Source organism: Flavobacterium sp. P1_E4 (genome assembly GCF_056405915.1).
Window position 1 is genome coordinate 57,672 of the sequence record NZ_JBFUBE010000013.1, and the last position, 57,671, is coordinate 115,342.

52 protein-coding genes (2 of these 52 cut by a window edge) are annotated in these 57,671 nt (G+C 35.3%); 21 read left to right on the top strand and 31 right to left on the bottom strand.

The window, feature by feature from the left end; translation table 11 throughout:
- Positions 1-597: the 5' end (the start) of a M4 family metallopeptidase gene (locus tag AC1DY0_RS12870; RefSeq protein WP_477188997.1), read on the bottom strand. 2,907 nt of this gene lie to the left of the window's left edge; the window shows 597 of its 3,504 coding nt (coding positions 1-597); it begins with the start codon at positions 595-597; its stop codon lies beyond the left edge, outside the window.
- Positions 598-963: 366 nt separating this feature from the next.
- Between AC1DY0_RS12870 and AC1DY0_RS12875 the strand changes: the two genes are divergently transcribed.
- On the top strand, positions 964-2,565 hold the full coding sequence (locus AC1DY0_RS12875; RefSeq protein ID WP_477188998.1) for a fumarate hydratase: 1,602 nt from the start codon (positions 964-966) through the stop codon (positions 2,563-2,565).
- Between the two features lie 54 nt (positions 2,566-2,619).
- On the opposite strand, the gene AC1DY0_RS12880 is transcribed toward AC1DY0_RS12875, so the two are convergent.
- The 10 genes from AC1DY0_RS12880 to AC1DY0_RS12925 form a co-directional block, all read right to left on the bottom strand.
- Positions 2,620-3,141 carry a hypothetical protein gene (locus AC1DY0_RS12880; protein ID WP_477188999.1) on the bottom strand — a complete coding sequence of 174 codons (522 nt, stop codon included), beginning with the start codon at positions 3,139-3,141 and terminating at the stop codon, positions 2,620-2,622.
- Between the two features lie 6 nt (positions 3,142-3,147).
- Positions 3,148-3,846 (bottom strand): pirin family protein, encoded by a 699-nt coding sequence (locus AC1DY0_RS12885; RefSeq protein ID WP_477189000.1) that lies wholly within the window; start codon positions 3,844-3,846, stop codon positions 3,148-3,150.
- Between the two features lie 28 nt (positions 3,847-3,874).
- A complete protein-coding gene (locus AC1DY0_RS12890) occupies positions 3,875-4,627 on the bottom strand; it encodes a dioxygenase family protein (RefSeq protein ID WP_477189001.1) in 753 nt (250 codons plus the stop codon).
- 132 nt (positions 4,628-4,759) lie between these two features.
- Positions 4,760-5,449, bottom strand: a complete 690-nt coding sequence (locus tag AC1DY0_RS12895; RefSeq protein WP_477189002.1) for a LytR/AlgR family response regulator transcription factor — start codon at positions 5,447-5,449, stop codon at positions 4,760-4,762.
- The gene (locus tag AC1DY0_RS12900) at positions 5,446-6,561 is read right to left on the bottom strand and encodes a sensor histidine kinase (RefSeq protein ID WP_477189003.1); all 1,116 of its coding nucleotides are present in this window, start codon (positions 6,559-6,561) and stop codon (positions 5,446-5,448) included. Before AC1DY0_RS12900 ends, AC1DY0_RS12895 begins: the two co-directional genes overlap by 4 nt.
- Positions 6,562-6,834: 273 nt before the next feature.
- Positions 6,835-7,443: an outer membrane beta-barrel protein gene (locus AC1DY0_RS12905; protein WP_477189004.1), complete on the bottom strand. Its 609-nt coding sequence runs from the start codon at positions 7,441-7,443 to the stop codon at positions 6,835-6,837.
- A 182-nt stretch (positions 7,444-7,625) separates the two neighbouring features.
- Positions 7,626-8,285, bottom strand: a complete 660-nt coding sequence (locus tag AC1DY0_RS12910; protein ID WP_477189005.1) for a CoA transferase subunit B — start codon at positions 8,283-8,285, stop codon at positions 7,626-7,628.
- Positions 8,286-8,353: 68 nt separating this feature from the next.
- Complete coding sequence (locus tag AC1DY0_RS12915; protein ID WP_077372678.1) at positions 8,354-9,055, bottom strand: CoA transferase subunit A; 702 nt, start codon at positions 9,053-9,055, stop codon at positions 8,354-8,356.
- 324 nt (positions 9,056-9,379) lie between these two features.
- On the bottom strand, positions 9,380-11,080 hold the full coding sequence (locus tag AC1DY0_RS12920; RefSeq protein WP_477189006.1) for a SulP family inorganic anion transporter: 1,701 nt from the start codon (positions 11,078-11,080) through the stop codon (positions 9,380-9,382).
- A 23-nt stretch (positions 11,081-11,103) separates the two neighbouring features.
- Positions 11,104-12,075: a polyphosphate kinase 2 family protein gene (locus AC1DY0_RS12925; protein WP_477189007.1), complete on the bottom strand. Its 972-nt coding sequence runs from the start codon at positions 12,073-12,075 to the stop codon at positions 11,104-11,106.
- A gap of 287 nt (positions 12,076-12,362) precedes the next feature.
- Here AC1DY0_RS12925 and AC1DY0_RS12930 point away from each other — a divergent pair, with 287 nt between their 5' ends.
- From AC1DY0_RS12930 to AC1DY0_RS12945, 4 genes are all read left to right on the top strand, one after another.
- Positions 12,363-13,511: an efflux RND transporter periplasmic adaptor subunit gene (locus AC1DY0_RS12930; RefSeq protein ID WP_477189008.1), complete on the top strand. Its 1,149-nt coding sequence runs from the start codon at positions 12,363-12,365 to the stop codon at positions 13,509-13,511.
- A gap of 32 nt (positions 13,512-13,543) precedes the next feature.
- Positions 13,544-16,717 (top strand): efflux RND transporter permease subunit, encoded by a 3,174-nt coding sequence (locus AC1DY0_RS12935; RefSeq protein WP_477189009.1) that lies wholly within the window; start codon positions 13,544-13,546, stop codon positions 16,715-16,717.
- Complete coding sequence (locus AC1DY0_RS12940) at positions 16,707-18,074, top strand: efflux transporter outer membrane subunit (protein WP_477189010.1); 1,368 nt, start codon at positions 16,707-16,709, stop codon at positions 18,072-18,074. The genes AC1DY0_RS12935 and AC1DY0_RS12940 overlap by 11 nt, the downstream gene beginning before the upstream one ends.
- 185 nt (positions 18,075-18,259) lie before the next feature.
- Positions 18,260-19,039, top strand: coding sequence for a bestrophin-like domain (locus AC1DY0_RS12945; protein ID WP_477189011.1), 780 nt, complete (start codon positions 18,260-18,262; stop codon positions 19,037-19,039).
- A gap of 78 nt (positions 19,040-19,117) precedes the next feature.
- On the opposite strand, the gene AC1DY0_RS12950 is transcribed toward AC1DY0_RS12945, so the two are convergent.
- Complete coding sequence (locus AC1DY0_RS12950) at positions 19,118-19,528, bottom strand: BrxA/BrxB family bacilliredoxin (protein ID WP_077372634.1); 411 nt, start codon at positions 19,526-19,528, stop codon at positions 19,118-19,120.
- Between the two features lie 96 nt (positions 19,529-19,624).
- Positions 19,625-20,377, bottom strand: a complete 753-nt coding sequence (locus AC1DY0_RS12955; RefSeq protein WP_477189012.1) for a transporter — start codon at positions 20,375-20,377, stop codon at positions 19,625-19,627.
- Positions 20,378-20,470: 93 nt separating this feature from the next.
- On the opposite strand from AC1DY0_RS12955, the gene AC1DY0_RS12960 reads away from it, so the two are divergent.
- The 3 genes from AC1DY0_RS12960 to AC1DY0_RS12970 all read left to right on the top strand — a co-directional run bounded on the left by AC1DY0_RS12960 (position 20,471) and on the right by AC1DY0_RS12970 (position 24,414).
- The gene (locus AC1DY0_RS12960; RefSeq protein ID WP_477189013.1) at positions 20,471-22,342 is read left to right on the top strand and encodes an Nramp family divalent metal transporter; all 1,872 of its coding nucleotides are present in this window, start codon (positions 20,471-20,473) and stop codon (positions 22,340-22,342) included.
- Between the two features lie 90 nt (positions 22,343-22,432).
- The gene (locus AC1DY0_RS12965; protein ID WP_477189014.1) at positions 22,433-23,086 is read left to right on the top strand and encodes a metal-dependent transcriptional regulator; all 654 of its coding nucleotides are present in this window, start codon (positions 22,433-22,435) and stop codon (positions 23,084-23,086) included.
- Positions 23,087-23,310: 224 nt separating this feature from the next.
- Positions 23,311-24,414 (top strand): hypothetical protein, encoded by a 1,104-nt coding sequence (locus AC1DY0_RS12970; RefSeq protein ID WP_477189015.1) that lies wholly within the window; start codon positions 23,311-23,313, stop codon positions 24,412-24,414.
- Positions 24,415-24,625: 211 nt separating this feature from the next.
- On the opposite strand, the gene AC1DY0_RS12975 is transcribed toward AC1DY0_RS12970, so the two are convergent.
- The 5 genes from AC1DY0_RS12975 to AC1DY0_RS12995 form a co-directional block, all read right to left on the bottom strand.
- Entirely contained in the window at positions 24,626-25,108 is a 483-nt protein-coding gene (locus AC1DY0_RS12975) for a YybH family protein (protein WP_477189016.1), read from the bottom strand.
- 239 nt (positions 25,109-25,347) lie between these two features.
- A complete protein-coding gene (locus tag AC1DY0_RS12980; RefSeq protein ID WP_477189017.1) occupies positions 25,348-25,470 on the bottom strand; it encodes a FeoB-associated Cys-rich membrane protein in 123 nt (40 codons plus the stop codon).
- Between the two features lie 6 nt (positions 25,471-25,476).
- Positions 25,477-27,576 carry a ferrous iron transport protein B gene (gene feoB, locus AC1DY0_RS12985; protein ID WP_477189018.1) on the bottom strand — a complete coding sequence of 700 codons (2,100 nt, stop codon included), beginning with the start codon at positions 27,574-27,576 and terminating at the stop codon, positions 25,477-25,479.
- On the bottom strand, positions 27,573-27,815 hold the full coding sequence (locus AC1DY0_RS12990) for a FeoA family protein (RefSeq protein WP_477189019.1): 243 nt from the start codon (positions 27,813-27,815) through the stop codon (positions 27,573-27,575). Before AC1DY0_RS12990 ends, feoB begins: the two co-directional genes overlap by 4 nt.
- A gap of 71 nt (positions 27,816-27,886) precedes the next feature.
- Positions 27,887-28,564 carry an SCO family protein gene (locus tag AC1DY0_RS12995; protein WP_477189020.1) on the bottom strand — a complete coding sequence of 226 codons (678 nt, stop codon included), beginning with the start codon at positions 28,562-28,564 and terminating at the stop codon, positions 27,887-27,889.
- Positions 28,565-28,694: 130 nt separating this feature from the next.
- Between AC1DY0_RS12995 and AC1DY0_RS13000 the strand changes: the two genes are divergently transcribed.
- Positions 28,695-30,758, top strand: a complete 2,064-nt coding sequence (locus AC1DY0_RS13000; protein ID WP_477189021.1) for a M13 family metallopeptidase — start codon at positions 28,695-28,697, stop codon at positions 30,756-30,758.
- Positions 30,759-30,858: 100 nt separating this feature from the next.
- Here AC1DY0_RS13000 and AC1DY0_RS13005 read toward each other — a convergent pair whose 3' ends face one another.
- Genes AC1DY0_RS13005 through AC1DY0_RS13020 form a run of 4 tightly spaced genes read right to left on the bottom strand, consistent with a single transcriptional unit; the run spans position 30,859 to position 33,992 of the window.
- A complete protein-coding gene (locus AC1DY0_RS13005; protein WP_477189022.1) occupies positions 30,859-31,809 on the bottom strand; it encodes a DMT family transporter in 951 nt (316 codons plus the stop codon).
- Position 31,810: 1 nt separating this feature from the next.
- Positions 31,811-32,635, bottom strand: a complete 825-nt coding sequence (locus AC1DY0_RS13010; RefSeq protein ID WP_477189023.1) for an NAD-dependent epimerase/dehydratase family protein — start codon at positions 32,633-32,635, stop codon at positions 31,811-31,813.
- Between the two features lie 20 nt (positions 32,636-32,655).
- Positions 32,656-33,105, bottom strand: coding sequence for an N-acetyltransferase family protein (locus AC1DY0_RS13015; RefSeq protein ID WP_477189024.1), 450 nt, complete (start codon positions 33,103-33,105; stop codon positions 32,656-32,658).
- The gene (locus AC1DY0_RS13020) at positions 33,102-33,992 is read right to left on the bottom strand and encodes a LysR family transcriptional regulator (RefSeq protein WP_477189025.1); all 891 of its coding nucleotides are present in this window, start codon (positions 33,990-33,992) and stop codon (positions 33,102-33,104) included. The genes AC1DY0_RS13015 and AC1DY0_RS13020 overlap by 4 nt, the downstream gene beginning before the upstream one ends.
- A gap of 146 nt (positions 33,993-34,138) precedes the next feature.
- Between AC1DY0_RS13020 and AC1DY0_RS13025 the strand changes: the two genes are divergently transcribed.
- On the top strand, positions 34,139-34,534 hold the full coding sequence (locus AC1DY0_RS13025; protein WP_477189026.1) for a rhodanese-like domain-containing protein: 396 nt from the start codon (positions 34,139-34,141) through the stop codon (positions 34,532-34,534).
- 76 nt (positions 34,535-34,610) lie between these two features.
- Here the strand turns inward: AC1DY0_RS13025 and AC1DY0_RS13030 are convergent, their stop codons facing one another.
- From AC1DY0_RS13030 to AC1DY0_RS13045, 4 genes are all read right to left on the bottom strand, one after another.
- Positions 34,611-35,141, bottom strand: a complete 531-nt coding sequence (locus tag AC1DY0_RS13030; RefSeq protein ID WP_477189027.1) for a GNAT family N-acetyltransferase — start codon at positions 35,139-35,141, stop codon at positions 34,611-34,613.
- 26 nt (positions 35,142-35,167) lie between these two features.
- The gene (locus AC1DY0_RS13035; protein WP_477189028.1) at positions 35,168-37,561 is read right to left on the bottom strand and encodes a M28 family peptidase; all 2,394 of its coding nucleotides are present in this window, start codon (positions 37,559-37,561) and stop codon (positions 35,168-35,170) included.
- A gap of 11 nt (positions 37,562-37,572) precedes the next feature.
- A complete protein-coding gene (locus tag AC1DY0_RS13040; protein ID WP_477189029.1) occupies positions 37,573-37,926 on the bottom strand; it encodes a hypothetical protein in 354 nt (117 codons plus the stop codon).
- Between the two features lie 167 nt (positions 37,927-38,093).
- Positions 38,094-39,623, bottom strand: a complete 1,530-nt coding sequence (locus AC1DY0_RS13045; RefSeq protein WP_477189030.1) for a GNAT family N-acetyltransferase — start codon at positions 39,621-39,623, stop codon at positions 38,094-38,096.
- A gap of 610 nt (positions 39,624-40,233) precedes the next feature.
- On the opposite strand from AC1DY0_RS13045, the gene AC1DY0_RS13050 reads away from it, so the two are divergent.
- Entirely contained in the window at positions 40,234-40,557 is a 324-nt protein-coding gene (locus tag AC1DY0_RS13050; RefSeq protein WP_477189031.1) for a single-stranded DNA-binding protein, read from the top strand.
- 577 nt (positions 40,558-41,134) lie between these two features.
- Here AC1DY0_RS13050 and AC1DY0_RS13055 read toward each other — a convergent pair.
- A complete protein-coding gene (locus AC1DY0_RS13055; RefSeq protein WP_477189032.1) occupies positions 41,135-41,650 on the bottom strand; it encodes a ferritin in 516 nt (171 codons plus the stop codon).
- Between the two features lie 254 nt (positions 41,651-41,904).
- On the opposite strand from AC1DY0_RS13055, the gene serS reads away from it, so the two are divergent.
- Entirely contained in the window at positions 41,905-43,176 is a 1,272-nt protein-coding gene (gene serS / locus AC1DY0_RS13060) for a serine--tRNA ligase (protein WP_477189033.1), read from the top strand.
- Positions 43,177-43,249: 73 nt separating this feature from the next.
- On the opposite strand, the gene AC1DY0_RS13065 is transcribed toward serS, so the two are convergent.
- Positions 43,250-44,158 carry a hypothetical protein gene (locus tag AC1DY0_RS13065; RefSeq protein ID WP_477189034.1) on the bottom strand — a complete coding sequence of 303 codons (909 nt, stop codon included), beginning with the start codon at positions 44,156-44,158 and terminating at the stop codon, positions 43,250-43,252.
- Positions 44,159-44,469: 311 nt separating this feature from the next.
- Here AC1DY0_RS13065 and AC1DY0_RS13070 point away from each other — a divergent pair, with 311 nt between their 5' ends.
- From AC1DY0_RS13070 to proC, 5 genes are all read left to right on the top strand, one after another.
- Positions 44,470-46,248, top strand: a complete 1,779-nt coding sequence (locus tag AC1DY0_RS13070) for a tetratricopeptide repeat protein (RefSeq protein WP_477189035.1) — start codon at positions 44,470-44,472, stop codon at positions 46,246-46,248.
- Positions 46,249-46,331: 83 nt separating this feature from the next.
- Positions 46,332-46,643, top strand: a complete 312-nt coding sequence (locus tag AC1DY0_RS13075) for a DUF4286 family protein (protein ID WP_326399400.1) — start codon at positions 46,332-46,334, stop codon at positions 46,641-46,643.
- 76 nt (positions 46,644-46,719) lie between these two features.
- The gene (rsmA, locus tag AC1DY0_RS13080; RefSeq protein ID WP_477189036.1) at positions 46,720-47,499 is read left to right on the top strand and encodes a 16S rRNA (adenine(1518)-N(6)/adenine(1519)-N(6))-dimethyltransferase RsmA; all 780 of its coding nucleotides are present in this window, start codon (positions 46,720-46,722) and stop codon (positions 47,497-47,499) included.
- Complete coding sequence (gene mgtE / locus AC1DY0_RS13085) at positions 47,489-48,883, top strand: magnesium transporter (RefSeq protein WP_116796516.1); 1,395 nt, start codon at positions 47,489-47,491, stop codon at positions 48,881-48,883. The genes rsmA and mgtE overlap by 11 nt, the downstream gene beginning before the upstream one ends.
- 252 nt (positions 48,884-49,135) lie before the next feature.
- Complete coding sequence (gene proC, locus AC1DY0_RS13090; protein WP_477189037.1) at positions 49,136-49,912, top strand: pyrroline-5-carboxylate reductase; 777 nt, start codon at positions 49,136-49,138, stop codon at positions 49,910-49,912.
- Between the two features lie 167 nt (positions 49,913-50,079).
- Here proC and AC1DY0_RS13095 read toward each other — a convergent pair whose 3' ends face one another.
- From AC1DY0_RS13095 to AC1DY0_RS13105, 3 genes are read right to left on the bottom strand one after another with little or no spacing between them, the layout of a single operon-like run.
- A complete protein-coding gene (locus AC1DY0_RS13095; RefSeq protein WP_116796514.1) occupies positions 50,080-50,589 on the bottom strand; it encodes an acyl-CoA thioesterase in 510 nt (169 codons plus the stop codon).
- A 42-nt stretch (positions 50,590-50,631) separates the two neighbouring features.
- Positions 50,632-51,015, bottom strand: a complete 384-nt coding sequence (locus tag AC1DY0_RS13100) for a DoxX family protein (protein WP_477189038.1) — start codon at positions 51,013-51,015, stop codon at positions 50,632-50,634.
- Between the two features lie 6 nt (positions 51,016-51,021).
- Positions 51,022-52,158, bottom strand: a complete 1,137-nt coding sequence (locus AC1DY0_RS13105; protein ID WP_477189039.1) for a DNA polymerase III subunit — start codon at positions 52,156-52,158, stop codon at positions 51,022-51,024.
- 400 nt (positions 52,159-52,558) lie between these two features.
- Between AC1DY0_RS13105 and AC1DY0_RS13110 the strand changes: the two genes are divergently transcribed.
- The 4 genes from AC1DY0_RS13110 to AC1DY0_RS13125 form a co-directional block, all read left to right on the top strand.
- Positions 52,559-53,005 carry a hypothetical protein gene (locus AC1DY0_RS13110; protein WP_326398935.1) on the top strand — a complete coding sequence of 149 codons (447 nt, stop codon included), beginning with the start codon at positions 52,559-52,561 and terminating at the stop codon, positions 53,003-53,005.
- 122 nt (positions 53,006-53,127) lie between these two features.
- Positions 53,128-54,414, top strand: coding sequence for a hypothetical protein (locus AC1DY0_RS13115; RefSeq protein WP_477189040.1), 1,287 nt, complete (start codon positions 53,128-53,130; stop codon positions 54,412-54,414).
- A 211-nt stretch (positions 54,415-54,625) separates the two neighbouring features.
- Positions 54,626-56,137 (top strand): T9SS type B sorting domain-containing protein, encoded by a 1,512-nt coding sequence (locus tag AC1DY0_RS13120; RefSeq protein ID WP_477189041.1) that lies wholly within the window; start codon positions 54,626-54,628, stop codon positions 56,135-56,137.
- Position 56,138: 1 nt separating this feature from the next.
- Positions 56,139-57,671 carry part of the coding region annotated (locus AC1DY0_RS13125) for a PorP/SprF family type IX secretion system membrane protein (RefSeq protein ID WP_477189042.1) on the top strand (this coding region is incomplete at its 3' end). 492 nt of the annotated region lie beyond the right edge of the window, so 1,533 of the 2,025 annotated nt are shown.

Consider the following 57,671-nt stretch of genomic DNA (forward strand, 5'->3'; position numbering starts at 1 on the left):
GGCATAAATGTCAAATTTGTAAGCTAAACGAACATTATCTTTTGTTCTTTTTTGGCCTTGATCTTCCATAGAGGGTAATAAAACGAGTTCTCCTTTTGGTTTTGAATAGTTCATTGCAGCTGCATCAGCTTGGTTTTCCCATAAATAGGTTTTAGCACCTATTTGGAGTAATGCTTTTTCAAAAGCTGCTTCTGGAGATAAAGAAGGTTTTGTGCTTACATTTTTTATTGTATAATACTCACCACTCATGGAAGCTAATTTTTCATTTTTTGAATGGAGGCTGTAAGTGGCAAATTCTACTTTAATTCCTTGATGGTATAATTGAAATTTTTCATGTGTAAATCCATCTCTGTCGGATTCTGTCTTGATTTTTGAAAACGATTGGTTTTCATCTAAATTCAATTGTTCTTTAAGAGCTTTTTGATCATCGGATCTTTTGTACTCCGATTTTTCGTTAAAACTGATTAAACTGGGAGATCCATTTTCTGATAAATTTTTCTGACTGATGCCTTTGTCTGTTTTTTGCGCAAACGCTGACAAAGAGAACATTGATGTAACAAATGTTAATGCAATGATTTTTTGTAATTTTCTTTTCATTTTGGTTAGTTTGGTTTATTATTAAATTGTTATTTTTATAACAAATGCAAATGTATTTGTTATGAAATAATTACAAATACGTATAAATACCTGATTATCTAGTGCTATTTTTTATAGTAGACTGTAAATTAGGATTTAGTTTTCTAAGGAAGAATGGATAGATACTTATACTAATTACAGAGAAAAGGGAGTTAAAACAGGACAAAAATTCAAATTTTGCTTTGTGAAGTCATTTGTACAATTTAAAAAGCGCTGTTTGTACTGAATTATTTAAATTTTGGAATAATTTAATTACGAAGGTGACATAAATCAGTTATGATTCCTTGAACAATTCTTATATTTGGCGTTCTTAAAAAAAATCAAATTATGGACTTTATATACCAGGATCCTTATCCAATTTTAAAAGACGATACTCAATACCGCAAAATCACTTCTGATTTTGTAAAAGTGGAACAATTAGGAGAACGAGAAATTCTTACTGTTGATCCAAAAGGGTTAGAATTGTTAGCGCAGGAAGCATTGAAAGATGTTTCTTTTATGTTGCGAACTTCACATTTGGAAAAACTAAGAGCTATTCTCGATGATCCAGAAGCGACGGATAACGACCGATTTGTGGCTTATAATTTATTGCAGAATGCAGTTGTAGCTATCGATGGGGAATTGCCTTCTTGTCAGGATACCGGAACAGCGATTGTAATGGCCAAAAAAGGCGAAAATGTATATACAGGTGTTGATGACGCCGAATGGCTCTCAAAAGGGATTTTTAACACGTATCAGGAGAGAAACCTTCGTTATTCCCAAATTGTGCCAATAAGTATGTTTGAGGAGAAAAATTCGGGTTCGAATCTTCCGGCACAGATTGATATTTATGCTAAAAAAGGAGCTTCTTATGATTTCTTATTTTTGGCAAAAGGTGGAGGTTCTGCCAACAAAACGTATTTATACCAACAAACGAAATCTTTGTTGAATGAAAAATCTTTGGATGCTTTCATTCGCGCAAAAATAATGGACTTGGGAACTTCGGCTTGTCCGCCGTATCACTTAGCTTTAGTGATTGGAGGAACTTCTGCGGAAGCAAACTTAGCAGCGGTTAAAAAAGCATCTGCAGGATATTTTGACCATTTGCCAACAACTGGAAATATGGCCGGTCAGGCTTTCCGTGATTTGGAATGGGAGAAAAGAGTGCAGTTAATTTGCCAGGAAAGCCATATTGGAGCGCAATTTGGAGGTAAGTATTTCACTCACGATGTTCGTGTGATTCGCTTGCCACGCCACGCGGCTTCTTGTCCAGTTGGATTGGGAGTTTCTTGTTCGGCTGACAGAAATATCAAAGGGAAAATTACCAAAGACGGTGTTTTTGTAGAACAATTGGAAGTAAATCCAAAACGTTTATTGCCTGAAACGCCACCACATTTGGAAGAAGCAGTTGATATTGATTTGAATCAACCAATGGCTGATATTCTTAAAAAATTGTCGCAATACCCAATCAAAACGCGTTTGAAATTAAACGGAACCTTGATTGTGGCTCGTGATATTGCACACGCCAAAATTAAAGAATTATTGGATGCTGGTAAGCCAATGCCAGAATACTTTAAAAACCACCCAATCTATTATGCAGGTCCTGCAAAAACTCCAGAAGGAATGGCTTCAGGAAGTTTTGGACCAACTACTGCCGGTAGAATGGACGTTTATGTAGAAGAGTTCCAAAAGAATGGTGGAAGTATGGTGATGCTTGCAAAAGGTAACAGAACCAAAGACGTGATGAATGCTTGTAAAGCCTATGGAGGATTCTATTTGGGTTCAATCGGTGGTCCAGCGGCCATCTTAGCCAAAGAAAACATTCTTTCTGTTGAGGTTGTCGATTTTGAGGAACTGGGAATGGAAGCCGTTCGTAAAATCACTATTAAGGATTTCCCTGCTTTTATTATCACTGATGATAAAGGAAATGATTTCTTTGAGAATCTTTAGAAAGAAAAGAATTTATATAGAAAAAGACCGTCAGTTGTGGCGGTCTTTTTTGTTTTAAAAATAATCATGATAGGTGTTTTTTTGGTAATAACATATTGATAAATGAGGCTGTATGGGAAACATTAAGGTTTCCAATCCATTGATGAGTTCACAATTTTTTGAAACCAAATAATTACTTTCAATAATGTCTATCAATGTTAAAACTGGAGAGTAAAAAGTGATGCCTATTTTATGCTTTGATATGTCGGTGATGTCAGTATTGATAATATCTAACTGATAATTCACAAACGGAAAATAATTATTCCCAAGCACATCGGTAACCCTATGGAAATTTCCTTTTAACTGCTCCACATAGCCATTTGCGGCAATCCCAACCAAGTAATGTAATTGAATTGCTTTTTCATTTTCGGTCAATAATTCTCTAAAGGTGTTTTTTGGATTTTCTTTAGAATTAAATTGCTGGTTTTGCATTAAATATTCTTTGAACGTGTCTTCCCAAACATATTTATCCCACATAAAGGTCGAAGTGTTGTCAATCACAATTCGGTATGCTAATCGTATTTTGGCTTTATGCATAGGGTTTTATAAATTTTCTATTGGAACTTCAAACAGTAATAAAATAGCATTTTCTGAGAGCGCTTCCCATTCAATGGTCGTTATTTTTTTTAAACTCAAACCATCCTTTTCCTGTAATAATCTATTTTCTACTTCAAATGCTCCATTGATTACAAAAACAAATACACCGTTTAAATGATTTTTCATCGCATAAAAACCTTCTTTTCTTCCATCATAAATACCAATAAAGCCAAGAGTATTTGAAAACTCAAAAAGTGGATTCATTTTGTTTCTTTTAGAAAACCCAAAATGAAACCGATTGGAAGCGGCTTTAAAATTGCAGTTTTTTGCGGCAAACCAAATTTCCAAATAGCTTATATTCTCTAACTCATAGGGGTTGGAAAGTTCAATAGACATTCCTTTTTGAGCTGAAATGTGTTTTATTTGTTCGATTCTAATGAAATCCGAATTGCCCAAACTATCTTTATATTCCATTCCGCCAAAGAGAGGCAAAAAAACCACTTCGGTATCGGCATCAATGAACGTAAATGTTTTTTGTAATGGTGCCAATATTCCTTCGTTTAATACTTTTAAAGTGCCAAACGGTTTTCTGGACCAATCTTGGTATTCTCCAAAATTGAAAGTCGATAAGTTTTGAAAAGAATCTGATTCGGAAACAGCTCTTAAATCGGACCTATAAATTTGAGCTGGTGTTTGCTTAATCATTTTTAGAAACTATCGAATTAACAATTATTTAGCCGGCAACATTTATTGTATGCGTCAAAACAAAACCATCTGCAACACTTCCTGTAACCGTTGACATTTCATTCGCAGTAGAATCCGAAAACACATTGTCTGAGGAATTATAGGTATATCCAGAAAGCCCTTTGGTATAACCATTGGCGCTTGATGCGTTTACTAAGGCCACAGCACTATTTGAGCCTTCTGGGAACGCAATTTGGGTTACCAGCAACGATATCCCTGAAGCGTTGTAAATATGAACGTGTATATGTGTCGCTCTACCGCTATACCATCCTGGAAAAATGGACGTGAAATGAACCAATCCATTGGCATCTGTGGTTTGTCTTCCTCTCAAGAAATGTACTGATGTGAAATCGGCACTTTGCATAGATGTTCCGCCGTATTCAGAGTAATAACCATCTTTGTCACAATGCCAAATATCCACAATTGCACCTGCAAGTGCTGCACAGCTTGCGTTAGTATTTTTTATATTGATGTTTATGGTAAATCCAACACCAGTTCTGTCACTTACAATGTTTGAAGTAACCAATGATCCAGGTGTTTTTGTTGGAAATGGCCCCGCGGTTTCTGATGCGGTGACAGAACATGTTCCATTAGATGATGTTCCTCCTGTATCGGTTGCTTGAGTTGTATCGGATGATGAAGAAGCATTGTCATCATCACTGCTGCAAGCCTTAATTACAGGAATGGTCAACGCTCCTAATCCAACGAAACCTAATCCTCTTAAAAAATCTTTTCTTTCCATACTAAATACAATTTTAGGGTTACAATTGTAAAAGTATTTAAACTCATAAATGCATTAAAATTTATGAGGTAATGCATAGATTTTAAGAGGTAGATAGGTTAAAAATGTCCTTTTATAACGAAATGAGATAGGTTATTGTTTATTTAGTAAGGCAAAAAAGGTAGTTTCATAACTCGCACTCACTGGAATTTCCTCGCCGTTTATGTAGATTACTTTGTTTCTGACTTTTTCTATTTTGGACAGAGAAACAATGAATGAACGATGAACCCTTATGAATTCAGTCTCTGGCAGTTTTTGCAACAAGGCTTTCATGGTCATTCTGGCTACAATTGTTTTTTGGTTCTGGATATGAATTTTAAGATAATCATCAAGTCCTTCGATGAATAGAATGTCAGAGAGAAGGATTTTTATTAGACTATAATCGGCTCGAATAAAAAGGTATTGTTGTTCTGGATTTTGGTTTTGTTGTTTCCACTGTGCATATGCTTTTTCTACGGCTTGCTCAAAGCGAAGAAATGAAAAAGGCTTCAAAAGATAATCTGTAGCACTCAATGTAAATCCTTCTACCGCATATTCAGAATAGGCAGTCGTAAATATCACCATGGTTTTGTGTGGTAATTTTTTGTAGAAATCAATACCAGAAATAGCAGGCATGTTGATATCCAAAAACAACAAATCAACAGGATATTTTTTCAAATATTTGAGCGCATCCTCGGATTTAGTAAATGTTTTTTGCAAATCAATTGTGTCTATTTTATCACAAAAACTTTGTAAAACATCCAGTGCAGGTGGTTCATCATCCAGTGCAATTGCTTTTATCATCCCACTTTTAGAGTTAAGGTTATCAGATAGGTTTTGGGATTATCATCAATAGACAAAACATGATTGTTGGGATACAAGAGAGTGAGTCTTTCTATGGTGTTTTGTAAACCAATGCCACTGTCAGATTGAATGGATTGCACCTTATTGTTGGATACAAATAAAGTCAAATAATCTCCAACAATGGTAATTCGAATACAAATCTCGGAATTCTCATTTGGATTAACACCGTGTTTAAAGGCATTTTCAATAAATGATATTAAAATAAGCGGAGTAATGGCTTTCCCGAATGTAGTGCCCTCCATTGTGTAATCGACAGTTACTGTGTTTCCTAAGCGGGTTTTTTGGAGCTGTATGTAATTGTTGATGTAATTGATTTCTTTGTCCAAAGCAATGACATCATCGTTGGCATTAGTCATGATATACCGCATCAATTCAGATAATTGTATCACTGCGTCGGCGGTTTTGTCATCTTTTTTTATGGCCAATGAATAAATGCTGTTTAAGGTATTAAACAAAAAATGCGGATTGATTTGTGCTTTCAAAAAAGACAATTCTGATTTCATTTTGTCTTCTTCCACTTTTTGAAGACGAATTTTTATGGCAATGAATAAACTTGAAATAACACCGATTAAATAGACCAAAATCGTATGATTATACTGTGTTGGGGGTCCTCCAAAATGGGTTAGGCCATTTAATCCTGGGCGTGGCATTTTATACGGCATCGGACCATTTGGATGTTTGAAATCTCCAGGTTTTGGTGGGTGTATTTCTCCTAAAGGAAATGGTTTTGACGATCTGAAATCAAGAAAATTTCTATCTGGAGTATCAAAAACAGTTGAAATCCAAAGAAAAAATAATAGAAACAACACTAGGATTACAACATAGCGAATCTGTTTTTCTTTGAAATAAATCTTCGGAATTAAAATATAATAATTGAAGTAGAAGAATAATAGCAGTAAAAAATAAATGAAAAAGTATATCCTATCATGCGGGTTACTGGCTAAATTAGGTAAACTAAAAATACTGCCAGTAGAAGAAAACGCATACGGTAAAAATAGAAATATAAAGCACAGGCAAATGTGCATTACATAAAAGGAAATATTTTTTTTCATATGTCGATTTTTATTGTTTTTTATCGGTCATATGTAATTAGCATATATTCATTGGTTTTTGCGACAAATTTTAGGTTTGCTCATTTCATAATGTGATCAATTCCTCAAAAGTATGATTCTTAAGGCTCTCATTCAAATTATTGCGGTGAAAATGGTAATTATTGCGGTAGTTTTGGGTACTATTTGGTTCAAATAATCTCTAATTCTAGAATTATGATAATAAAAAAGCAACTCGATTGAGTTGCTTTTTTTAAGTATGTATGTTTGTTTCTCTTATTTAAAGTTGAAACCAAAGATAGCTCCTAAGCCAAATTGATAGGAGTAGGCATAATCCTGTACGGCAACAGGTCCCCAATATCCCCAATATGTATCCGTACCAGCTGCAGCAACAGTTGATATAAGATTAGCTTGAAGACTAATAGAAACAATAGAAGCAGTTTTTATTTTTACACCTCCTTTGATTTCCCATGCAAAGTTGGTATCACTTCCGCCATATGGACCTTCTGTAATGGCCACACCAAGTCCGCCACCTAAATAAGGAACTGCATTATTTCCACTATCAAAGTAGTGATTACCACCTATTAAGATATAGTTGAACGCTCCGTCACTATCAAGATCGTTAGCGTTAACAGGCACATCAACATTCATAGAGGTATCGAGCCTTAAATATTTAAGTTCTACAGATGTAGATTTTTGAGGAAAAAATTCAAATCCAGCACCATACGTAAGACCATCTCCAATTTTAAGGCTTCCATAATCAAAGTTAACGTTGTTTGAAAAAGTGTAACTTCCATAAAGATCAAGTACAACCGATCCTCTATCTTGAGCCATCATACTAGCTGAAAATAAAAACGCTATTAATAATAATCTGTAATTTTTCATAATTTTGTTTGTTTTGTTTGTTACTAACAAATATAAATAAAAATTTAAAAAGATTACAAATTATATGTTAAATGATAATTGTCTAATTAAAAAGTGAATTATCTATTAGAGAGTTATCTCAATTTTGCATTTTAAGCAAAAAAAAAACAATTCGTAAGAATTGTTTTTTAAGTAGATGGATTTTAATCAATTATCATTTCTGGAACTTCACCATCGATGATTAAATTGGCTTCTGTGGAAGCTATAATGTGTTCTACCGTAACTCCAGGTGCTCTTTCCAGTAGTTTAAAACCTTTTGGGGTGATTTCTAAAACTGCCAATTCGGTCACTACTTTTTTCACACAACCAACGCCGGTTAATGGTAAGGTACATTTTTTTAATATTTTGGATTCTCCTGCTTTGTTGACATGCATCATTGCGACTATAATATTCTCGGCAGAGGCTACAAGATCCATGGCTCCACCCATTCCTTTGACCATTTTTCCTGGGATTTTCCAGTTGGCAATGTCTCCATTTTCTGAAACTTCCATAGCGCCTAGGATTGTCAAGTCGACATGCTGTCCGCGGATCATTCCAAAGCTGGTTGCTGAGTCAAAAAAAGAAGCTCCAGGCAAAGTGGTGATGGTTTGTTTTCCCGCATTGATGATATCTGCATCTTCATCGCCTTCAAAAGGGAAAGGCCCCATGCCTAGAACACCATTTTCGCTTTGAAATTCGACGTCAATTCCTTTCGGGATATAATTGGCGACCAAAGTGGGTATTCCGATGCCTAGATTTACGAAATAACGGTCTTTTAGTTCTTTTGCAATTCGTTTTGCAATTCCTATTTTATCTAATGCCATGTGTTTTTATTTTTTTAAATCTAAAAAAAAGGAAAATATAAGATTGTCAATTCTTTAAAATTTGATATCTATTCTCTTTTTCTAGTTGTACGTTGCTCAATTCTTTTCTCATACTTTTCTCCTTGGAAGATACGTTGCACTAAAATCCCAGAGATGTGAATTTGGTTGGGATCCAATGTTCCCGCTTCGACTAATTCTTCTACTTCGGCCACGGTGATTTTGGCAGCACCGCACATGCATGGATTGAAGTTTCTGGCTGTTCCTTTGAAGATGAGGTTTCCTGCGGTATCTCCTTTCCAGGCTTTTACTATTGCAAAATCGGCTTTGAAAGCATGTTCCATAATGTGCATTTTGCCATTGAATTCACGAACTTCTTTGCCTTCGGCTACTTCGGTTCCATAACCGGCGGGCGTGAAAAAGGCTGGAATTCCAGCTTGTGCTGCACGACATCTTTCGGCCAAAGTTCCTTGTGGAATAAGGTCTACCTCAAGTTCACCAGAAAGCATTTGACGTTCGAATTCGGCATTTTCACCAACATAGGAAGAAATCATTTTTTTGATTTGTTTTTTTTGCAAAAGCAAACCAAGTCCAAAATCATCTACTCCAGCATTATTTGAAATGCAGGTTAGGTTTGTCGTTTCTTTTTGAACCAATTCGGCGATGGAGTTTTCGGGTATGCCACACAATCCGAAACCACCAAGCATGAGGGTCATTCCGTTTTCAATTCCTTGAAGCGCTTCTTGAACGGTATTTACTTTTTTGTTAATCATAATAATTCTTTTATAACTATATCGATTTCGTTTTTTCTTTTTAAAAATTAGAGCATTTCCGTTTTCTGTGAAGTATTATTATTTAATGTATTAAAAAAGCAACCTCAATTGAAAAAAACGAATTTATAAGGCAAATTTAGTAAAATAAACGCATTAATTTGTTTTCATGATTTTTATTAAAAGAGATAATATTTTTTTTAAATAGGTATGATTAATATATAGCTTGATGTTTAGCAGTAATTTCGGGTGAGGGATAGAAGCTGGCTACCGAAGTAGCGGATAGCCCGACAGCAGCAGGAGAAAAGGGCAATGAAGACAAAGTTGTTAGCCCTTTTCTCTTGCTGGTGGCACCCCCTCATTATTTTGCGTCGCACTAACTACCAAGTCGTCAACTGAGACTGCGCGACTGATGTGTCCCAATAGTACTTCTAGACCTTCGGCACGGAGACTGTCCCGAACTTCGGAGCGAGCTTCGGCAATTTTTAGAGAAACATTCTTGGCTTTTAAATCGACAAAAAGGTGTTTTAAAAAGCGGGCACCAGCAATATCAATTCGGGGAGAGGAATTAAGATCCAAAATAACCGTTTTTAGAGAGTCAGGTTCGCTATAGATTTTTCCCCAAATCTGCTCTTTGATGTATTCGGCATTAAAATAGAATATGGAAGATTCAATCCGAACAAGCAGTACGTCTTCGATTTTCTCATTGTCCGGATGCCTTACCATGTCGGTATAGCGTTTGGTTCCTGGTATTCTACCTAAGAAAGCCACAGTTGGTTTTGAGGCTGCTTTTATCAACAACAGTAAAGTTACCATTGCTGCTAGTAAAACGCCAGTTAAAATTCCCCAAATAAGTACGGCGACAAGTGCAATCATGGCAACGTAAAATTCCTGTTTGTTTATTTTATAGAGATGTTTGATTTCCTCTAAATCAAAAAGGCCTCTAATGGCTACCAAGACAATGGATGCCAAAATTACATTTGGTAAATTTTGAAGGAATCCCGTTAAAAACAATAAACAGACAGCTATAGTTATTGAGGCAAATAATAGTGACAATGGGGTTTTTGCACCGGCGGTATCATTTACGGCAGACTGTGATAATCCTCCGGCAACGGGGTAACCCTGTCCGAATGCTACAGCTGCATTGGCGACTCCAAGTGCCAGTAATTCTTGCCGTGGGTCAATGACATATCCATTTTTTTGAGCCAATGTTCTTCCTGCCGAAACACTTTCGATATAAGACAATAAAAAACAGGCCATTGCCAGTGGAAGTACGCCATCTACATCACTAATCTGAAGTGAAGGCAAATGGAATTTCGGTAAACCTGTGGGAATTACTCCAACTGTACTAAATCCATGAAGACCTAATGAAGTTGCCGATATGAGTAAAATGGATAAAATTACTATAAAGATTGCAATGGGTCGTCCTGGCGCTTTTTTTTCGCCAATTATTAGAATAATAATAGCGGCAACGCCAAAAATAAATACGGAGGTATTAGTGTCTGGGAGTTGGTAAAAAAGAGTGATAATGCGATCAATAAAATTTTCTCCTCCGCCTTTTACGCCAAATAATTTGGGTAATTGTGTCAAACCAATTGTTATAGCAGCACCGGCTTTGAATCCGACCAAAACGGTTTCGCTAATAAAATTGATAATTCCACTCAAACGTAAGAGATAAGCGAGTATTGCCATTCCTGCAAATACAAGGGCTGTGAGTGAGGCTATGTCTGCCCAACGTTGAAGATCTCCGTTGGCCATATCAGCAATTGTGGTGCCAATAAGTAAGGAGATTGCCGATGTGGGGCCTATGGCTAGTTGTTTACTGGTTCCCAATAAGGCATAAAACAAACCACCAATCAGGTAGCCGTAAATTCCGTATTGTGGAGGTAGTCCTGCAAGGGTTGCATAAGCAAGAGATACTGGAATTCCATAGGCAGCCAAAGTTATTCCGGCTACAAAGTCGCTTTTTAAGGTTTTAGTATCGTATTCTTTAATCCATTCCGAAGGTGGAAAAAGTTTAGAAGTCATATTTCAAATTTAAATAAAGGACATTAATCTTTCTCGTCCAATAATGCTTTTTTGACAGCATTTAATTCGGCTATTTTTTCGGCACTTACTTTTGGGTATTCTAAATCCATTTCATCTAGTGCTGTTATGATTGCTGATGCTATGGCGATACGGGCATAGGATTTATTGTCTGCAGGGATCACATACCAAGGGGATTTTTTGGTTGAGGTGTTTTTTATTAATTCCTGATAAGCATGCATATAATCGTCCCAATAGCCTCTTTCTTTTGCGTCTGCAGCACTAAATTTCCAGTTTTTGTCAGGATCGTCCACGCGCTCTATAAATCGCTTTTTTTGTTCCTTTTTGGAAACATTAAGGAAAAATTTGAGTACAATAGTTCCATTTCTGTTTAGGTATTTTTCGAAGTTTCGAATGTCCTGGAAACGCTCTTCCCAAATGTCTTTGGTAATTAGTTTCTCTGGAATTTTTTGGCCTTTTAAAATTGCTTCGTGAACACGTACCACCAAGACTTCTTCATAATAAGAACGGTTAAATATTCCTATGCGTCCACGTTCCGGTAAATGTTTTTGGCATCGCCATAAAAAATCATGGTCTAAATCCTCTGAACTGGGTGATTTGAATGAAGAAACCTGACATCCTTGTGGGTTGACTCCTGACATAACATGCTTGATAGCTCCATCTTTGCCGGCGGCATCCATTGCCTGAAAAACTAATAATAATGACCATTTGTCTTGGGCATATAATACATCTTGCATGGCGGACAGAGCTTCAACACCTATTTGCAAGGTTTGATTTACTAACGGTTTTCCTTCATCACCCAAATTGAAACTGGCTTTTGTCTCACAGTCTTTAAGCTTAAAACCATCTCCATCACCAACATTATATTGTTTTGAGAATTTTTTAGCTCGTTGAATTAGTTCTTTTTTGCTTAAAGCGTTTAGGTCAATAAGGTTTTCCTCATATTCATTCAGCTCTTTTTTATTTGACTTAGACATAGTTTTGAAATTTAATGTTAGTAAAAGGTGATGCAGATTAAAAAACAATTAATGTTTTTGCTATGTTGAGAATTATAGAATACAATCTACTAATTTAGTAAAAAAACAGTAACTGAGATATTTTCAGCAAAGAATGATTATAAGATTCTGAGTGATAATTCAAAACAACTATAAATTATTAATTTTTTTATTAATCATTGTAGATAATTCGCTTGTTTTTTGTAATTTATTCTTTATGATAAATATAAATCTGTATTTTTGTTTTTACTAATTTTAATAATAATTTTATGAATGCGCTGAAAAAGATTAAAATATTATTTTTTGTTATAGTTCTCTCTTCATTTTATACTTCCTGTAAAAAAGAAGTGGCACCAGAAGCAAAGCCGCTTGAAATTTCGGTTGTAAAAGTACTACAGCAAGATGTAAGACTCGAATCGGAATTCACAGGACAGACCTTTGGGCAATCTGATATACAGATTAACCCTAGAGTTGATGGTGTTATCGAAAGCCTCAATTTCAAAGAAGGTAGTCTGGTAACGAAAGGACAATTGTTATACACTATTGATCCGTTACCGTTTCAAGAAAACGTACATCAAGCTGAGGCAGATTTGGCAGAAATGCAAGCTAGATTGGCTAAAACCAAATCAGATTATGACATGATGGTGCCGCTTGCGAAGATGAACGCTGTCAGTCAAAGAGAATTAATAGCAGCAAAATCAGCGTATAATGCAGCTACTGCTTCCATAAAAGCAGCTACCGCCAAATTAGAAAATTCAAAAATAGAATTAGGGTATTGTACAATTCTTGCCCCAATTTCAGGATTGATAGGGATATCAAAAGTTAGGGTCGGAGATTATGTTCGCCCGGGTGCCGCATCTGTTTTAAATACGGTTTCGGATTTAGGGGATGTAAGAGTTCGATTTACAATGAGCGAGCAGGAATATCTTAGAATTTTTAGAGAAATAACCAAGAAAGATTCCAGTCTAAAAGGAGCCGGGAAATCAATTTCATTAGAATTGTCGGACGGTTCGATTTACTCCGAAAAAGGAAAAATCAGTTTTGCCGATAGACAAATTGATCCAACTACAGGGGCAGTAACTTTTGAGGCTGCATTTGCAAACCCCGACCAATTAATTCGACCTGGTCAATATGTGAAAATTCATGTGGTTACCGATGTTCGTAAAAATGCAATAGTTATTCCTCAACGTTCTGTTATTGAAATGCAAGGAATCTATCAGGTTTATGTGGTAGGTAATGACAATAAAGTTGATATGAAAATGGTACAAATTGGTCCGTCATACAAAGACTCTTATTTGGTTCTTGATGGATTAACGGCTAATGATAAAGTGGCTATGGGTGGAACCTCTCTATTGAAAAGCGGAAGTGTTATAACTCCGAAAATTGTAGACTGGGCTCCAGGAAAAGCAGAGAAATAATTAGGGCTAATAAATAATTTAGAAACATCATTATGGGAGAATTTTTTGTTAGAAGACCAATTGTAGCCATGGTAATCAGTATCATTATAGTGATACTCGGATTACTTGCATTACAAAAAACGCCAATATCGCAGTATCCAGATATCAATCCGCCTGTTGTAAAAATCACTACTACTTTCACAGGTGCAAATGCTTTGAATGTTGAGCAAGCTGTTGCTACACCAATCGAACAAAAGGTAAATGGAGTAGAACAGATGCTTTACATAAAATCGACAAACACCTCTGATGGAGCTTGTACAATTGAGGTAACATTTGACGTGGGTACGAATTTGGATAATGCCAATATGCTTACCCAAAACCGTCAAGCACAGTCGGCTCCTTTTATGCCTTCAAGTGTAAAACAACAAGGGGTCGTGGTGAAAAAATCATTATCGTTTCCGATGATGTTGTTTACACTTACTTCCACAAATCCTAAATACGATTCAAAATTTTTGAACAACTATGCCAATATCAACATTGTCGATCAATTGGCACGTATAAAAGGAGTTGGTGAGGTTTCCCTTTTTGGGGGAAGTGATTATTCCATGAGGGTTTGGCTTAAGGCCGATGTAATGAGTAAACTTGGGGTAACTGTCGAGGACGTAAAGAATGCCTTGAATGCTCAAAATATGATTAGTCCTGGAGGGAAATTTGGCGCTGAGCCTGCTGTTCCTGGAACGGATTTTACTTATGGCGTTACTCTTCAAGATCGTTTGGTTACCGAGAAAGAATTTGGCCAAATTGTAGTTAGAAGTAAATCAGATGGTTCACAAGTATTATTAAGCGATATCGCCAGAATTGAATTGGGGACGGAAAATTATAGTTCAAACGCTCGTAGAAACGGTAGTGCCACAGCAGCAATTACTATGTTTCAGATGCCGGGAAGTAACGCTCTGGAAGTAGCTACACTTGCCAAAGAAGCTATGAAAAAAATGTCTGAAAAATTTCCAAAAGACATTTCGTACCAAGAATCATTGGATACAACACTTGCCATTACTGCGGGTGTTGATGATATCGTTCATACTCTTTTTGAAGCCGTTTTACTGGTTATTCTAGTTGTGTTTATATTTCTTCAAAACTGGCGCGCCACTTTGATTCCTCTCATAACGGTACCTGTATCATTAATCGGTACCATTGCGGTTTTTCCAATGTTGGGCTTTTCAATAAACACCTTGTCTTTATTGGGATTGGTACTAGCGATTGGTATTGTTGTGGATGACGCAATTGTGGTTGTGGAAGCTGTGATGCATCATATTGAACATGGTAAATCTCCAAAAGATGCAACGATACAAGCAATGCGTGAAGTGTCTGGGCCAGTAATTGCTATTGCCCTTATTTTGATTGCGGTGTTTGTGCCTGTTGCGATGACACCTGGTATCACTGGCCGTTTTTACCAACAATTTGCCATAACGATCGCGGTCTCGGTGGCTTTCTCTGCGTTTAGTGCCTTGTCGCTCAGTCCCGCACTCTGTGCCATGCTGCTGAAACCCACAAAACCAGTTGATCAACAAAAAGGATGGTTGGCCAAATTTTTTGCTGGTTTCAATAGAATTTTTGAAAAAGTGACTGGAACTTATATAACTGGAGCTACTTTTTTTGCCAAAAAAGCGATGCGTATTGTTGTTTTACTAGGAGTAGTTATTGCAGCTGTAGTATTATTGGGTTTGAAAATTCCATCAGGTTTTATTCCTGAGGAGGATCAAGGCTATGTTTTAATTAATATTGCATTGCCACCTGCATCTTCACTTCAGCGAACAGATGAAATTTCAAGGAAGGTCGATGGGTTTTTAAAGGAGGAAAAATCAATATTGTCATATACCACAATCAATGGATTTAGTATGCTTACCAATTCCTATCAGCCGAATAATGCCTTTATTTTCATATCCTTAAAACCATGGGAAGAAAGGAGTGAAACTGCTAAACAGTTAGTGGATCGATTGAATAAAAGATTGTCAACACAAATTACAAATGCTACTGCTTTTGCATTTGGGCCACCAGCGATTCAAGGTTTGGGTGCTTCTGCCGGTTTTAGCTTAATGCTGCAGGATAGAGGTGGAAACACTCCACAGTATCTTGCTCAGCAGACACAGGCATTTATTGCTGCTGCACAAAAACGTCCCGAAATCAAAAGAATTTATACCACTTTTAATGCAGGCACACCTCAGATAAAATTGGATATCGATAATGAAAAAGCGATGAAATTGGGAGTCCCTGTTTCAAGGGTTACTGAAGTATTGGGTGCCTTTTTGGGAGGATCTTATGTGAATGACTTTAACCGTTTTGGGCGTCAGTACAAAGTGTATTTGCAAGGAGATGCTGTTGACAGACTAAAGCCTGAAAATCTTAATAAGATTTACGTAAGAAATGACAACGGTGATATGTTGCCTATATCCACTTTAGTTACGGCTACAAAAGTTGCTGGACCTGATTTTACCAACCGACTAAATTTATTTAGATCAGCTGAGATTGGAGGAAGTCCTAACGACGGCTACAGTAGTGCACAAGCTTTGGATGCATTGGAAGAAGTCGCCAAAGAAACTCTACCAGCCGATATGAGTTACGATTATATCAACTTGTCGTATCAAGAAAAACATTCTCCAAGTGGAGGTACTGTATTTCTAATGGCCTTAGTTTTTGTATTCTTAATTCTTGCGGCACAATACGAAAGTTGGAAGTTGCCTTTTAGTGTATTACTTGGAGCGCCTTTTGCAGTTTTTGGAGCATTTTTAGGATTGTTTTTGGCTAGAATTGGTAGTGATGCTTATGTGAATAATGTGTTTGCGCAAATTGGATTGGTATTGTTAATCGGACTGGTCGCCAAGAATGCGATTCTTATCGTTGAGTTTGCCAAAGAAGAATATGAAAAAGGAGTACCACTTTATGAGGCTGCAATGGTTGCTGCTAAACTTCGTTTTAGACCAATATTAATGACTGCTTTTGCCTTTATACTTGGGGTTGTTCCGTTACTTACAGCTACGGGCGCTGGTTCACAGGCTCGTATCGTAATGGGAATGGCAGTATTCAGTGGTATGTTGATAGCCACAGTCCTTGGAGTATTAATTGTTCCGGGTTTATTTGTAATGATTGAAAACATCGGAAAAAACAAGGATGAGGTTGTAGCAACTGAAAATAGTACGGATTCAAAAACTACAGATCATGATGAATAAATTTAAAATAGTTGTTGTTATTCTTACCCTTGCAGTACTTCCTGTAGGTTGTTTGGTAGGTCCTAAATACCAAAAGCCAGAAGACCCGAATACTGCTAATTTTCAGAATGGTCCCGCAAATGCAGATACGTTGGCTTCTGTAGTTAACGTAAAATGGTTTGATCTTTTTAATGATGATGTTTTAAAAGGACTAATAAGTAAGGGACTTGAAAATAATTATGATATGAGAATTGCGATGGCTCGTATTGAACGTACTAGAGCAGAATTGGGTTATACCAAAGCCGACTTATTGCCTGCAATTGGTTATAGTGCTACTGTAAACAGCAATGAGAAAGCATTTATGCCTTCTAGTGCGTCTGCTAATTTATCTTGGGAATTGGATTTTTGGGGTAAAGTTCGTCACGAAAACAGAGCGGTTCAAGATGAATTAATAGCTAGTGAAGAAGGCCGTAAAGTGATTCTTTCTAATTTGGTTAGTGATATTGCGGTTGCTTATTTTCAACTTCGTGATTTTGATAACCGACTACTTGTTGCACAAAAGACTTTGGAATCTAGACAAAAAGGATTTGATATTATTAATCAAAGGTTTTCGGCTGGTTACGTTTCTGAAGTAGATAAGGTTCAAATCGAACAACAAGTAGCAATTGCTGAAGCAGCTATTCCTGCTTTTAAGAGACAGATTACTATTCAAGAAAATATTATTTCAATATTGATTGGTCAAGCTCCTGGTCCAATTGAGCGTGGTAAAACCAACACAGAGCTTCAAGTAGCGAATAATTTACCCGTTTCTATTCCTTCTATTTTATTAAAAAATAGACCTGATGTAAATCAAGCTGAAAGAAATTATATGGCTGCTAATGAAAGAATAGGTGTTGCACAAGCGATGCGTTTTCCTTCTTTCAATATTGCTGCATTGGCTGGCTTCGCAAACAGTCAAGTAAGTTCTTTGTTTGATGGATCTTCCTATCTGCAAAACGCTAGCGCTTCAGTTGCTGGGCCGATTTTTAATTTTGGTAAAAACAGAAGAAGAGTAGAAATATACCGTCAAATTGCTGAAGAATCAAGACTTAATTACCAAAAGACTTGCCTTGTAGCCGTTGCTGAAGTAGAACAATCTTTGCAAAACGTGAAAACTTATAAAGAAGAATGGGCAGCTAGAAACAAGCAAGTTATTGCAGCTAGAAAAAACTTGGAATTATCGAGCGCCAGGTATTATAATGGCTATGTTTCTTACTTGGAAGTTATACAAGTAGAAGTAGATTTGTTTGATGCAGAATTAAGCCTTTCAGAGTTGACACAAAATCAATTGAGTTCAACAATACAATTGTACAGGGCTTTGGGTGGTGGCTGGAATTAGTTATTATTTTTTTAAAACAAAAAACCACGCAATTTGCGTGGTTTTTTGTTTTAAATACTTTGCGTTGAACAGAAATTTGATATGCTTTGTTGACTTTTAATTTTTGTAATATATAAATTGTAACTTTATGTCAATGAATGTGTTGTGTTTATTCCAAAATTGTTTTGAATTTAATTGTAAAAATTATGGGTAATATTATGTTTCTAAATTTGGCAATGTATTTAATTCCGTTTTTATGCGTTTTGATTCCAATTCTTTTGGGTCAACAATATGGATTTTATTTAAAAAGAAAAGCGGTTAAAGTTAGTGATGCTCCTGTGGGATCTGTCGTAGGCGCAGCACTCGGTTTGTTGGCTTTTATGTTGGCGTTTACCTTTCAAATTGTTGACAACCGTTATAACGAGCGCAAGAAACTTTTGCTGGATGAGGTAACGACTATCCGCACTACGTATTTAAGAGCCGGATTAATTCCGGAACCCTATAAATCAAGCACAAGGAAGCTTTTGATTGAGTATACTGATTTACGTGCGGCTATTGCCAATGATTTATCACCGCAAAAATTAGAGCACTTAAAAACTAGGTCTCAAGCAATTTTGGATTCTCTTTGGCATTATTCGGAAGCATTGGCGGCTTTTGATAGAAGTTCAGAAGCATTCTCACTTTATACGGGGTCAACAAACGATTTGAATGAAATATACAATCAGCGTGTAACTTTCACTTTTGAGTACCGAATCCCATTTGCCATCTTATTTATTTTGGGCATTATCACATTGTTTTCAATGTTTTTATTGGGATATCAGTTTGGAATTTCAGGAAAAAAAAATAACATTGTCGCGGTTATAATTTCCATAATTTTTGCTTCTTTGATGTGGTTGATTCTGGCACTTGACCGTCCCGAGCAAGGTTTTATTCGATTGAATCAAACACCAATTATCACGCTTTATAAACAACTACATGGAAAATAAGGAAGAACAAAATAGTTTTAAAATAAAAAAACCATTCGCTCAAGCGAATGGTTTTTTTATTTTAATGACTTTTAAAGCTTAACAATACTCGTTGAAAGCATCTTTTAAGTTTTCTGCAATAGTTTCTGCTGGACGTCCTTCAATGTGGTGACGCTCTAACATATGAACCAATTCACCGTCTTTAAACAAAGCAATACTTGGAGAAGATGGAGGGAATGGAAACATAAATCCTCTTGCAGCTTCTACCGCTTCGCGATCTACACCTGCAAAAACAGTTACTAGATTTGATGGTTTTTTTGCATTATCCAAACTCATTTTTGCTCCTGGGCGTGCATTTCTAGCTGCGCAACCACAAACAGAGTTTACTACTACAAGTGTTGTTCCTGCTGATTTTATTGCGCTTTCTACAGCATCAGCGGTATGTAATTCTTGAAAACCAGCAGACGTTAATTCAGCTTGCATTGGTTTTACCATTTCTTCTGGATACATATTTTTTATTTTAAGTTCAACTTTTAGAACTGCAAAGTTACAAAGTTTCAAACCAAGATATAAGTTTGAATTATAAAGTTTTGTTATAGTTTGATATTAGATTTTGAACCTAAAGGAATATCCTAATGAAACATAATATTTTGGTGAAATTTTGGAGAGCCCGAAACCTGCAGAAACATCCAGTTGATGGTTTGGGTTGAATAAATAAGTTAAGCCTCCGTCAAATCGATGATCTGGTTTTTCTATTTGTGGTATAAAACCAAAGAATTCTATGTATCCACCAATTTTTTCTGAAAAAGAGTATCCTGTTGTTAAAGTGTAAATGAATATAGGTTCCAGAGTTACTCCGCTCCATTCGGCACCCAAATTATAGCTTAAAGTTTGTCGATCGGAAATGGTATGTTGCATCGTAAAACGAAATTCAGGAGTATAGTATGTTGCTTTCAAATCAGATGAAGCCAATTTTGGAAGACCAAGATGGGCGATGAATGAGGTTGTCGGGATCAGTCCCTTTTCTTCAAATAGTCGGGTTTTGAAACCTATTAGTACCGGATTTATTCCCGAAATCTTATTTGAATTGCTTTCTTCTATTGAATACTCTGTGATTAATCGTAACTCAAAATGATCGTTGATTCCAAATTTGGTTAATATTGTTGGAGTAACAAAAGCTTTGGAATCACCATCGATTTTTTCATAAGACAAACCATTTTCAAACTGTAAATATCCTTTTGGTGTAATAAAAGGGCATTCGGTTTGGTCAGGTCTGTCTGTTTGTATGCTTGGTAAATCTTGTGATAAGGCATAATTCGATATTGACAGAAAGGATATTATTAGTATAAAATTTTTCATTTAGGGTGTTGTTAAATAATTTTTAGACAAAACTAAAAAATAATTTTAGTAATGTAAAGTTATTTTATACATTTGTTTTTTAAATGTTTAAATATGAGCAAATCACTTGAAGAAGTACACCAATCGGTGGCAACACAAAATAAAACTTCGGTATTCAGAAAAATATTAGCTTTTTTTGGCCCAGCCTATTTGGTTAGTGTTGGGTATATGGATCCAGGAAATTGGGCGACGGACATAGCTGGAGGGAGCCAGTTCGGGTATGCTTTATTGTGGGTATTATTGATGAGTAATTTGATGGCATTATTACTGCAAAGCTTAAGTGCCCGATTGGGAATCGTTACCCAGCGTGATTTGGCGCAAGCATCACGGGAAACCTATTCGAAATTTATTAATTATATTCTTTATTTTCTCGCCGAAATCGCCATTGCCGCCTGTGATCTTGCCGAAGTTTTAGGGATGGCTATCGGTATCAATTTATTGTTTGGAATCCCTTTGATAGAAGCGGTCTTGATTACGGTTTTAGATACATTTTTATTGCTTTTTCTAATTAATAAAGGCATTCGAAAAATGGAGGCGTTTATCATTGTATTGGTTATGATTATTGGGTTTTCCTTTATATTCGAAATGATATTTGCACAACCTGAAATGGGAAAAGTACTTTACGGTTTGATCCCTTCTTTGCCTAATGAGTCGGCACTTTATATTGCTATTGGGATTATTGGAGCCACAGTAATGCCACACAATTTGTATCTGCATTCTTCTTTGGTGCAAACCAGAAAATTTGACCGTAGTCCAGCAGGAATCAAACAAGCCATTAAATATAATTTTATAGATTCAACAATAGCCTTAAACTTGGCTTTCTTAGTAAATGCTGCTATTTTAATTTTGGCGGCAGCTACATTCTATAAAAACGGAATGTTCGAAGTGGCCGAAATTCAAGATGCTTACCGTTTTCTGCAACCGATATTAGGAACTAAGTGGGCGCCTATTTTATTTGCAGTAGCCTTAATAGCAGCGGGGCAAAGTTCGACGGTTACCGGAACATTAGCTGGGCAAATTGTAATGGAAGGCTATTTGAATTTACGGATTCAGCCTTGGGTTCGTAGAATTATTACTCGTTTAATCGCTATTGTGCCTGCAATGATTGTTATTTTTATTTTTGGCGAAAGCGTTACTGGAAAAATGTTGATTCTGAGTCAGGTAATTTTAAGTTTACAATTAGGGTTTGCTATCATTCCGCTCATTCATTTTGTGAGTGATAAAAGAAAAATGAAAGGATTTCATATTAGCAGAACAACACAAATTGCGTCGTGGATAGTGGCTTTGATTATTGTTTCGCTCAATGCTAAATTGGTTTTTTCGGAAATTCAAGGATGGTTAGAAACTTCAGAAAACCCATTAATTCTTTGGTTAACGGTAGTGCCCTTGGCAATTAGTTTCTTGATTTTGTTGCTTTATATTGTAATTAAACCTTTTGTAACAAAATCAAAACCGGATATTCAAAATCATTCTCCACATCTTTTGACTTTGAAATTTACTTCAACGGGGACATATTCTTATAAAAACATTGCAGTTTCGGTTGACTTTTCTTCTGCAGACGAAGCGGCCTTAAATCATGCTTTTGAATTAGGAGGAATGGACGCCAAATACACTTTGATGCATGTGGTAGAAACCGTTGGTGCCATGATGTACGGTGATGAAGCCGATGACCACGAAACCACAATAGATGAAACGTCATTGCTAGAGTATAAAGAAATGCTTTCGCAAAAAGGCTTTACAATTGAAACAGAATTAGGATTTGGAAATCCTACCAAGATTATTCCAACGATAATAAACAATGGTAATTTTGATATTTTGGTCATGGGAACTCATGGGCATGCTGGTTTGAAAGATCTAATTTTTGGCACTACAGTTGATAAACTACGCCATAAAATTTCAATACCTTTGTTTATTGTAAAAAATTAAAATAGTTGCTGAGACCCTGAGTTTCTAAGATTTTATAAAAATCCTTTAACTTATATACTCAGAGTCTTTTAACTTACAAACTTTAAAAAAATGACTTTCTCCGAAGAAAATTACCTAAAATCCATATATCACCTTACTACTAGTCTCGATAGTGAAGTAAGCACCAATGCAATTGCCGAAATGATGGAAACCAAAGCTTCCTCCGTAACGGATATGCTTAAAAAATTGGCCGAAAAAGATTTAGTTAATTATAAAAAATACCAAGGAGTTTCGTTAACTGAAAACGGGAAACATGCTGCCAAAATGATTGTGAGAAAACACCGTTTATGGGAAGTATTTTTGGTTGAGAAGCTTGATTTCTCTTGGGATGAAGTTCATGATATTGCCGAACAGCTTGAGCATATCAAATCTGAAAAACTCATTAATAAACTCGATGATTTTCTTGGAAATCCTACAGAAGATCCACATGGTGATCCGATTCCTGATGCTCAAGGCCGAATGATTGCGATAGAAAAGCAATTGTTATCTGAGTTATTGGCAAACCAATTAGGAATTTGCGTAGGAGTAAAAGACAATTCTTCTGATTTCTTGAAATATCTCGACAAACAGCAAATTGGATTGGGAACCAAAATTGAAGTGGTAACCAAGGAAGCTTTTGATTTGTCGTTGAAAATAAAAGTAAACGGCACAGAATTAACCATTTCTAATAAAATTGCGAGTAATTTATTTGTAAAATTAGTTTAGATTGAGTTGTTTGCCCTATTTAAAGTTTTAAATTTTCGATGTGGCACTCATGAATTTATATTCATTTGCTGCTTTAATTTTATTGAGGTGAATAAAAATAAAAGGATATGGATCAGTTTATTTGGCATAAATTTTGAGTTGTATGTTATATATTCCAAGGGGAGACATAATTTATTAAGTTATGTTTGTTATATTTACACTACAATTTTTTAAATCATAATAATATGAAAATAAGATTTTTATCGTTTTTAGTAATAGCAATGAGCTTTTCTGGTTTGACAGCTTTTTCTCAAACAAGTGATACTGGAGAACTAGGTTTACCGGGAGATAATCTGGATCTTTATGCTGTTTTGGATCTTTTTCAAAAGTCTAAAACTATTGAAGACTTCGAAAAGTCATTAAATGACGAAAAAAGTAAAATCAATAATTTGGATTTAAACGGCGATAAAAAAATAGATTTTATCAAAGTGGAAACTAAGAAAGATGGTGATGACTTTACATTCATCCTTAGAGATCCCATAAGCAAAACCGAAACTCAAGATGTTGCGGTCATTATGGTTTCAAAGGATAAAAATAAAAAGATAAACTTGCAAATTGTTGGTGACAAGGAATTGTATGGGAAGGATTATGTTGTTGAGCCTAGTCCAAAAGGAAGCGGAGGAGTTACATCCAATCCTGCCTATACTGGAGCTGATCCAGTTACTGTAAATGTGCCAGCCTCTACTACTACAGTTATTGTTGAGCAAGCACCAATCGTGCAATATGTTTATTCGCCTGCATATGTCCCTTATTATCCTCCGTATTATTATGGGTTTTATCCTCCATGGTTTGGATTTGCGACTGTTATGGCTGTTGGGATTTATCGTCATAACAATTATCATTATCATGGTGGAGGTTATGGTTATCATAATACAAATGTTATTGTTAATAATAATCGCTACAATAATTATAATAATAATAGCAGAAACACTGCGAATAATATATCGCACAATAACATAAACAGTAATAACAGGAACAATGTAAATAACGGTAATAGAAACAGTAATAATAGTAATAGAAATACTGCTTCTACAAGAGATGCAAATAGAAATTCAGCTTCTACAAGAGATGCTAGTAATAGAAATTCAGCTTCTACACGAGATGCAAATAGATCATCTTCATCATCGAGACCATCTTCATCCAATTCGATGAATTCTTCTCGTTCTAGTTCAGGTTCTAGCTTTAACAGAGGAAGTAGTGGTAGTAGTTATAGATCTGGCGGCGGCGGTGGCGGTTTTAGAGGTAGCGGCGGCGGATTTGGCGGCGGCGGCGGCGGAAGAAGACGTTAATGATCATCTAATAAATTTAAATGAAATCGATAATATAATAACCCTGATAAAGTGATTTGTCAGGGTTATTTTTTTGTTGTCTATACCAAAACAGATGTGACAAAAAGAGAATTGAATTATATTAATAGTCTTTGAGATAACTTATAAACCAAATAAAAAGAGCAGTTCGAAATTAATTTCAAACTGCTCTTTTAGTAAATTTTATGCTTTTTTATTTGTTTGGCAAATCAGATGTGCTCATATCTCTTAAGCTATAATATTTCCCGTCTTTTTTAACGAATAATGTCATATAATTTCCTGAATTCACAATAGTTTCTGTTGAGTCTACTACTTTATAATTTCCTGTTTCAACAACTTGGTCGCCATCTTTTGAAACAAAAACTTCATTAGTTGTAAATGAAATTTTCTTACTTTTTGAAATAGTGTCAACGTGGGCTTTCAAATATTCAATTATTGCTTCTTTGCCAGTTACAGGTTGATTATTTTGTGGATATGTAATGGCATCATCTGCAAAATATCCTATATTTTTCAGTACACCAGCATTGTATGTTTCAGCAAATTCATTTTCCTTGGCTTGAATTTCTTCTTTGATTGCGTTAGTGTCTATGGTTACTGCAGGTTCTTCTTTTTTGCAGGAAATTAGCAATAACAAAGCACTTGATAGAACTAATCCTCTAATAAACATTTTTTTCATAAGAATCTGTTTTTTAATTTAGAAATTAATGGGTTGAATATTAATGACATAAATTTAATATAAAAAAACGGAATGAAATGTTTTTTATATAAGAAATTAGCGTATTTCGTCTTGTTTTACTTATATTACTAAATATATATATGTTTTTTGGCAAAAAAAGTAAAGAAGGAAATTTATTTTAAAAAAAAGGAGTTTATTTTGATAAGAAGTGTTTCCTTATTTTTTAGTTCAAAATTCAATTAACTGCAACCACAATCACCGTTCCCACAGTTTTTATCCGATTTTTTTTTGAAGAAAAATTTTCGAATCAAAAAAGCAAATGCAATTCCAAGGACTATAAATGCTATTATTTCTTGAATCATAATGCGCTATTTTAGGATTTGAAAAGCGATCAATGCCACTAAGTATGCCAATGTACTCATAAAAACAAGCTGACCTGCAGGCCATTTCCAGGAGTTGGTTTCTTTTTTGGTAATCGCTAGGGTACTGGCACACTGCATGGCAAAAGCATAAAACATAAGTAATGATATTCCTGATGCAAAATTGAATATTTTCTCCCCAGTCACTGGGTTTACTTCAGCTGCCATTTTGTTTTTGATGGTATTTTCATTGTCTGTTCCGCCTACACTATAGATGGTTGCCAAGGTGCCCACAAATACTTCTCTAGCCGCAAATGAACTGATGATGGCAATACCTATTTTCCAGTCGTAACCCAATGGTGAAATAACAGGTTCTATACCTCGTCCCATTAACCCAATATAAGAGTTTTCTAGTTTTTGCGAAGCGACGGCATTATTGAATTCGGTTGTTGATAATGGATGTGCTTTGGTGTTCTCCAATATTATTTCTTCTGCGTTTTTAAACTGTTTTCCGGGACCATAAGAAGCCAAAAACCATAAGATGATAGATATTGCCAAAATGATTTTTCCGGCGCCAAAAACAAAGGCTTTCGTTTTTTCAATTACGTTGATGGCAACGTTCTTGAACATTGGTAATTTATAGTTAGGCATTTCTACCACAAAGAATGTTTTGCCTTTTACCTTTAGAATAATATTCAAAATGTAAGCCGATAATATCGCCATTCCAAAACCAATAACATATAAAAGCATTAAGGTCAATCCTTGTACATTTAATATCCCTAAAACATAAGTGTCTGGAATGACTAATCCAATAATAATGGCATAAACAGGTAGTCTGGCCGAACAAGTGGTGAAAGGTGTTACGAGTATGGTGATTAAACGTTCTTTCCAGTTTTCGATGTTTCGAGTTGCCATAATTGCTGGAATGGCACAGGCTGTTCCCGAAATTAAAGGAACTACACTCTTGCCCGATAATCCAAATCGGCGCATAATTTTATCCATCAAAAACACCACGCGACTCATATAGCCACTCTCTTCGAGTATGGAAATGAATAAAAACAAAAAGGCAATTTGTGGAATGAAAATTAAAATACCTCCAATTCCGGGGATTATTCCTTGTGAAATCAAATCAGTCAGCATTCCTGAAGGTAAATTTTCACTAGCCATTGTGCTTAAAGTGGCAAAAGTACTGTCAATAAAATCCATCGGAATTTTGGACCACTGAAAAATAGATTGAAAAATCACAAACAATATGATGAAGAAAATTACATATCCCCATACTTTGTGAGTAAGTATGCGGTCCAGCTTGCTTCGGAAATCCTTTGCAATGCTTGAGTCAACTTTCAAACCTTCTTTTAAAACTTCATTGATGAATTGGTAACGTTTGATAGTTTCTTTTTGTTGCAAGCGTTTCAAATCTGAATGGGACTTTGTAAACGAGCTTCGGATTTCATTACGTTCCAAGTTCAAAAAGTTAACATCTTGGGTAATTACTAACCATAATTTATACAATAACTGATTAGGAAATGCATGACGAAGACTGTTGAAATATTCGACATCAATAACCGATGCATTCAAGCAAGGTTCCGAAGAAATAGTTTTGTAACTAATAATTAAATTTTTCAATTCCTCAATTCCGTGCCCTTTTCTCGAACTAATCAGAGCAATTTTTGTCTTTAAGTGCTCTTCGAGATAAGGTATATCTAGACTAATACCTTTGTGTTCCATTCTGTCGGCCATGTTAATGACCAAAATGGTTGGAATTTCAAGGTCTTTTATTTGGGTATAAAGAAGTAAATTTCGTTTTAGATTCTCCACATCTGTAACCACAAGAGCTACATCTGGATAGAGACGGTCATTTTTGTTTAGTAAAAGTTCAATAACAACGCTTTCATCAATGGAGCTGGCATTTAAACTATAGGTTCCTGGTAAATCAAGAATATTGGCTTTGATATTGTTGGGTAATTTGCAAAAACCCATTTTTTTCTCGACAGTAATTCCCGGATAGTTTCCCACTTGCTGGTTCAAGCCCGTAAGCTGATTAAAAACCGAAGTTTTCCCTACGTTTGGATTTCCAATTAAAGCAACGTTGATGTTTTTTAAACTCATTTTTGTTTGTTTTTAATGAGTTCTACTCCAATTTGTTTTGCAGTTTCAATACGAATGGCAAGATGAGAACCGTTAATATTCAAATACAGGGGATCTCCAAAGGGAGCAATTTGAAGTAATTCGACTTCATTGCCAGGCAAACAACCCATTTCTAACAGTTTTAATGGGATAACATCGATATCAAAATCCAGTATGATGGCTTTTTGCCCTTTTTTGAGAGAATGTATCGTTGTTTGCAAAGCTTATTTAGATTGAATTAAGATTGCAAAAATACATTTTTTATTATAATTATAGCTGATTATTATCAGTTTTACTCATTTTTTTCATTCTCGCAAAGCCAATTAATATCTTCAATTAATCTCTGAATATCTTCTTTTTTGGTGCCGTCATAAAAACCGCGGACACGTCTTTTTTGGTCTACCAAAACAAAATTTTCGGTGTGTACCATATCATATAATTGTTCTGGTTTTCCAAGCTTTACGGCCAAATAGGATTTTCTGGCCATGGTGTAAATTTCTTTTTTGTCGCCTGTTACTAGATTCCACTTTCCGTCAATGACACCGTATTTCTTTGCGTACGCCTTTAATGCAGGAACACTGTCGGTCTCAGGAAAAACGGTATGGGAAAGTAACATTACTTTTGGATTGTTCTTGATTGCTTTTTGTACATCGACCAAATTGGTGGTCATTTTTGGGCAAATTGAACCGCAAGTGGTAAAGAAAAAGTCGGCTACATATACTTTGCCTTCATAATCTTTTTGGGTAATCGTTTTTCCGTTTTGGTTCACAAAAGAGAAATCGGCAATTGTGTGGTACTTGCTGATATATTGTACGGTACTGTCTACCAATTCTGGGTTTACATCCGAAGGGTTGTAGATTGGCAATGTTTTACTGGGTTTCAAAGCCGAATAAAACAAGTAAAGTGTTATGATGGAAAAAATTAATACAACACCAATATAGACTCTGTATTTTTTTAGAATAGATAACATAAAATTAATTTGGTGCAAAAATACAAAAATGAGTTTCTTTTTAGGATTATTTAACGTGATGTATTTTTCATTAAATATAACAAAACAATAATTTATTAATATGTTTGTAACAACTTTTAAAAGAATTAATATGAAAAAAGTATTGACTAAACATCTTCTTTTTGTGATACCTGCATTGATTTGTATCTCTGAAATTGAAGCTCAAACCACTGAAAAAAAAGCTGAGCCAGGGATTAATGTTTTGTGTATGGATAAAAACACAAAGCCCAATGAAAATTTTTTTCGCTTTGCAAATGGTACATGGCTTGATAAAACAGAAATTCCAAGTGATCGTACAACTTGGGGTAGCTTTAATGAGTTAAGGGAAAAAACCGACAAAGATGCTTTGGCAATTTTGAAAGAAGCCTCAACGAACCCAATTTTCAAATCGAATACGGATCAAGGCAAAGCTATCAGCCTTTTCAAATCGATTATTGATACCGTCGCTCGTAATAAACAAGGGGTTGCTCCTTTGAAACCTTATTTGGACAAAATTGATAAGGTTAAAAACATTCAGGATTTACAAAAAATTTTAGTAGAGACGGAACCAATCATTAATGTTGGTTTTTTTGGGTTACGAATTGCAGCAGACAAAAAGGACAGTAATAAAAATATCGTAAATATAGGAGTTGGTAGTTTAGGCTTGCCAGACAAAGATTATTACTCATCTGATGATAAGGATTCTAAAGAGAAAAGAGAAAAATATCAGCTTCATATTGCCAGAATGCTTCAGTTTATTGGGGAGAACCCAGAAGAGGCTAAAGTTAATGCTTCAAAAATAGTAGCATTTGAAATTACATTATCTAATCCTAGGTTGGATAGGGTAGAACGCCGAGACGGTCGTTTGCAATACAATCCGATGACTATTGCCGATTTACAAAAAATGACACCGGCAATTGAATGGAACTCTTATTTTTCAGATTTAGGTTTCAAAAAATTAGATACTATTAACGTTTTGCAGCCTAGATACATGAAAGCGTTACAGACTATTTTTGCCGAAAACAAAGTTGCCGACTGGAAAGAATATATGAAATGGACTATTCTTAATGGATCGGCAGGAGAATTATCCAATACGATTGAATTGGCCAATTTTGATTTTTATGGAAAAACCTTAACGGGTGCAATCAAACAAAGACCAAGAGAAGACAGGGCTTTGCAAATTATAAACACTACAATAGGAGAAACATTAGGTAAATTATATGTTGAAAAAATGTTTCCAGCTGAAGCTAAAGAGAAGGCAAATAAAATGATCAAGAATATAATTTTAGCCTATCAGTTTCGAATTGAGAATTTAACTTGGATGTCGCCAGAAACTAAGATTAAAGCAATTGAAAAATTGAAAAAAATCAATCCTAAAATAGGATATCCAGATAAATGGAAAGATTATTCTGCTTTAGTGATAAATGCTCCAGCAGAAGGCGGCAGTTATTTTGAAAACATGAGGAATTATAGCCGATGGAATTTCCAAAAGGATATGGATAAACTTTCAAAACCAGTTGATAAAACAGAATGGGGGATGTCACCTCAAACGGTGAATGCCTATTATAATCCTTCCTATAATGAAATTGTATTTCCAGCCGCTATTTTGCAGCCGCCATTTTACAATTACAAAGCGGATGAAGCAGTAAATTATGGCGGAATTGGAGCAGTAATTGGTCATGAAATTTCTCATGGGTTTGATGATTCAGGAGCACGTTATAACGCCGATGGAAATCTTGTGAATTGGTGGACCCCCGAAGACTTAAAACAATTTACTGCATTGGGAACTGCACTTGCCGATCAGTACAGTGCGTTGGAACCACTTCCGGGAATTCATGTTGACGGGAAATTTACTCTTGGTGAAAACATTGGGGATTTAGGAGGCGTAAATGCCGCTTATGATGGCCTGCAATTGTTTTTGAAAGCCAATGGTAATCCAGGATTATTAGACGGGTACACACCCGAGCAGCGTTTCTTTATTTCTTGGGCTACAATTTGGAGAACAAAAATGCGTGATGAGGCTATAAAAAGCCAAGTTAAAACGGATCCACATACTCCTGGAATGTATCGTAGCTATGTTCCAATTCAGAACGTTGATACTTTTTATCAAGCATTTAATATAAAATCTGGCGATGGAATGTATGTTGTTCCTGAGAAAAGAGTTAAGATTTGGTAATTTATTAAATGAACTTATAAAAAAATCCCATTTGTCAAAATCTTGACAAATGGGATTTTTTTATAAGTTTTAAATGTAAACTACTGCTGAAAACTACAAACTAGCTGGTTTCCAATATGGATTCGCTTTTGCTTTTCTTTTTCCTCATTGCATAATTAATCAGATACAATCCAATTAAGGTTATGCTTCCGCCAAAGATAATTGCCGTGGTTAATGGTTCCCCAAAAATAAATGCTCCCAAAATTACTGCGACTATTGGATTCACATAAGCATAAACGCTACTCAATTCGGTTGGGAGTTTTTGCAAGGCATAAATAAAAGCAATAAAGGTCAATACTGAACCAATAACGACTAAATACATAATTGACCACCAAGAATTGGCAGGAATTTCAGAAAGAGGAATGCTCGCTCCAGTTGCTCCAACAAAGGAAAAAAGAAAAATACTGGAAATAAACATTTGTAATCCCAAACTAAAATATGGATTGAAGCTCGCTGCTTTTTTCTTGGTATATAAAGTACCGAAAGCCCAAGTAATTGTTGCCGCTATCGAAAGGATTATTCCAAATTGAAAGTCGGGTTCTAAAAAGTCGAGTAAGTGTTCATAAAAAATAACACAAACCCCACCGAAGCAAACCAAAATTCCCAAAATGGCCAGTCTGGTAACTCTCTCACCTTTAAAAATACTGATAAAGACAATCCACAAAGGAACCATCGCACCAATGATTGCCCCCAATCCACTGCTGATGTATTTTACACCCCAAGTGCTGAGTCCATTGCTAAAAACAAAATTGAGTAAGCTGAGAATAATTATGGTTTTCCATTGTTTTCCTTTGGGCCAGGGTGTCTTTTTAAACAAAAAGAAGGCGAGATATAAAGAACCTCCAATAAATTGTCTAATGCCTGCGAGTTGTAAAGCTGGCATATGTTTAACCCCTTCTTTGGAAGCCAGCCAAGTGGTTCCCCAAAAAAAGCTAACCCAACACAATGCCAAAATTGGTAAACCAATAGCATTTACTCTAGATTTAAAAGCGTTTTTTATTTCTGTTTTCAACTTATAAATTGGTTTTAGTAAAGGAATAACCCAAAACAGTTTCTACTTTATCACTCAAAATTAGTTTTCCAATAGAAGGCTTTGAGTGGTCAAATTGTGGCAAAGGTAAAGTTAATTCGGTTGCTTTTTGTGTATAATAAGTTTCTCTTGTGGGATGAAACGGACTGACTCCATTATATATTTCGTCCCAAGAATGGGTAGTTATGATTTTAACAATAATACCAATGCAATCTTCTTGATGGATAAAATTGATGTAGGCATTTGGATTTTCAAGGTTTACTTTCCCTGCCAAAAACTTAACTGGATTTCGATCTTCGCCAATGAGCCCGCCAAAACGGAGAATCGTGGTTTTGAAGTTGGGATTATTCTGCAAAAGCAACTCAGCTTCCAGTAATTGTTTACCACTTTCGGTATCTGGTTTTGGTATGGCTTCTTCGGTTATCGTTCCATCGACTTCACCATAAACAGAAGTTGAGCTTACAAAAAGCACATTTTTAATCGCCGATTTTTCAATATATGGAATCAGTGTTTTTACTTTTTCGACAAATATCTTTTCATTTGAAGTTGAAGAATCATTGTTCTTTCCTCTCAATTGTGGTGGAATGTCAATAATCAAAGTTTCACTTTCATCGAGAAACTCTTCGATGGCACCAGTCACACTTTTGCTATCAAGCGAAACCAAAAAAGGATCAATGCCTAATGATTTTAATGTAGAAAGTTTACCTTCGGATGTAGTCGAACCATTTATTGAAAATCCATTTATTAGTAAGGCTTTCGCCAAAGGAAAACCCAACCAGCCACAGCCCAATATGCTTATTTGTCTCATTTTATATTTTTTATAATCCATTATAAATCTAGAAAAAAACGTACTTTGTCTTTCCCTGTCCCACCAATGCGATGGTAAAATTTGATAGCTTTTTCATTGAATTTAGGAGTATGCCATTGTATGTTGATACACTTTTTATCCGATGCAATATGCTTTAATTTTTCGATTATGGCCTCACCAATTCCAAAACCGCGAACGTCTTCCTCTAGATACAAACAATCCAAATACATAAAAGTGGCAGCATCCCAAGTTGAAAAATCAAATGTATAACTCGCATATCCAACTATCGTTTCATTGACTTCCACAACCAAACAGAATAATTGAGGATGTTCGCGAAACAAGGCATTTTTTAGTTTTTCTTCTTTTCCAGTCGGATTGAAAGTTGCTCTTTCATAGTCCGCGTGTTTTTGGAACAAATCAACCACTTTATATATATCTATTGGCTGGCAATCTCGAATTAAATACTTCATTGAAGATTGATTTCGGTTTGCAAAAAACCTATAAAATGGTTGAAATAATCTGGATATTGTTTTTCAGCTCTAATGGCTATGAAATGTTTTCTTCTCAGTCCATTTTTACCAATTTTTATGGCTTTGATCGGACTGTTTTTTAAATAAGGTTGTAACGCCCATCTTGCCATAGACATCACGCCCATATCAGCTTTGACCATTTCGATGGAGGCTTCGGTGAGGGGCAATGGCGTTATTTTTTTAGGTGTTACTTGGGCTGGCGCCAAAACCATTTGATGAATCGTAACCGTTTCCATCGGCAGGGAATGAATGATTAAATGTTCATCTGCAAAATCTTCGGCAACCACATATTTTTTATTAGCCCAAGGATGATTTTCAGAAACTGCCATCACTACTTCATCCTGAAAAAGTTCTAGATATTTTATTCTGTCATCCTTGATTTGATCACTGACTATTCCAATGTCGATTACATTATCCAGTAATTTTTGTAGTGGATAGTGGGTGGCTTCTGTAACAATTTTCAATTCAACATTTGGGTACAAATGATGGAATTGCTTTAAAACGGAGGGCAACCAATGGTAACTGGAAAAGCATTCGGTACTGATGCGGATTTCGCCAAATTCTCCGAAAACCATCTCTTTGATTTGGAGTTCTGTTTCCGAAAGTTTGTCGAGAATCTCATTTGCAATTTCATATAATTTCTCGCCCGCTTTGGTCAGAACCAGTTTTTTGTTAGTTCTCAAAAACAGCTGCGTACCCAATTGGTATTCGGCTTCTTTGAGTTGATGACTTAAGGCCGATTGTGTCAAATGCAGTTTGTCAATCGCCTTTGTGATGCTTCCTTCTTCGACAATTGCCTTAATCAATCTTAGATGTCTGATTTCCATTTTTGAAAATTGTTTTCACAAAGGAACAAAATTTATGCTTGGATTTGTATGAAAAGAATTGATGGGATGGATGAATTCTTTTCGTTTTTATGGTAAATTTAGTTGTCCTAATTTTGGATTATTAATCAATCTAAAAAACAATATTAATGGAAGCACAAATAAAACATTATGAAAACAAATTAGCGTTCGAAATGGATCCGTCCGATTTGTTTGATGCGTTGAACAATGGTGAAAAAGTAATTGCTATCGATGCGCGAAAAGCTTTTGGATTTGAGGCAGAACATATTCCGAACGCGATTAACATTCCACATCGCGAAATGAATGTAGAAACTACCGCTCACTTGGACAAAGAAGTGCTGTATGTAACCTATTGTGATGGAATTGGCTGTAATGCTTCCACAAAAGGCGCTTTAAATATGACCAAACTAGGATTTAAAGTAAAAGAATTAATAGGTGGAATCGAGTGGTGGAAATTTGACGGATATGCGACCGAAGGTACTCAAGGAAATAATGATGGAGCGAAATTTGAATGTGCTTGTTGATGGGATAAGATTTTCAAATTCTTTAAGGTCATAAATTTATGACCTTAAAGATAATCCATTCAGTATGCAATATGTTTTAAACCCAATCCTCTTTTCGAATATGATACTCAATGTAAGGAACTTCGCTATTGTTAAAATCTACTACACCTATTTTAGTTGCACCAATTTTTGCAATAGCTTTTTGAGATATAATATTTGTTTCACCAATATGAAAAAGTATCGTATTAATGTATTGGAATGCATAATTAATCAGCAATTTTTTCATCGCTTTGTTATGGCCAGTACCCCAGTATTTTTTGGCTAAAAAAGTATAACCAATGGCAATAGCAGAATTTGTAGTGTCCAAATTATAAAAACGAGTACTTCCTATTAACTCATTAGTTGCGACATCATAAACTAGAAATGCACTTTTGGATGCCACTGCAGTATCCAAAAAAATCTGAAACTCTTCCCTTTTATACCGGTTTTTTGATGGGTGATTCTCCCATATTTCTGGGTCAGATGCTACTTTGTACAACATTTCAAGATCACTTTCTTGGAGCGGTATCAATTTTATTTGATCGTTTTCAAGCGTTTCAGGTTGTAAATTAAAATCTAAATTTGACATAATTGATTTGCTTTTCTTAATACTATTTATTTAACCCTCAAGCTATCTTTCACCGCCTTTAAACTATCCGTAATTACTGGTTGCACTGCGACAGGTTTCACAACAGGCGCAACGAATTTTTGATGTCGTCTTATTTTTTGAGTAATGATTACCGCATCATTCAATACAAAAGGTGTTGGCATCATCCAGCTTTCTCTTGGAGTCATCGAAAATAGTGGATTAACCATTAAATCAAAGGAACTTTCCATTACATCCATATCCAGTATTGTCGATTTGTTTATGATAAATTGCAATACCAACGGCTCGTTATCGACCACATAATAGCTCAACAGTTTTTTGCCGTTTCTTTCTAATTCGGTTCCTTCTTGACCCAAAGTGCTCACACCATTGGCTTTGAAGTTGAAAAATCTCATAATTTCAGCAGCAAAAATATCATAACGATTGACCTTTCGGTTTGGGGTGATTTGTATTTTTAAATACCTTTTCGAACCTACCACACTGTCTTTAAGAAAAGTAATGGTTGGTTTTGCAATTCCTTTGTCTGGAGCTTCAGCGGCATAGGTGAATCCTGAATTATATTTGCTAAATAACGTCAAATCATTGAATATTTTTGCCCCTTTTGGCTTTTCGCCTAAATAGCCTTTAGTCCAAGAATCCAGATTGGTATCATAAGTTAACCAATACGATTTTTGGTTATTGGCATTATAGAAATATACCAAACTGTTGGATTTGGCTTGACCCGATTCATAACCGGAATGGTATTGTGCTTTCGCCAAAAAGATAATAGAGAGTAGAAAGAACAATAATGACCAGCTTCCTTTTTTGGCGAAAGCCCCAAAAACAGGCAACAGCAATGCAAATGCCAAAACAGTCAGAATAGCACTTCCGAATAATACTTTCAATCCCAAACCTACCGGAAACATTTCGATAAACGGAGTAATAATCAGCAAGGCAGGAATTCCACAAATAAGGTTTACAATCCAATTGGACCTTTGGATAAACACAAAAACCGCAAAGGCAATAAGTCCAAAATATACCGGAATAATCAAGAATCCTGCACCACGCAAACTATTGGCAAGAAACCCATTCAACACAATCCAAAACAATAGCGGAACCACATAATGGTTCATCGTCACTTTTGGTTTGGAAGCTATTTGATAAAAGAAGAAACAAATCGAAAGACTTATCAATACAAAGGCCGCAATATAATCGTGCCCATTGTAGGTAAATCCATTGAGTAAATCATTGTATTGTGGATTTAGTAAAAGCAATCCTTTCCATCCGTAATAGGTGATCAATCCGGTAAAAATCAAAGAACCCAAAAACGGGAAAAACCCTTTCATAATATCGTTCAGTTTCAGCATTCTTTTGGCTTTGCCTAAAAACACCAATATGATTAACAAACCAGCCGCGATCATTGTCATTGGTACAACCCAATCAAATGGATAACTGATAAATGTAAACGGAATCGTAAAGTAAACATCGTCTTCTGTAGAAGCGGTAGTATTTAAATCGGCATTCGAGAAATAATTCAGTAACGGCATCAAATAAGAGCCTTGATGTTTCAAGGTGTTTTTGTCTAAATGCGCCACATCATCCTGTTGCGTGTGGTAATTGAAATGGTCGTCGATAAAAGCAAAATTAAATCCTTGAATATCGCCTTGCTCTCTAAAAACAGTTAAGTCGGTATCATTCGGCAACATTTTGTAAATACTGTACATCAATGAATTTGAAACCGGATAAGTAGCGTCTGCTTTGGCAAATTCTTTAACCAAACCTGCATTTCCTTTGTTGGTTTCCATTAACATATAACTCGGTCCCGATGAACCGCGTGCCTCAAAATTCAAGACCAATCCTACTTCTTTTGCCCATTGGTGTTGGGTAACAAAAAGAGCGGCGCCATTTAATCCCAATTCCTCAGCATCGGTAAACAAAATTATGATGTCGTTTTGGTGTTTGGTTCTTGCATTCAAAAAGGCACGAACACCTTCCAGGATCGTCGCAACACCCGATGCATCGTCACTCGCTCCGTGCGAAAAAGAATGTGGTGCGCTGTCGTAATGCGAAAGCAAGAGCAATGCTTTGGTGTTTTTAGTCCCTTCAATACGGCACATTATGTTTTTGGATTTTACCAAATTCCCCCAGTCACTCAAAGTAAAACCTTCCTGAACAGTTGTTTCTAATCCCAGTTTTTGAAGTTCTTTAATGATATAATTGGCCACAACCTCGTGGTTTTTGGTACCCACATAATGCGGTTGTTTTGCAATAGCATTAATATGTTCCAAAGCTCTGCTCGTTGAAAACTCGGTTATTTTATTGTCCTCATCAGCTGACCACGAGGGCATTAAAGAGGCAAATAAAAATCCAAAAATCCCAAGGATAATGACAACAGTTATAATTGAGGAATAGTTTTTTTTCATTATTTGAGGTATTAAATATCTTTTTTAACTAGCACATAATAATCATTTTCCAAAACCATATAGCCTTGGTCATACAGAAAATAGTAGGTATTTCCCGATTTGGTATTCAAAATATTGGTAAAAAATTCAAAGTCAAACCCCTTGCTCATCAACTTGGCTCGGGTCGTTTTGGATTTTCCATCGGCATTCACATTCAACTCCGACAAAATTCGGTAATTTTTACGCAATTTGTTATTGATATTGCGCATATAATTCGTACTATCCTTATTTATTTTGTTGTTATAGGCATTTCGGCAACCATCGCTGCAGAATTTTTTGTCTTCGCGACCTACAATTGGATCACCACATTCGAGGCAGGTTTTCATAATTTTACTTTTTAAGTCTATTTTTTAAATCAATCTAAGTGTAAAATTGGCCACAGATGAAACGGATTAAACAGATTCGCACGGATTTTTAATATATGACACTAGCTTTTATCTGTGGAAATACGCTCAATCTGTGTCATCCGTGTCCCAATCTTAAGCCGTTCCTCTCAATTCTCAATCTTTTTTATTTCATACAAATCGGTTCTTCGATCTTTCAGGATTCTCACACTTCCGTGTTCGTGCAATTCTTTGAGCAATCTCAAATCGACATCAACAATCAAAGTCATTTCGGTATTCGGAGTGGCTTCGGCTTTGATACCATTACTTGGAAAAGCAAAATCCGAAGGCGTAAAAACCGCCGCTTGCGCATATTGAATGTCCATATTATTTACCTTAGGTAAATTCCCCACACAACCAGCAATGGCAACATAGCACTCGTTTTCAATAGCTCTGGCTTGGGCACAGTGTTTTACTCGGATGTAGGCGTTTTGTGTATCAGTCAAGAAGGGAACAAAAAGAATATTCATTCCTTCATCGGCCATAATTCTGGAGACTTCCGGAAACTCGACATCATAACAAATCATAATTCCAATTTTACCACAGTCGGTATCAAAAGTCTTAATTTCTGATCCGCCTTTCATCCCCCAATGTTGCTTTTCATTTGGTGTTATGTGAATTTTGGTATACATCTCCGAAGTTCCGTCTCTTTTGCACAGAAACCCCACATTGTATAAATTTCCATTTTCCAGATACGGCATACTGCCCGAAATGATATTGATATTATACGAAATCGCCAATTCCTGAAACCGTTTCCGAATAGGTTCAGAATGTTTGGCTAGTTCCCGAATCGCTTCGGCTTCGGTCAAATGATTATAATCGGCCATTAAAGGCGCAATGAACAATTCGGGGAAAACTGCAAAATCGCAAGTGTAGCCCGAAACCACATCTATAAAAAATTCCGACTGTTCAAATAAGGCTTCAAGATTACCTAATGAACGCATTTGCCATTGAATTAACCCTAGCCGAATAACATTTTTTTCCGTGTTTATTAATCTTGGACTTTCGTCAAAATAGATATTGTTCCATTCCAACAAAACTGCAAATTCCTTAGAATCCTCATCACCCGCCAAATAGTTCTTCATGATTCGCAACACGTGAAAGTCATTACTTAGCTGAAACGAAAGCACTGGATCGTGTAATTGTTTGCTTTTTACTTTCTCAATATATTTCTTGGGAGTCATTTTGTCGGAATACTGACCGTAACTCGGAATGCGTCCCGCAAAAACAATAGACTTGAGGTTTAATTTTTCACATAATTCTTTTCGGGCATCATATAAACGTCTGCCTAAACGCAAACCACGATAACTGGGATGAATAAAAACATCGATTCCATATAATATTTCCCCATTTGGATTGTGCGTCGAAAAAGAATAATCACCTATTATTTGCAAGTAATTGTGCTTTTTGTCAACCAGTCTTTCATCTACGATCAAGGACAGGGCAGAGCCAACCACTTTTCCATCGACGAGAATTACCAATTGTCCCTCGGGGAAAACACCCAATAATGTCTCAATATCATTGGCACGCCAATAGGAATCCGCCATTTCGGGATACGATTCTACCATCGAGTTTTTGAGTTGTTTGTAATCCTCAAAAGCTAAATTCCGTAATTCTACTTTCTTTATTTTAGCCTGCATAATAATGGGAGAATTTTATGTGAATAATTAGTTTAAAACTACAATATTTTAATTTTTTGGAGCCAATCAATAGGCTTTATTTATGGGCATGGGTTCCTGCTGTACTCATAGTTTATATTTAAATTTTTGTATTCGTGAATATAAATATTTCGCCTTTATCTCTTCACTGCGTTGCGAGGATATCGGCTCCATCAGGGCTAATTAGGATTTATGGTTTTGTGTTTGTTTTCCATCCTAACTTTTAAACTGGCCACAGATGAGACGGATTAAACAGATTAGTACTGATTTTTATTTTGTGCATAACAGAAATTCATAATGTTTAATAGTCATATTTATAGAACTCTAATTTTTATCTGTGAAAATCCGTTTAATCCGTCTCATCTGTGGCCCAATCTAAAGTGTACTTTATTTGTTTATGATCGACTTTATCCAAATATACTCAAAAGTTTCCATTTACAAACGGTTACAAATAATTACAACCGAAAGTAAGTAGTTAGCAACCGAATAACTTTTATAAGCCATCGCATCTTTGCCAAGTCGAAATGAAATAAGTAATGTCAATTTCGATAAAACAATCATATACACACTAAATATTTAAATTTTACACGCCATGAAAAACAGAGTACAATTAATCGGAAACGCAGGAAATGACCCAATCATCAAAACTTTGGATGGAGGAAGAAAAGTCGCCAATTTGACTATCGCCACCAACGACAGTTACAAAAACGATAAAGGAGAACGAATAGAGCAAACCGAATGGCATACCGTAGTTGCCTGGGGGAAAACTGCAGAGATTATGGAGAAATTCGTAACCAAAGGCAAACAAATTGCCATAGATGGTAAACTAACACACAGAAGCTACGACGACAAGAATGGTGAAAAACGATATATCACCGAAGTAGTCGTAAGCGAAATTATGTTACTCGGAAAGTAGGTTTCAGAAAGCATATTTCAGAATAGAGAAGGCAGACTTAGACACGGGCATATGAAGGACAAGACTAGTGTTTTTAAGTGTTGATTTATCAGAATACGGTCATGCTGACTGAGTAAGCATCTCAATTATTTTAATAAAAAAAAGAGTTCCGTTATAGCGGAACTCTTTTTCAATACATATAAATTAACTATTACGACGGTTCATTTTAAACCAACAGGGAATTAAAAAATGTTTATTTATGCAATTCTATCTGCCAACTAGAACTAAGCTGTTTTTTTTAGCAAGTCAAACATAGGACAACGACCGCAACGTTTGTTCTCACTTTTCATGTATTTTTCGCAACAACTAGACTTGCAGTTTTCAGCTACTTTTATCTTTTTAAGGATTTCTTTTTTTTTGTCCTTTTTTCTTTTTTTCTCTTTTTCTTTCTTGCTCACCGTGTAAAGAATTTAAAACCAAGGCAAATGTATATTATTTTTATCTGTTCTAAATAAACTTTAACACTTTTTGGAGCAAAAAAATCCCCAAAACGTAACTTAATCATTTTGGGGTTATTATTTATGAAGTGTTCTCTTAATTATTTAACTGTTGCTGCCGCACTTGCTATCGCCATCTGTTGAATATCACGATCAAATAGATACAATCCACCTTTATCATCTCCAATAAGGTTGATTTTATCCAAAATGTTTTTGGCAGTTGCTTCTTCTTCGATTTGCTCGGCTACGTACCATTGCAAGAAATTATGGGTAGCATAATCTTTTTCTTCAAATGTGATGTGTACCAACTTATTAATCGATTCCGAAACAAAAATTTCATGTTTGTAAAGTTCTTCAAACATTCCTTTGAAAGTTTCATAAGTCGTTTTCGGTGCTTTCAAGTCGGTAACTTGAGCGTGACCACCACGTTCGTTAACATACTTGATTAACTTAAGCATGTGTAAACGTTCCTCGTCAGATTGTGCGTACATAAACTGTGCGATTCCTTCCAGCCCATTTACCTCGGACCAACAAGCCATTGATAGATAGGTTTGAGAAGATTCTGCCTCAATACGAATTTGTTTGTTCAGCGCGGTTTCGATATTTTTTAATAACATGATTTCTAGGTTTTTAGTAAAATTAGAAAATAAATCGTTAAATCTGCTTCTTTTATTGCGGAAAATGAAACAATCTTGACCAATTTAGAATCTTTAAAAACGCTTTACGATGGTATTAAATGAGATAAAAAAAATATTGTTTTGTAATAATAGTGAGACAAAAACTAAAAAATACAGACATGACAAACTTTGTCTGGTTCATATCAAACATTTCCCTAAATTTGCTGTCATTATTTAGTTATAAAAAATCAACTATGTTACAAATTGCATTTATTAGAGAGAATCAAGAAAAAGTAATCAATGCTTTGGCCAAAAGAAATATGGATGCCAAAGGGATTGTTGAAGAAGTGGTACAACTGGATGAGAAACGTCGTGCGACACAAGTGGAGTTAGACAATACTTTATCCGAATCTAATAAATTATCCAAAGACATTGGGGATTTGATGAAAGCTGGGGAGAAATCGAAAGCGGCTATTCTTAAAGAAAAAACAGTTCTGTTAAAAGAAAAGAGCAAAGCATTGGGCGAAAGTGCCGTTGCTCTTGCAAATGAATTAACAGAGAAATTATATACTTTACCAAATCTTCCTGCCGATATTGTTCCTGTTGGAAAAACTCCGGAGGATAACTTAAATGTGTTTGAGGAAGGTGAAATTCCTGTATTACACGAAGGTGCACAACCACACTGGGAATTGGTTAAGAAATATGATATCATCGATTTTGAATTGGGTGTAAAGATAACCGGTGCAGGATTTCCTGTTTATAAAGGAAAAGGAGCTCGTTTGCAACGCGCTTTGATCAATTATTTCTTGGACAAAAATACGGAAGCTGGATACAAAGAAATGCAAGTGCCACATTTGGTAAACGAAGCATCTGCTTATGGAACTGGGCAATTGCCGGACAAAGAAGGTCAAATGTACCACGATGCTACCGATGACTTGTATTTGATTCCAACAGCTGAGGTTCCTGTAACCAATATATTTAGAGACGTCATTTTAAATGAAAATGAATTGCCTGTTAAGTACACAGGTTATACACCTTGTTTCCGTCGTGAAGCAGGTTCTTATGGTGCGCACGTACGTGGTTTGAACCGTTTGCATCAATTTGACAAAGTAGAGATCGTTCGTGTGGAGCATCCCGATAATTCATATGTAGCTCTTGATGGGATGGTAGAACACGTAAAAAGCATTTTGCAGGATTTGAAATTGCCTTATAGAATTTTACGTCTTTGTGGAGGCGATATGGGGTTTACATCGGCTTTGACTTATGATTTTGAAGTATATTCTACAGCGCAAGAACGTTGGTTGGAAATTTCATCAGTATCTAATTTTGAGACTTTCCAGGCCAATCGTTTGAAATTGCGTTTCAAAGACAAAGATGGGAAAAACCAATTGGCGCATACGCTTAACGGAAGTTCTTTGGCTTTGCCAAGAGTTCTTGCCGGAATTTTGGAAAACTACCAAACTCCAGAAGGAATCGTAATCCCAGAAGTATTGCGTTCATATTGCGGCTTTGATATTATTGACTAGTTCAAGTTATAAAATAGGAAAAGGGAAATCGTGAGATTTCCCTTTTTTATTTGAATAAAGTTAAAGTGAAAAACTATTTCTTGGCTTTGTCAAGTTCACCTATTGATAACGTTAATAACCCTCTACTTTTATTATAGATATTTTGATATCCTGAATTGGTTGTTCCTTGGGAAGGAGTACGGGTTATGTTCGAAATTCGGTTTTTGAAAGTGGTTATTTCTGTGTCGGTCAAATCGGAAGTGCTCATAATGACTACAAGTGATTTGAAGCTTTTTTGGGAATTCGAACTATTTGGAGTTCTTGTTTTATTAGTAAAACGGGAATCATTATAGATGGCCAAACTTTCGGGATCTTTAATTTCAGAAGCTGGGATTGCGCCTGCAAGATATAATTCAATATCTGCATAATTGTTAGAAACACTTGTGAGTATTCCTTTCACGTTGTCCCAATGACCTCCATAATTTTGAGGAACTACCCAATTTCCCCAACGATGAAACATCTCGTGTAATACTGGTCCATTGTCAATGTTGTTTTTGTAAAGAAAATAAATACCTTGTAATTTACCTGCTGAACCATATTCTGCTGTGTGGTCAAATAAATCAAGTCCGATTCCCTGCGTGTCATTTTTTATATGTTGGTATTCTCCATAAGGCATATCTGCAGGAAGATCTGTATTGTTCATTACAACGATAATGAAGTCAAATTCATCTTTGAGTACGGGATAGATTTCCGACTTGCAAAGTGTTTTTATTTTAGAAGAGGCTTCAGCTGAATTGATGGAATGGCTATTCCAATAATTATAATCATTAGCGGATAATTTTAAGTTGCAAAAAGCCCCGGAAGATTCAATTTTTAAATTGGTAGTGATGGGTTTTTCATTATTGTCCGATGGGTTTCCTTCATTATTGTCACAACCGGCAGTAATGAATAAGAGAATGAGAAAAAGAGAACAGAAAGGTTTGAAACTAAATTTAATGTACATAAAAGATTTTGATTTTAGGTTTTGGCAAAAGGGCATTTGGCAAAGAAACAAAAATACCAGAAATGTTTTGTAATAAAAATCTTCAAATTGTTTTAAGGTTAGTTTTATATGGTTGTGTTTTTTATTCAATACACTGTTAGTTTGAAGAAATAGGTTGTTCGAAAATAGATTTAGCGGAATAATAATTACTTTTACCAGATAATCAAACAACGGCCTGTTTTGTCTATTTTTTAAAGTTAGTTGTTGTTATAAAGTATATTTCACGTGTGATTATACATTAAAATTGATGTTCTAAGTGAATTTCGTTAATTATGCAAAAAATCCTGTTGTATATAAATTTGTTTTTGTCATTGGTTTGTTTTTCACAAAACGAGCAATTGGCACAGTATTATTATGACAAGGGTGATTTTGAGAAAGCTTTGGTTAGCTATCAGGAATTATCGGATGGTTTACCAACTAATCCTTTTTATTTTCAGCGAAAAATTGATTGTATGCAGCAATTACTTCAATTTGAACCGGCTGAAAAAGCAATTCAGGATCGATTGAACAAATACAAACAAGCTACACTTTTGGTTGAATTGGGATACAATTTTCAATTACAAAAAAATGATCCGAAAGCGAAAAAGTATTATGAAGATGCAATAGATAAAATCCGAAAAAACCCAAATGAGGTTTATGGAGTTGCCAATACTTTTGAAAAGAAAGTACTGCTGGAATATGCATTGAAATCCTATTTGGTAGCCAGTGAATTGGTACCAACTTTTGATTTTAAATACCAAACAGCGTTGTTGTATGGGCAATTGGGAAATACTGATCAGATGATTGCCAATTTTTTGGATGAAGCAGTTGAAAATCCACAATCTGCGTTGACGATTCAAAATCAATTGACACGTTATATGTCCTCAGATGGAGATTCTAAGTTCAATGATAGTCTTCGAAAAGCCTTGATTATTAGAGTTCAAAAAAGCCAGGATGTTTTTTGGAACCAATTCTTGAGTTGGTTTTATATGCAGCAAAAAGAATTTGGGAAAGCTTTTATTCAAGAAAAAGCAATTTATAAACGAAACCCAGAGTCTCTTTCCAGTATAATCAGTTTAGGGCAAATAGCCATTGAAGAAGGAGATAATGAGGTTGCCACAGAAGTTATGGATTATGTATTGTTAAACACTACTGATGTAGAGATGATTGTGCAAGCCCATACTTTTCTGCTGAAAATGAAAATGGAAAAGGCGCAGGAAAAAGATTTTGCAGCCATCAATACGCAATTTGAACTTTTGTTAAAGCAGTACGGTATAACACCAGTTACCTTATCTTTGCAGTTGAAACAAGCACATTTTGTTAGTTTCATAATGAAGAATCCTGTTGAAGGAACAGCCATTGTAAAGCGCGCAATGGAAATGCAACTGAACCAGTTTGATCAGGGGCAGTGTAAAATGGAGTTGGCCGATATTTTACTTTCGGAAGAAAAGTTTAATCAGGCGTTACTCTATTATTCGCAGATTGAGGAGAATTTGCAAAACAATGTATTGTCGCATGAAGCAAGCTTGAAATCGGCTAAAACGAGTTATTTTAAAACCGATTTTGAATGGGCCTTGAAGCAATTCAAAGAGTTGAAATCGGCCAGTACGCAGTTGATTGCCAATGATGCTTTGGAGTATTTTTTGTTGATTAACGACAATACCGTCGCCGATTCGACCCAAACGGCTTTGAAACAATTTGCCAAAGGAGATTATCTTTTGTACCAAAATAGGAATCAAGAAGCGATTGTTCAGTTTCAATCGATTCTGAAAAGTTTCAAAGGGCAGGAAATAGAAGGGGTAACTTTGTTGAGATTAGGAAGAATATATGAAAAGTTGGGTGATTATACTTTAGCTTTGGCACAATATCAAGACATAATTGACCATCATAGTGATGGGATTTATATTGATGAAGCTTTGTATTTTTCAGCAGATATTTATAACAAACAATTGCAACAACCTGATAAAGCGAAGGTATTGTATGAGAAAATAATTTTCAGCCATCAGGACAGTATTTATTTTGTTGATGCAAGGAGAAAATTCAGGGAATTACGAGGAGATACAAATTTATAAGAGAATAGTTTAATCGTTTAACTGTTTATTCGTTTAATCGAATCGGTTAAACGAATAAACAATTAAGCAAATCAACAGTAAAAATGATAATATATAATGTTACCACAAACATACACGAAAGTGTTCATGACAAATGGATGATCTGGATGCAGCACAAACACATTCCGGAAATGTTGGCTTGTGGAAAATTTATTTCAGCACGTTTAGTTCGTGTTTTGGTAGAAGAAGAAATGGGGGGAGTTACCTATTCAGTTCAATATACAACAGACAGCAAGGAAACATTAGATAGATATTACCTAGAAGATGCTCCTAAGCTAAGAGAAGAAGGCGAGAAATTGTTTGGCGATAAAATGCTGACTTTTAGAACCGAATTACAGGTAATAAGTGATCATTAATAGATTATTCGATTTTTAGATAGTTCGTTAGTTCGAAAATCTAACAATCTAATATTCGAAAATCGAATAAAATAAAATGGAAAAAGTAACAGCCAAAAAACACCTCGGACAGCATTTCTTAAAAGACGAAAGCGTAGCGAAAGACATCGCCGATACTTTGAATTTAGAAGGGTATGAAGATGTACTGGAAATAGGACCCGGAATGGGAGTACTGACCAAGTATTTATTGGACAAACCAATTAATACCTACGTTATCGAAATTGATACCGAATCGGTTGAATATTTGGGTGTTCATTATGACAAATTGAAAGACCGAATCATTTCAAAGGATTTCCTAAAATACGATATCAACGAAGTTTTCGCAGGAAAACAATTCGCTATAATTGGTAATTTTCCATATAATATTTCGACGCAAATTGTTTTTAAAACATTGGAATTACGCAATCAAATTCCAGAATTTGCAGGTATGTTTCAAAAAGAAGTAGCAGAACGCATCTGCGAAAAAAAAGGGAGTAAAGCGTATGGAATACTTTCGGTATTAGTAAAGGCATTTTATGATACCGAGTATTTATTTACCGTAGACGAAAATGTGTTTAGTCCGCCACCCAAAGTAAAATCTGGAGTGATGCGTATGCGTAGGAAGGAAGATTATAGTTTGCCTTGTAGCGAAAAGTTATTTTTCACGGTAGTGAAAACGGCTTTTCAACAGCGCAGAAAGACCTTGCGTAACAGTTTAAAAACCTTAAATTTGTCCGATAGTCTGAGAGAAGATGAAGTTTTTAATCTTCGCCCCGAACAATTGGATTACACAGAATTTATTGCATTGACCCAAAAAATAGAAGCGGATGGAGTTTAAAATCAGCAAAGAATTAATACAACAACTAGAGAATCTCATTCAAAGTAAAAACATTGATGAAATAGAGATTTTGCTTAATGATTTGCATCATGCCGATATTGCAGAGATGCTTTACAAATTGGACTTAAACGATGCTGCTTATATTTTTAAAGTTTTAGATAGTGAAAAAACTGCTGAGATTCTATTAGAAATAAATGAAGATTTAAGAGAAGAAATCCTCAGCAGATTATCAGCAAAAGAAATTGCAGAAGAATTAGACGAACTCGAAACTAATGATGCTGCCGATATTATAGCAGAACTTTCTCAGAGCAAAAAAGAAGAAGTAATATTAGAACTTCAAGATGTTGAGCATGCCAAAGATATTGTCGAATTGTTGCGTTATGCAGAAGATTCCGCAGGTGGTATTATGCATAAAGAGTTAGTTAAAGTTAATGAAAACTGGAATGTACTTACTTGTATAAAAGAAATGCGCATTCAGGCAAAGGATATTTCAAGAGTACATTCGATTTATGTGGTTGATGATGATGACAGATTACTAGGGCGTTTATCGTTAAAAGATTTATTAACTACTTCGGCAAGAACTCAAATAAGCGATGTTTATATCAAAAAATTAAACTTTGTAAAGGTTGATGACGAAGATGTTGAGGTAGCTCGAATCATGCAAAAATACGATTTGGAAGCAATTCCAGTTGTTGATGAATTAGGGCGCTTAGTGGGCAGGATTACCATAGATGATATTTTAGACGTAATTGAACAACGTGATACAGAGGATATCCAGAAATTTGGGGGTACCGAAGGATTGGATTTATCTTATACTAAAACAACATTAATGGAGCTCGTTCGTAAAAGAGCGGGTTGGTTGGTTATTTTGTTTTTAGGAGAAATGTTCACTGCTTCGGCTATGGGATATTATGAAATAATATTATCTAAGGCAGTTGTTTTAGGCTTATTTATCCCATTAATCATTTCCAGTGGTGGTAATTCAGGATCACAAGCGGCATCCTTAATTATCAGAGCCATGGCATTGAAAGAATTGCAATTAAGCGATTGGTGGTATGTTATGAAAAAAGAAATTTTATCAGGGTTATTACTCGGGACAATACTTGGAATCATTGGATTTATTAGGATATTGATATGGCAAGAATCTGGAATTTATGATTACGGGCCATACTGGTTTTGGGTTGCTTTGAGCGTTTCTATTTCATTAGTAGCAATAGTTCTCTGGGGAACCTTATCGGGTTCTTTAATTCCTTTTGTGTTGCGAAGAGTAGGTCTTGATCCAGCAACTGCATCGGCACCTTTTGTGGCAACGATAGTGGATGTAACGGGATTGATTATTTATTTTTCGATTGCCCTGTTTTTCTTGAGTGGAAAATTATTGTAATAATCATGATGTTTTTTGTGGCATGATTTATTTTTGGATAGCTAGATTAATATTAGGATATTAACTATCGATAGTTTTAGAATTTAACAATTATCCCGAATTTATTTATATAAAAAAATAATAAATTCGGGATTTTTCGTGTACTTTGTGTCCTGATCGTTTCTGCTCCATTTGAGGAGAATTTTAAGTAAGTATTAAATACTTTTTGGTGTCCAAATGCTATTAACAAATCAAAGAATAAAACAAACCGAAATGAAAATACACATTATAGGCGGCGGAAACCTTGGAGCTTCAATCGCAATAGGAATTGCGAAATTCACTACCAATAATCAAGTTACCGTAACTAGACGCAACATTGCTCCTATTTCACATTTAAAAGAGCTTGGAGTTACCGTTACTACTGATAATACTAGCAATATTCAAGAAGCAGATATCATTATCTTGACTATAAAGCCATATCAGGTTGATACTGTTTTGGCCGAGATATTGCCTAGTATTTCAAACAAAGTAATCGCTTCAGCCGTAAGTGGATTATCCATAGAGAATTTACAAAACAAAATAGGGGATAGCCATAGTGCAGTTCGCATTATGCCAAATATAGCTGCGCAATTTGGTGCATCGGCAACTTGTATCGCCTTTCACGAAAAAAACAAAGAAAAAGCTCAAGCGACAGTTGCGCTATTTCAAGCATTAGGAACAGCTCCTATCATTGATGAAAAATTAATGGATGCTGCAACTGTTCTTGCGGCGAGTGGAACTGCTTTTGCCTTGCGTTACATCCGTGCATCGATGCAAGCAGGAATTGAAATAGGTTTTGATTGGCAAACAGCTTTAGCTATTTCAGCTCAAACAGTAAAAGGTGCCGCCGAAATGTTACTTGAGGAAAAAGGGCATCCAGAACAATTGATCGACCGTGTAACTACACCACAAGGTTGTACAATTGCTGGATTAAACGAAATGGAATTACATGGTTTCAGTTCTTCTTTAATCAAAGGAATTAAAACCTCGCTGAAACAAATTAAGGGATAAAAATCACTTGGGCGTGCCACCATAAAAAAAGGGGCCAACTCATCTAAAACTGTTGAGTCGGCCCCTTTCCTTTATGCTGTCAGGCTGTCCGCCTTTACTTCGGTAACTTGCTTCCATCCTTCACGCTGTAACCCACATCTTAAAGGGTTATAAGGTGTTTTTGTCTTTTATGTGAATAAAGCTTTTAATTCGGTGGCTTCATGAGGATTCATTTTACCAGCCAACACTAAGCTTAATTGCTTTCTTCTCAACGCAGCATCATAACGTTGTATTTCCAATTCTGTTTGAGGTTCAATCAGCGGAACTTCTACAGGTCTTCCTGTATCATCTACTGCCACAAATGTGTAAATTGCTTCGTTAGCCTTGGTTCTGTTTCCGGACTGACGGTCTTCTACCCAAACGTCCAGATAAATTTCCATCGAACTTTTAAAAGCTCTCGATACTTTGGCCTCAATAATTACTACGCTGCCCAATGGAATAGATTTGTTAAAAGCCACATGATTTACAGATGCAGTCACACCAATACGGCGTGAATGTCTTCCGGCCGCAATACTTGCTGCGCGATCCATTCTTGCCAATAATTCTCCTCCAAATAAGTTATTCAAAGGATTGGTTTCGCTTGGTAAAACCAAATCGGTTAATATCGTCAAGGATTCTGAAGGATGTTTTGGTGTCATACTTTTATATGAGAATTATTAATTTTAATTTAATTTGAATCTTTAGTTTAGCCAATATACAGCCATCACTGAAGGAATAAAATACAATACAATAGTTCTGGCTCCGTCATAATCTTTGGCCAAACGTTGTCCAAAAAGTAACATGATAAGCGTGATGCAAGAAAAAATGGCTCCATATAAACCGTAGATTCTACCGCTATTTAAAGCTATTTCTATAGCACCAACCACGCATAAAATGCCTGAAATTAACTCTAAAATTAAAACATTTACCAAAGCCAATGGCACCTGATTACGTAAAGGAGTTTCTGCAAAATGTTCTTTAAGCCAATCGATATTGTCTTTCCAATGGAATAGTTTATCCTGTGAAGACTGTAAAAAAGTGATAGCTAAAAAAACTAAGATTAAAATAGAGGCAATGTTATTCATGGGGTTTTATTTTTTATGAATTAAACGAGTAAGTTTTATGGATAAATCTGTTAAAATTATTTTGGCATTACCATTGCGTTCTATATGATACATCGCATCTGATAGTTCTTTAAATATTTCAGTAATGTTATTCCCGTTTACAAAAGGAGCAAAGTTTTCAAGTTTGAATTTTTCGACTTTCGGTTCAATGTAAACAAGTGTTTTTGTTTCATAATTAAGCAACAAAGCCTGGCGGAACATTTCAATACAAAATTGGAGAAATTTCTTTTGTGTCTCTCTTCCCAAAGTAGCAATCTGTTCACTCCATTCAATTAAGTCTTGTATGGCTGCAGCATTTCCTTTGGCTTTAAAAGCTGCCCGTACCCAAGTAACAAACCATTGTTCGAAAGGTAGTGCTTCATTATCATCATATAATAGGTGCAAGGCTTTGTTATAATTTCCCTGGGATTGATGAGCTATTTTTAAAGCTTCTTTAAGTTCAATTTGCTCTCTTTCTATAAGTCCGTCAGCAATAACTTGTTCGCTCAAACCGCTAAAATGAGTGATTTGACAACGTGAACGAATTGTTTGAATGATATCTTCTTCGTTTTCTGAGATGAGAATGAAAACTGTTTTTTCAGGTGGTTCTTCGAGTAATTTTAGGAGTTTATTGGAAGCGGCAATGTTCATTTTATCCGCCATCCAAATAATCATTATTTTGTATCCACCTTCATATGATTTTAAGGAAAGAGATTTTAGAATTTCTTGCGCATCATCCACACGAATTTCTCCCTGTTTGTTCTGAACTCCCAATTTGGCATACCAGTCAAATAATCCGCCATAAGGATTTTCTAAAACAAATTGTCTCCAGTCTACAATAAAATCAATGCTTTTTGGTTTTACTTTTACTTCCTCGGTAGTAACAGTTGGGTATATGAAATGTAAATCGGGATGAGATAATTTTTGAAATTTAAGACTACAGGATTCGTTAAGAGTCTCATTACTATTACATAAAATATGATGAGTGTAGGCTATAGCCATGGCTAAAGTTCCACTGCCTTCAGGACCAATGAATAATTGAGCATGCGGTATTCTGCCTAAATTAGCACTTTGAATTAAGTGATTTTTAATGTACTCTTGCCCTAAAATTTTTGAAAATTCCATGAAGCAAAGATAGGAGAAAATGATAGTTTCAAAAATTTTCTATTACAAAGTTTGTTTTTTGCTGAGTTTTGAAGGTAAATTTCAAAAGAATAACAGGAGTGTTATTTGTTCACTTTTCAACCATCAACTGTTAATAACTTCTGTATTGTTTTTCCTTATTTATATTTATGAAGTTTATTACTACATAAATAAATAAGTAAAAACTTATTTAAAATATTAAATTTCAATTACCTATTATTTTTTTTAAATGCAATTTATCTCGATAAAAGGTAATGTTTACTCGGTGTAAAACAGTTTTTTCGCTCAATTTGGAATTAAAAAGATCTTTAATTTTTTCTATAGGACTTGCAAATTCAATTTAATTGTATATTTTTGTTTTATTAATTAATAAATCCAAGTTATGAAAGGGAAAATTATATTTTTCAGTATCGTTATGTTAGCATTAACTTCTAAAGGCTTCGCACAGGCAAAACCAAATATGCCAAAAAGTATAATTAGCACCTCTGCTTCACTACGTACTTATTATGATGATAAGACACTTAGAGCTATGTCTAAAGGGGAATTAGTGGAATTGTACATTGAGCGCATGAAAGTAATTGTCAAAACATTACCTCATATTGCATTGGCTACAAAGCCAGGGGTAACTATGACAGACTTAGGTATTCCAGACGATGCAGATAATAGAAAAGCATTGGATTTAGAAACTGAAGCAACACAAACTTACATAGAAATCACTGTGAATTTCTTGAGAAAAATGCTTCCTTATGCTGATAAAAATCAATTAGTGACTATGGTTTTGTTCTATGAGCAAACTTTGAAGTCATTGCATGAAGTTGAGCAACAATAGAAAAATGTTTTTTAGATAAGATGTCACAATCTTAAGCTAAGTTTGATCTTTTACTCTTTAATGAGATAATAAACTCTTGACCTACGGAGATTACAAATAATAATTTAATACCCCCCAAACCTATGAAAAATATATTTATTATATGGGTTTTCCTTGCGACTGTTTGCAGCGTAAATGCACAACAAGAAAAAGGTATAATTGGATCAAGCAATTGGTTGAATAACTGGACTGAATTTAAACCGGGCAAAGCTGATTATGGCGAAGCTACACAGATTTTGGCTGGTAATATTACTGAGAATACTAAACTTGTAAAAAAGGATGTTTACATTATTCAAGGTAATGTATACGTGACTAATAATGCAGTTCTTACAATTGAACCAGGTACTGTAATTATCGGTGACGCTGAATCAAAAGGAACTTTGATTATTACTAAAGGTGCACAAATTCTTGCTGAAGGTTTAGAGACAGATCCTATTGTTTTTACTTCCAATAAATCTTTAAAGAAAGCTGGTGATTGGGGAGGCATAGTTATTCTAGGCGATGCTCCAATTAATAAGTTTGGAAATTATTCTTCGGTTAATTTTGATTTAGACCCTAGTTTGACTACTTATGGAGGAGTAAATCCTGCAAGTTCTTCTGGTGTTATGAAGTTTGTAAGAATTGAATACGCTGGAAAAAAAGTAAGAGGTTCCTCGGAGAGTTTTAATGCTCTTTTACTAGGAGGAATTGGTAATAAAACAATCTTAGAAAACATTATGGTAAGTTATGCTGCTGGAGACTCTTTTGAAGTTCTTGGTGGTGAGCCCGTAATGACTAAAATGGTTTCTTATAAATCTAACGGAATAGATTTTAAATTTACTTTAGGTGCACAAGCTAAAATTGATAATTCATTAGCGGTTAGATCTTCTTATTTGACAAGTAGTGCTGGATCTCGTTGTTTAGATGTTTCTTCATATGCTAAGAAAGAAGAGGTAGACTTTACAAAAAAACAAACTTTAGTTACTGCTACTAATTTAACACTTGCAAATGATAGTGATAATATAGATCAAGATATCAAAGCAGGTTTAGTAAAAGAAGGTGTCTATGTGGCTGAAAATTGTTCTTTAGTTTTAAGAAAAAGTGTGATTTCTGGATTTAGTCCAGCAGTTGTATTTGACAGTAAAATTGAAATCAACGACAAAAATCTTAAGAAAATTAGAATAGAAGACATGTACTTGAATTTCTGTAATGGTAATATCTTTAGTGAAGGCTCTACTGAAAATGAAGATTTAGAAAGTTATTACGGAAATAACGCTTTCTTTATTTTGTATTCTAAAACAACAAACTTAGAAACCTTTAATGATTTTGCAAATCCTAGAAGACCAGACTTTAGGTTGGCACTTTCAAAATTTACAGCAGCTACTAAATAAAAATTTATAATTGTTATTAAATTAATAAAATGAAAGTTGGACCTAATAATTAATGAGGTTTAGCTTTCATTTTATTAATTTAAAATAGTTTTTAAATTGTTTTATTTGTATTCCAGTTTTCTAAGAATGAGCTTAACCTAGCAATTGGTTGAGAGTCCAATGATAATTTGCGAATTGCATGTGTCTCTATGAATAGCAATAAATATCACATATGAAAAGCAAAACTACTTCTTTTTTTTCTTCCGGTTTATTTATGTTTTTTTGGATGTTGTTGGTTCTGCCTTCAACTATAACTTTGTTTGCTCAAACATCAATTTTACCTCAAAAACTTGGGTATCCTAGAATTTGTGCCAACATACCAAATGTTGATTATCCAAGTGGTTATAATAGATATGAGGTTCCTTTTAAAATAAGTGGTTTTTCTGCAACTGAGACTTTTATAGTTTTACTCTCCAATGATGACTTTACGACTGTTAGTAAACCCAATATAATACTTAACAGCTCAACTACTCCTGCTGATACTCCAACGGACAAAACACTTACTTTTGAAGTGCCTGCTGATTTAATTGGTTCGGACACTTATAAATTAAGAGTACAAAGCATATCAGGGGTCACAAGTGTTGACTTTAAATCAAGTGATTTACTAACTTCTTTCCCTATTCATTTTTTGTCTTTTTCTGGAAATTTTTCTATTAATAATAAGAGTGAAACACTTAGTTTTTGTGCTGGAGGAAGTGGTATACTTGCTATAGACAATTCTACGCCGTCTGTTCCTAATACTTCTCCATTGCAATATCCTCAATTGAAGTATAAATGGTATAAGGATGGGAATGTTATACCTAATGAATCCAATAGTACATTGTCAGTTAATCAGGGAGGGGATTATTATGTGGAAGTTGATTATGGTCCTTGTACCGATTTAAATACACATTCACAAGTTGTTAAAGTATCAGGTGCTTCAGGTTCTGGGACGGTAATTACTTCAAGTTCAGGAAATCCTTTTTGCTTTAGTTTGGGTAAAACTACATTAACGGCTACTGGTGGTAATTCTTATGTTTGGAGAAAAGATAATAATGTCATTGACGGAGCGATATCACAGACTTATGAAACCGATCAATCTGGTGTCTATACTTGTGATGTCGATTTTGGTGGTTGTAAAGGATTGGGAACGATAGACTTAAAGGTATTAAAAACCAACAGTTCCATTTCAGGTGTTGATGTTGACAAAGTCAATAATATAAATGAGGGTGAAACACTGAACGCAACTATAACATCTGATGCTGCTAGTCCTTCTTATCAATGGTTTTTCGATGATGTAGCCATACCGGGTGCTGATAAAAATTTCATTGACATTACTGCTCAAGGAAAGTACAAAGGGGTTGTCACGCAAAATACAGGATGTATTATTGCGGATGAATTTCCTTTTGAAGTTTCTTTTAAAGTGAATTTAAATGTTCCTAAAATCCCTAATATTGTCACTCCAAACAATGATGGTACTAATGATACTTGGATTATTCCTGATAAATATTTAGCTGGAACAAATACCCATATTGTGATTTTAAGCTCTTCTGGTGAAATTGTTTATCAAACAGATAATTATGACAATTATAGTGGTTGGCCACAAACTGCCATAGAATTTAAAAATTTCAATCCCGTTTATTATTATATAATTACTCCAACTGGCGAGTCTGCCAAAAAGGGTTCGATAACTCTTCTGAAATAATATGAAAAAAATTTTACTAAGCGTTTTCTTTTTTTGCTGTTCGATACATGTCTTCTATGCCCAACAAGAAGATGGTGTTGTATCTTATGTTATCCCTCCAGGAAACTCTTTGAAATTTAATTCGTTTGTAATTAACCCTACATTTAGTTTTGTTAGACAGCAAAGTGCCTATATTACTTTATTCAATAAAACTCAATGGACAGGTTTTGATAATGCTCCTAAAACATATTTGTTAAGCTATTCAGGACGTTTTAGAGAGAATGAAGGTGTGGCCTTAGGTATTTTTCAACAAACTCAAGGAGTACTTTCAACTACTGGTTTGGTTGCCAATTTTGCTCATAATATTCTATTGCAGGAAGATAGTAATTTGACTTTTGGAATGAATTTGAGCGCTTATAAAAGTGGATTGAATAGTGGGAAAGTTGTCTCTAATTACCCAGATCCATCATTAGATAATATACCGTCAAATACAGTAATGACTATCAACCCTGGTATCAATTATGGAACCACTTTTTTTGATTTCGGTTTGGCCTTTAATAATTTAGTTAGCTATAGTTTTAACTCTGGGATTTTAAAAGATGATCCTAATAAAGGAATCGAAGGACATGTGATGTATACGGGTTTTATTGATTCTTATGGGTTTTTTGACAAAAGTAAATTTTCCGGTTTGATTAAAACTGAAGTGAATAAAGAGGAAACTGTTTTTTCTGGTTCCGCTATGTTTACAATTCCCAAAGGAATATGGGTGCAAGGGGGGTATCATTCTGTTTTGGGAATGACTGCTGGTTTTGGTCTTAATATTACGCCGAAAATCGCTCTTGAATATTCTTATGGAATGGGATTAGGTGATATCTCAGATTTAGGTGCTTCTCATATAATTGTATTAGCCTATAAATTCAAAAACAATAATTTTGATTATGGTGATGATGAGGAAGAAGGGGCTTTGATTGAACGAGCTCCAATACAAAAAACATCAGTTGCTAAACCAAAAGCTGATGCTAAAACAGTTGCTGATACTAAAGTAGCTCAGCAACAAAAAATAGCTGAAAATAGAGCCAAATTAGTTGCTGATCAGAAAGCGAAAGCAAACGCTATTGAAGAGGCAAGAAAAGCTAAATTAGCTGCAGATGCTAAAGCCAAAGCAGATGCTGCCACATTAGCATTAACAAATAAAAAACAAGAGCCTGTTTCTAGCACTAAACTGGGAGCAGATGCAAAAACAAAAGCAGATGCTGATGCGTCTGCAAAATTAGTCGCTGATGCAAAAGCTAAAGAGGCCGCAAAAGCAAAACTAGCTGCTGATGCTAAAGCTAAAGCGGATGCCGATGCAGCCGCTGTTAAATTGGCTGCTGATAATAAAGCCAAAGCAAATGCAGAGAAATTAGCTGCAGATGCAAAAGTAAAAGCTGATGCCGATGCAGTCGCTGCTAAGTTGGCTGCTGACCAAAAAGCTAAAGCAGATGCTGCTGCTGCTAAATTGGCTGCCGATGCCAAAGTTAAAGCTGACGCTGATGCCGCTGCTGCTAAATTGGCA

Excerpts from the sequence above, each read along its gene's own strand:
- AC1DY0_RS12875 (WP_477188998.1), top strand. The coding sequence starts at position 964 with ATGGACTTTATATACCAGGATCCTTATCCAATTTTAAAAGACGATACT.
- AC1DY0_RS12880 (WP_477188999.1), bottom strand. The coding sequence starts at position 3,141 with ATGCATAAAGCCAAAATACGATTAGCATACCGAATTGTGATTGACAAC.
- AC1DY0_RS12885 (WP_477189000.1), bottom strand. The coding sequence starts at position 3,846 with ATGATTAAGCAAACACCAGCTCAAATTTATAGGTCCGATTTAAGAGCT.
- AC1DY0_RS12890 (WP_477189001.1), bottom strand. The coding sequence starts at position 4,627 with ATGGAAAGAAAAGATTTTTTAAGAGGATTAGGTTTCGTTGGATTAGGA.
- AC1DY0_RS12895 (WP_477189002.1), bottom strand. The coding sequence starts at position 5,449 with ATGATAAAAGCAATTGCACTGGATGATGAACCACCTGCACTGGATGTT.
- AC1DY0_RS12900 (WP_477189003.1), bottom strand. The coding sequence starts at position 6,561 with ATGAAAAAAAATATTTCCTTTTATGTAATGCACATTTGCCTGTGCTTT.
- AC1DY0_RS12905 (WP_477189004.1), bottom strand. The coding sequence starts at position 7,443 with ATGAAAAATTACAGATTATTATTAATAGCGTTTTTATTTTCAGCTAGT.
- AC1DY0_RS12910 (WP_477189005.1), bottom strand. The coding sequence starts at position 8,285 with ATGGCATTAGATAAAATAGGAATTGCAAAACGAATTGCAAAAGAACTA.
- AC1DY0_RS12915 (WP_077372678.1), bottom strand. The coding sequence starts at position 9,055 with ATGATTAACAAAAAAGTAAATACCGTTCAAGAAGCGCTTCAAGGAATT.
- AC1DY0_RS12920 (WP_477189006.1), bottom strand. The coding sequence starts at position 11,080 with ATGACTTCTAAACTTTTTCCACCTTCGGAATGGATTAAAGAATACGAT.
- AC1DY0_RS12925 (WP_477189007.1), bottom strand. The coding sequence starts at position 12,075 with ATGTCTAAGTCAAATAAAAAAGAGCTGAATGAATATGAGGAAAACCTT.
- AC1DY0_RS12930 (WP_477189008.1), top strand. The coding sequence starts at position 12,363 with ATGAATGCGCTGAAAAAGATTAAAATATTATTTTTTGTTATAGTTCTC.
- AC1DY0_RS12935 (WP_477189009.1), top strand. The coding sequence starts at position 13,544 with ATGGGAGAATTTTTTGTTAGAAGACCAATTGTAGCCATGGTAATCAGT.
- AC1DY0_RS12940 (WP_477189010.1), top strand. The coding sequence starts at position 16,707 with ATGATGAATAAATTTAAAATAGTTGTTGTTATTCTTACCCTTGCAGTA.
- AC1DY0_RS12945 (WP_477189011.1), top strand. The coding sequence starts at position 18,260 with ATGGGTAATATTATGTTTCTAAATTTGGCAATGTATTTAATTCCGTTT.
- AC1DY0_RS12950 (WP_077372634.1), bottom strand. The coding sequence starts at position 19,528 with ATGTATCCAGAAGAAATGGTAAAACCAATGCAAGCTGAATTAACGTCT.
- AC1DY0_RS12955 (WP_477189012.1), bottom strand. The coding sequence starts at position 20,377 with ATGAAAAATTTTATACTAATAATATCCTTTCTGTCAATATCGAATTAT.
- AC1DY0_RS12960 (WP_477189013.1), top strand. The coding sequence starts at position 20,471 with ATGAGCAAATCACTTGAAGAAGTACACCAATCGGTGGCAACACAAAAT.
- AC1DY0_RS12965 (WP_477189014.1), top strand. The coding sequence starts at position 22,433 with ATGACTTTCTCCGAAGAAAATTACCTAAAATCCATATATCACCTTACT.
- AC1DY0_RS12970 (WP_477189015.1), top strand. The coding sequence starts at position 23,311 with ATGAAAATAAGATTTTTATCGTTTTTAGTAATAGCAATGAGCTTTTCT.
- AC1DY0_RS12975 (WP_477189016.1), bottom strand. The coding sequence starts at position 25,108 with ATGAAAAAAATGTTTATTAGAGGATTAGTTCTATCAAGTGCTTTGTTA.
- AC1DY0_RS12980 (WP_477189017.1), bottom strand. The coding sequence starts at position 25,470 with ATGATTCAAGAAATAATAGCATTTATAGTCCTTGGAATTGCATTTGCT.
- feoB (WP_477189018.1), bottom strand. The coding sequence starts at position 27,576 with ATGAGTTTAAAAAACATCAACGTTGCTTTAATTGGAAATCCAAACGTA.
- AC1DY0_RS12995 (WP_477189020.1), bottom strand. The coding sequence starts at position 28,564 with ATGTTATCTATTCTAAAAAAATACAGAGTCTATATTGGTGTTGTATTA.
- AC1DY0_RS13000 (WP_477189021.1), top strand. The coding sequence starts at position 28,695 with ATGAAAAAAGTATTGACTAAACATCTTCTTTTTGTGATACCTGCATTG.
- AC1DY0_RS13010 (WP_477189023.1), bottom strand. The coding sequence starts at position 32,635 with ATGAGACAAATAAGCATATTGGGCTGTGGCTGGTTGGGTTTTCCTTTG.
- AC1DY0_RS13015 (WP_477189024.1), bottom strand. The coding sequence starts at position 33,105 with ATGAAGTATTTAATTCGAGATTGCCAGCCAATAGATATATATAAAGTG.
- AC1DY0_RS13020 (WP_477189025.1), bottom strand. The coding sequence starts at position 33,992 with ATGGAAATCAGACATCTAAGATTGATTAAGGCAATTGTCGAAGAAGGA.
- AC1DY0_RS13025 (WP_477189026.1), top strand. The coding sequence starts at position 34,139 with ATGGAAGCACAAATAAAACATTATGAAAACAAATTAGCGTTCGAAATG.
- AC1DY0_RS13030 (WP_477189027.1), bottom strand. The coding sequence starts at position 35,141 with ATGTCAAATTTAGATTTTAATTTACAACCTGAAACGCTTGAAAACGAT.
- AC1DY0_RS13035 (WP_477189028.1), bottom strand. The coding sequence starts at position 37,561 with ATGAAAAAAAACTATTCCTCAATTATAACTGTTGTCATTATCCTTGGG.
- AC1DY0_RS13040 (WP_477189029.1), bottom strand. The coding sequence starts at position 37,926 with ATGAAAACCTGCCTCGAATGTGGTGATCCAATTGTAGGTCGCGAAGAC.
- AC1DY0_RS13045 (WP_477189030.1), bottom strand. The coding sequence starts at position 39,623 with ATGCAGGCTAAAATAAAGAAAGTAGAATTACGGAATTTAGCTTTTGAG.
- AC1DY0_RS13050 (WP_477189031.1), top strand. The coding sequence starts at position 40,234 with ATGAAAAACAGAGTACAATTAATCGGAAACGCAGGAAATGACCCAATC.
- AC1DY0_RS13055 (WP_477189032.1), bottom strand. The coding sequence starts at position 41,650 with ATGTTATTAAAAAATATCGAAACCGCGCTGAACAAACAAATTCGTATT.
- serS (WP_477189033.1), top strand. The coding sequence starts at position 41,905 with ATGTTACAAATTGCATTTATTAGAGAGAATCAAGAAAAAGTAATCAAT.
- AC1DY0_RS13065 (WP_477189034.1), bottom strand. The coding sequence starts at position 44,158 with ATGTACATTAAATTTAGTTTCAAACCTTTCTGTTCTCTTTTTCTCATT.
- AC1DY0_RS13070 (WP_477189035.1), top strand. The coding sequence starts at position 44,470 with ATGCAAAAAATCCTGTTGTATATAAATTTGTTTTTGTCATTGGTTTGT.
- AC1DY0_RS13075 (WP_326399400.1), top strand. The coding sequence starts at position 46,332 with ATGATAATATATAATGTTACCACAAACATACACGAAAGTGTTCATGAC.
- rsmA (WP_477189036.1), top strand. The coding sequence starts at position 46,720 with ATGGAAAAAGTAACAGCCAAAAAACACCTCGGACAGCATTTCTTAAAA.
- mgtE (WP_116796516.1), top strand. The coding sequence starts at position 47,489 with ATGGAGTTTAAAATCAGCAAAGAATTAATACAACAACTAGAGAATCTC.
- proC (WP_477189037.1), top strand. The coding sequence starts at position 49,136 with ATGAAAATACACATTATAGGCGGCGGAAACCTTGGAGCTTCAATCGCA.
- AC1DY0_RS13095 (WP_116796514.1), bottom strand. The coding sequence starts at position 50,589 with ATGACACCAAAACATCCTTCAGAATCCTTGACGATATTAACCGATTTG.
- AC1DY0_RS13100 (WP_477189038.1), bottom strand. The coding sequence starts at position 51,015 with ATGAATAACATTGCCTCTATTTTAATCTTAGTTTTTTTAGCTATCACT.
- AC1DY0_RS13105 (WP_477189039.1), bottom strand. The coding sequence starts at position 52,158 with ATGGAATTTTCAAAAATTTTAGGGCAAGAGTACATTAAAAATCACTTA.
- AC1DY0_RS13110 (WP_326398935.1), top strand. The coding sequence starts at position 52,559 with ATGAAAGGGAAAATTATATTTTTCAGTATCGTTATGTTAGCATTAACT.
- AC1DY0_RS13115 (WP_477189040.1), top strand. The coding sequence starts at position 53,128 with ATGAAAAATATATTTATTATATGGGTTTTCCTTGCGACTGTTTGCAGC.
- AC1DY0_RS13120 (WP_477189041.1), top strand. The coding sequence starts at position 54,626 with ATGAAAAGCAAAACTACTTCTTTTTTTTCTTCCGGTTTATTTATGTTT.